The organism is Microbacterium sp. GCM10027623, from assembly GCF_042666935.1.
GTDB lineage: Bacteria > Actinomycetota > Actinomycetes > Actinomycetales > Microbacteriaceae > Microbacterium.
The window spans coordinates 1,248,153-1,304,046 of sequence record NZ_JBHTHE010000001.1 but is presented as its reverse complement, the minus strand read 5'-3'; the positions used below and the strand labels follow the sequence as shown (position 1 = coordinate 1,304,046).

The following is a 55,894-nucleotide window of genomic DNA, read 5'->3' as shown; positions in this document are numbered from 1 at the left end:
GGGTCGGCAGCATCCTCACCCGCCAGGACTGAGACACGCGCACCCGGCTGGTCCACGAAGGGTGAGTCCACGGCATCCGCACCCGCCAGAACGGGGACATGCGCACGCACCGGGGCGCGCGGCCGACCAGCACACGACCTGGACGGCATGTCGCATTCGACTCGCCGCACGTTAGAGTCGTGCTCAGCACGCGGCATCGTGGCCGCGTCCCGTACCGCAGGAGCGGCGATGAACACATCCGAGACCACACTGTTCGACGGCATCTCGTCCCGCATCGTAACCACGTCACGACTGGCCACGCAGATCCTCGAGCGCGCCGGGGACGACCCGGGCACTCCCCCGCACCAGACCGTCGTGTTCGTGCACGGCAACGTCTCCTCCGCGTTGTTCTGGCAGGAGATCATGCTCGCGCTGCCGAGCGACCTGCGCGTGATCGCGGTCGACCTCCGCGGGTTCGGCGGCAGCGAGTCGCAACCAGTGGATGCCACCCGCGGGCTGCGCGACTTCAGCGACGACATCGCGGCGCTGTTCGACGACCTCGGCCTCGTGTCGGCTCATCTGGTCGGCTGGTCGATGGGCGGCGGCGTGGTGATGCAGTACGCGCTGGAGCATCCGGTCGTCAGTCTCACGCTGCAGGCACCGGTCTCGCCCTACGGGTTCGGCGGCACCCGGCGAGATGGGACGCGCCTCACGGACGACGATGCCGGCTGCGGCGCCGGCGGCGCCAACCCGGACTTCGTGCAGCGTCTGCAGGATCGCGACACCGGCGCGGATGCCCAGACCTCCCCGCGCAGCGTGTTCCGCTCCAGCTACGTCTCCGCCGGCTACACGTCGCCGCACGAGGACACCTGGGTGGCATCGATGCTCACGACCTCGACCGCCACGGGCAACTACCCCGGGGATGCCGTGGAGAGCGCGAACTGGCCGGGATTCGCGCCCGGGGAGATCGGCGTGCTGAACTCGATGGCGCCGCGATACTTCGACGTCACCGGGATCGTCGACCTGGATGAGAAGCCGCCGGTGCTGTGGGTGCACGGCACGGCAGACGCCATCGTCTCGGACGCCTCGTTCTTCGACCTGAACCACCTGGGTGCCCTGGGGATCATCCCGGACTGGCCAGGAGCCGACGTCGCTCCCGCGCAGGAGATGGTCTCGCAGACCCGTGACGTGCTCGACGCCTACGCCGCAGCGGGCGGCGTTGTCACCGAGCTGAGCTGGGAGGGCGTCGGCCACTCACCGCATCTGGAGCGCCCGGAGGAGTTCCGCGCGGCACTCCTCGCGCACATCGGGAGGGCTGAGCGGCAGCATCCGTCCTGAGCGCCGTGGAATTCAGGCGCCGGCGGCGAGCTCCTTCGCGCGGGCGAGTGCCGCGGCCGTCGCCCGGGCGAACATGTCGTCGAGATGCGCCTCCTGCATGACGGCCACGGCCCGTTCGGTCGTGCCCTTCGGGCTCGTGACTCGCCGGCGCAGTTCCGCGGGGTGCTCGCCGGATGCTTCAAGCAGGGCGGTCGCGCCGATGAAGGTCTGCTCGGCCATGAGGCGCGCATCCGCGTCCGAGAAGCCCATCCCGGATGCCGCCTTGGTGAGCTCCTCGATGAGCAGGAACACGTAGGCGGGGCCCGATCCGGAGACCGTGGACAGCGGGTCGATCTGCGACTCGGGCACCTCAATGACCGCGCCGACGGTCTCGAACAGCGCGCGCACGAGCGCCATGTCCTCGGGCGTCGCCGCGGCCCCGGCGGCGATGCCGGTCACCGCGCGGCCGACCGTCGCGGGGGTGTTCGGCATCGAGCGGATGACATGGGCGTCCGCTCCCAGCGCCGCGGTGAACGTGTCCAGGGTCACGCCCGCCGCGAGGCTCACGACGATGGCATCGTCCCGGAGCACCGGCGAGATCTCGCGGAGCAGGTCGGGCACCATCGCCGGCTTCACCCCGATCAGGACGATGCGCGCGGTCGCTGCGGCGTCGGTGTTGCCGTCCGGATTCTCCTCCAGGGCGACACTCGTCACTCCCGCCAGGGCTGCCAGTGCGTCCGCCTTCTCGCGCGAACGATTCGTGGCGACGATGCCGCCGTCGACCGCCGCTCCGGAGGCCACGACGCCCTGAAGGATCGCCCCTCCCATCGAACCGGCACCGAGGAATGCAAGGGAGGGGAGCGTGTCGACCATGCCGCCATCCTACGAGCCGTGTGCGCGCGCGCCGTGTCCCTCGGCCCGGGAAGGACGCCGTCGTAGACTCGGTGCCATGAGCGCATCCGGTGGCAGCAAGGCGATCGTCGCAGCACTCCTGGCCAATCTGGGCATCGCCCTGGCGAAGTTCGTCGCGTGGGCGCTCTCGGGATCGGCCTCGATGCTCGCGGAGGCGATCCACTCGGTCGCCGATTCGGGAAACCAGCTGCTGCTCATGCTCGGCGGGCGCAAGGCATCCAAGCGGGCCGACCAGGCGCACCCGTTCGGATACGGACGTGAGCGGTACGTGTCGGCTTTCGTCGTGTCGATCGTGCTCTTCTCGCTGGGCGGACTGTTCGCCGTCTACGAGGGCGTGGAGAAGCTGACGCATCCGCATGCCATCGATCAGACGTGGTGGTGGCTGCCCCTGGCCGTGCTGGTGATCGCGATCGGCCTCGAGTCGTACTCCCTGCGCACCGCCATCCGTGAGAGCAACCTGGTTCGTGACAAGAGCCAGTCCTGGCTGTCGTTCGTGCGCCGCTCCAAGGCTCCGGAGCTGCCGGTCGTGCTGCTGGAGGACACCGGGGCGCTCACCGGCCTCACCTTCGCACTCCTCGGCGTGGGTCTCACGCTGATCACGGGCAACCCGGTCTTCGACGCCCTCGGCACGCTGATGATCGGTCTGCTGCTCATCGTGATCGCTCTGATCCTGGGCATGGAGACCAAGAGCCTGCTGGTCGGGGAGGGTGCCAACCCGGGCGATCACGATCTGATCGTCGATGCGATCTCGGGTGGCCCGGACGTGGTCAAGCTCATCCACATCAAGACGCTGTACCTCGGGCCGGACGAGCTGATGGTGGCAGCGAAGGTCGCCCTCACCGCCGACAAGACCGTCCGCGAGGCATCTGCCGACATCGACGAGATCGAGCGGCGCATCCGTGCTGCCGTGCCGGCCGCGCGGGTGATCTATCTGGAGCCGGACGTCTACCGTCCCTCGCTCGACCCGGAACCTCCGACCGACGCGTTCGTGCTGAAGTCCTCCGACTGACGCCGCCGTGATCGACCGGCTGCGGAGCGAGCTGGCGCGCGCCGACCTGCCGCCCGTCACCGAGCGGAAGCTGCGTGCGCTGCTGCGGGTGCTCGAGAACGATCCGCAGTCGCAGCTGCAGTCGCTCGCCCTGGTCGAGCCCGGCCCGCACGCGGTCGTCTCCTTCGGAGATCTCCACACCGCGGATCTCATCGTCGTCGTCCTGCACGGCATCGACACCGACCTGCTGGCGTTCGCGGGGTGGGCGGATGCCGCGCAGCGCATCTGCGCGGACATCATCCGCTCGTGCGTGGCGCGGGGCGAGCCGCGCAGCGTCGCGACCGTGGCGTGGTTCGGATGGGAGTCGGGCACGCACGTCTCGGCGCTCGCGACCAAGCATGCGACCGTCGGCGCTGCCAGGCTGGCGGTCGACATCGATCGCCTGGCGGCGCGCACTCCCCACGCGCACATCGCGGTGGTCACCTACTCGTATTCGTCGACGCTGCTCGGTGAGCTGTTCGCCATGGACTTCGGCGCCGACGTGCGCACCGCCTTCTCGATCGCCTCGGCCGGGGTCACGCATGCCGCCGGTGCCGCCCTCGAGGATGCGATCTCCCGCGGGGATCTCACGCTCTACGCCACCGAAGCCGCCAACGACAGCATCGCCCCGCTCGGGCGGCTGGGGCAGCATCCGCTCGACCCGAGGGACATCCCCGGCGTGATCGTCTACGAGTGCGACGGCGGAGAGGCGCCGCAGGCGGACGGGACCACCACGATCGGCACCGCCGTCGAAGGCCATTCGTCGCAAAGCTCGATCGACGAGCACGGCGGCCGGCACATCGGCTACTTCGACCAGGGCGCGCAGGGATACCTCACGCTGGTCGCGCGGCTGGCGGATGCGGCCATCGGCGCCCCTTGACCCGGGGCGCTTCGCCGTGGTCGGTCAGCGGCGGGCCGGGGTCGGATTCAGCGCCGCGACTCGAAGAAGTCGCGCAGCAGGGCCGTCGCCTCGTCGGAGCGGATGCCGCCGATCACTTCCGCGCGGTACGGAAGCCGCCGGTCGCGCAGCAGGTCGTACATCGAACCCGCGGCTCCGGCCTTGTCGTCCCAGGCTCCGAACACCACCCGGCCGATGCGCGCCTGCAGGATCGCCCCCGCGCACATCACGCAGGGCTCCAGGGTGACGACGAGCGTGTGATCTTCGAGGTTCCAGCTGCCGTACGCTGCGGCGGCGGCGCGCAGCGCGACGATCTCGGCGTGCCCGGTCGGGTCGTGGGTCTGCTCGCGGATGTTGCGGCCCTCGCCGACGATCCGGCGCTCGGGGTCGAGCACCAGTGCGCCGACCGGCACGTCGCCGGCCGAGCCGGCGTCCGCGGCCAGCTGCAGTGCGCGGCCCATGGCCTCGTCGTATGCAGCGGTCATGCGTCGAGCCTATCCGTGGCCGTTGCTTCCCCTCCGCCGCGAAGCCGTCCCGCGGCGAGGACCCGCCCCGGTAATCTGTTCTCATGCGCGTTCATGTGGCCGATCACCCCCTCGTCACTCACAAGCTCACGGTGCTGCGGGATGAGAGGACCTCGTCACCGGTGTTCCGGCAGTTGACGGAGGAGCTCGTGACGCTGCTCGCGTATGAGGCGACCCGCGGTGTGAAGGTGACCCCGGTGGAGATCCAGACACCGGTCACGAAGACCACGGGGGTGAAGATCGCCGAGCCGCGCCCGATCGTCGTCCCGATCCTGCGTGCGGGTCTCGGAATGCTGGAAGGCCTCGTCAAGCTCATCCCCACCGCCGAGGTCGGCTTCCTCGGCATGATTCGCGACGAGACGACGTTCGAGCCGACCACGTACACCGAGCGTCTGCCCGACGACCTGAGCGATCGGCAGTGCTTCGCCATCGACCCGATGCTCGCCACCGGCGGTTCCCTGGGTGCGGCGATCCAGTTCCTCTTCGATCGTGGCGCGAAGGACGTCACCGCGATCTGCCTGCTCGGTACGCCGGAGGGCGTCGCAGCGATCGAGAAGCTCGTCGGCGACCGCGACGTCACTCTCGTTCTCGGCGCCCTGGATGAGCGCCTGAACGAGAAGGGCTACATCGTGCCCGGCCTCGGCGACGCCGGCGATCGTCTGTACGGCACCGCCTGAGACCCGCGGTCAGACCTTCAGTAGGTACGCGCGCTCGTCGCCGTAGTGCGTGAATCCGGCGTGCGCGAGGATCGGCGCCGAGGTGGCGATGCGGCCTTTCACGAGTGCGGTGGTCGCCCCGAGCTGAGCGCCGTACCGCAGCCGCTCCGCCAACACGGCTCGGTAGGCGCCGCGACCGCGTGATCCGGCGAGGGTGGCAGCGCCCCAGAGGCGCACGAAGCCGTCGATGACCGTGCAGCCGCCGGTGCTGACGGCGACCCCGTCGACGCGCGCGAGCATGCAGGCGCCTTCCCCGGTGTCGAGGCCCGCAAGCACCTCGGCCAGCTCCGCATCCAGCCCGTCGTCGTCGAGCGGGTCCTGTTCCCAGACGGGCACGTTGATCGCATCCACCTCGCGCACCTGGTCGCGGGTCCGCACCACCTCGGCAGTGATGCCGTCGGGCACGTCGATCGGGATGCCGTCGATCGGCCGCGCGAGCACCGCGACGGTGTCGATGTGCTCGGCTCCGCGGCGTCGCAGCTCGTCCTCCAGGTCCGGCCGATCGGACGCGTTGGTCCAGAACGTCAGCGTCTTCTCGCCCCACGCGCGCGTACGCTCGACGGCATGGTCGAGGACTCCGGCTGCGTCCTTCGTCGATACCACCTGCGACGCTTTCACGCCGCCGCCGAAACGCGGCGGGTAGCGCACCAGCTGAAGCTCGGACTTCTCCTGGTCGGCGTCACGCGGGAACCACACCCAGGCCGCGGATGCCCGCATGATGTCGTCAAGACTGTGCATGCCGCCAAATCTATCGGTGGTCATGCTCGGGTCAGTGGCGGTCGGCGCCGACGAGGCGCGCGAACGCGCTCAGTCGCGCCACGCCCTCCGGCGTCCACGGAAGGTCATCGAGCAGCGCCGGGGAGTGCACGAGGTAGGCGACGCTCTTCGCCCGCGAGATCGCGACGTTCAGCCGGTTCTGCAGCAGCAGGAACTCCGGTCCACGGGGCGCGTCCCTGCCGCTGGATGCGGCCAGCGAGGTGATCGAGACCACGGCCTCCTTGCCCTGGAAGTTGTCGACGGTGCCGACCGGCACGTCGGCGAAACCGGCCGCGGTCAGCTCGTCGTGGATCAGCTGCTTCTGTGCGTTGTACGGTGCGACCACGATGATGTCGCACTGCTCGATCCGGCGTCCTGCGACATCCGCATTCCCCTCCCTGTAGCCGCGCCCGATCAGGTCGCGCACGATGCGCACGACCTCCTCCGCCTCCTCGGGGGACTGCGTGGCGTTGCCACGATGGCGGATGGGCAGGACGTGCAGTCCCGGCTCCACGCCGTCGACGACCTGCGTCTCGGTGCCGGCTGCGGACGCCAACCGCCCTGCATACGCCAGCTTCGAGACGGGCGCCGCCACCGCGGGGTGCATCCGCCACGACTCGGCGAGGAAGTAGCCGTGAGCCGGGTCGATGACCGAGGCGCCGTCCATCACCCAGCCGAGTGCGGAGGTGTCGACGGGTTCGGGGTGCGTGCCCTGGCTCACCTGCGGCAGCTGCTGAGGGTCGCCGAGCAGCAGCAGGCTCTTCGCTCCGGCCGCGACGGCGATCGTCGAGGCCAGCGAGAACTGACCGGCCTCGTCGATCACGAGCAGATCGAGGCCCTGCCTGTCGACTCGGCGGGTGTTGCTGTAGTCCCAGGCCGTGCCGCCCACGACGGCGCCGCCCTGGGCGTGCTCGGCGAGGAAGGCCGCCATGCCGTCCTTGCGGATGACGGTGTAGGGCGGCTCGGCATCGGCATCCTTCGGGGCCTTGGCCACCTTCGCCCGGTCGACGCCGTCGGCCACCACCCGCTCGAGCAGGTTCTCGACGATGGCGTGGGACTGCGCGACCACGCCCACCCGATAGCCGTGCTCGTTCACGAGGCGGGCGATCACCTGGGAGCCGGTGTAGGTCTTGCCCGTGCCGGGAGGACCCTGGACTGCGAGGTAGCTGGAGTCGAGGTCGAGGACGCCGCGGACGATGGCCTCGATCGTGTCGCCGCCGGTATCGGGCAGGGCGGCACCTGAGACGGTGCGCGGCGCGATCCGGCGCAGGATGTCGGTGGCGGCGTCGGCGGGGAAGCTGGGCGCGGCCTGGTGGACGGACGCCGCCCACTCGTCGATCGCACCCTGCTGCGAGGCCACGTTCGGAGGTGCTGCGGGTGCGAGCGCGACGGGAAGGTCGTCCCAGGTCTGCCCCTGCACGGTGCGCTCGCGCACCACGTATCCGTCGTCGAGGACCTCCACGACCTCGACCTCGTGCGGCATGTGGATCACCCGCGACGGTCCGGATGCATCGAACGGGGTCGGAACCGCATACAGGGCGAACGGACGCCCTCCGACGCCGATCGTGCTTCCCGGCGCGACCTCGCCGCGCAGGCTCAGCAGTCTCGTCTGAGTGCGCTGCCCCTCGGCCACGCCCCAGTCCTCCTCGACACCGCTCGATTCCACGTCGATGCGCAGCACGTCGCGGGTGCTCTCCCAGATCGAGACGGGCTCGCGCAGCCGCTGGAAGTGCCCCTGCCAGAAGCTCTTCGCCTCGCGCGGGTAATAGTCGATCGCGGCGGCGGCGACCCGGAAGGTCTCGCCGTCTCGTCCCTGCTGCTGCGCGTGCAGTGCATCGGCCTGCAGCGCGAGAGACAAAGAAGACGGCTCGTACGCGCGGCTCTCGGGGTCGTCCGGCGGCGCGGGCAGCACCCCCTCCTGCTTCGCGAGGCCGATCAGCCAGTCGCGCAGCCGCTTCGTGGACACGCAGTCATAGCGGTTGTAGTCGGCGAGATCGTCGAGGATCTGCTGCGCTTCAGCATCCTGACCGGTGTCGACCAGCGCCCGAGCCTGTACGTACTGGACGATCGAATCGTCGCCCTTCTGCACGTCGCTGGTCCGCACCTCCGTGCCCATGTAGAGCGGCTCGAGCTTCTTGATCGAGTACGAGCGCGAGCCGATCCGCACGGAGCGCAGCACGATCGGGTACAGATCCACGAACACGCCTTCGCGCAGAAGTCGATCGAGGTCGGCCTCCCCCGCGCCGTGACGCGCGGCCATCGCCGCCAGGTGGGAGGTCTCGTACGGCGCGTAGTGGTAGATGTGCAGGTCGGGGTGGGCCTGCCGCCGCAACTTCACGAACTCGAGGAAATCCAGCAGAGCCTGCTTCTCGTCCGCGAAGGTGTGCGCCCAGAGGGCGGAGTACCGCTCGTCGTTGTCGATCCAGCCGAACAGGTAGTCGATGCCCCACTGCGGCTTGTCACCGCGTGAGCCGACCGGCTCGGTGTGCAGCGGGTCGCCCTCGAAGTCGAAGAAGAGGTCGCCGTGGCTCGGGCGCGGCATCAGACCGATCGCCCGGGCCGAGACCAGCTCGTAGGGCGGGGGGTCCTGGAGATCGAGGGCCACCCCGGCCTGCAGCCGCGCCTGAGAACGCAGTGCCGTGAACGTGTCGGCGTTCATGCCGTCGGGCGCGTCGGAGGCCGCGGCCAGATCGTCGATCGTGTGGATTCGGGCGGCGCGCAGCCGCTGGCGCTGCACGGGTCGCATGCGAGCGACCATGAGGAGGTCCCGGTGCGAGATCACCTCCTCCTCGCACGTGGCGCAGCGCCCGCAGGCGGTGATCTGCAGGTCGCCGCGATCATCGCCCCAGGCGAGCGGAGCTCCGCCGGACCCCGCAGTGATGTCGCGATCGGCGATCAGTGCGCGCAGGCGTGCGCGCCGCACATGGAACAGCGGCAGGATGTCGTCGACGTGGTGAGTGCTGGTGCTGCCGTCGCCGAGGAGCAGATCCACCTCGTCGGAACGCGGGATGCCGAGGCGGTCGAGCTGATCGACATATGCCGCGAGCTGCATAAGGGCGGTCGCGCGCGCCGTGCGCGCCAGCTTGGAATCCTGCACACGCCAACGGCCGTCGCCGCCACGGGTGATGAAGTCGGCGAATCCGACGAAATCGGGAGCGGAGAAAGCGGCCTGGAAGACGACGGTCGCCGCGGAGCGCAGCGCCCGCTCGGTGTCGAGGACCACGGCGCCCAGCTCGTCGTCATCGCTCGAACGGACCTTCGGCAGCGTGACGACCCCCGGGCCGCCGTCGACGGATTCGCCGAGCTCCGCGACGTAGCGGGCGAGGACGGCTTCCTCGTGCAGGTCGCCGAGCCGCGCGGCGCGGGCGAGCGTGGCATCCTCCGGCTCCTCCACCGCAGGCACTCGACCGAGCTTGGCGTCGATCGCGCGCATCCAGGCGAACTCGCATTCCGCGGCCGCCTTCAGGTCGCTGGCGCTCCAGACGACCCGATTCTCTGCTGCGATGACCCGCACGATGCCCCTCTTCCCTGCCCACGACCGGACTCCTTCGACACTATCGGCGGGGTGGGACATCGCCGTCGCCGACGCCGGGGTCAGGGGCGGAGGGTCAGTGGTGCGCGGTCACCGCCACCAGGAATCGGCCGGAGTGACGGGCAGGTGCCGCTTGTGCCGCGTCGCGACGTACTTCGCCTCGATGAGCGTCGCCACCTCGTGCGCGACCTCGCGACCCTCCAGGTAGTCGTCGATCTGCTCGTATGTGAGACCGAGTTCGTCCTCGTCGGTGCGCCCGGGCCGGTCGTCGAGCAGGTCGGCGGTCGGCACCTTCTGCGTGAGATGGCGGGGCGCCCCGAGCTGCTGCAGCAGCAGGCGTCCCTGCCGCTTGTTCAGGCCCGAGAGCGGCAGGATGTCGGCGGCGCCGTCGCCGAACTTCGTGTAGAAACCGGTCACGGCCTCGGCGGCGTGGTCGGTGCCGATCACGAGCAGCCCGTCGTGACCGCCGAGCGCGTACTGCGTCACCATCCTCAGCCGCGCCTTGATGTTCCCGCGGTTGAAGTCGGTGATCTGCTCACCGAGCCCCTCTTCGAGGTCGGTCTCGACGCCTTCGACCCCGTGCTGGATGTTGACCGTCACCGAGCGGTCGGCGGCGATGAAGGCCATCGCGTCCTCGGCATCCGCGGCGTCATGCTGCACGCGGTACGGCAGACGCACGGCGAGGAACGTCGCCTCTCCGCCATCGGCGCGCACCTTCTCCACGGCGAGCTGCGCGAGCCGGCCGGCGAGCGTCGAGTCCTGCCCGCCGGAGATCCCGAGCACGAAGCCGCGGGCGCCGGTGGCGCGCAGGTAGTCGGCGAGGAAATCGATCCTCGTCTCGACCTCGCCCAGCGGGTCGATCTCGGGCTTGACGCCCAGGTCGTCGGCGATCTGCTGCTGCATGGTCACGGCGGTCTCCTCTTGTCCGGGGCACCAGGCCTTCTGGTCAGGGTTTCCAGTCTCCACCTGACAGGATGAATGCGTGAAACTTCTTGTCGCCGCACTGGACTCCGAACTGCAGGCCTTCCCCCCGGAGCTGGCCGGATTCGATCGACTGGTGACGGGCCCCGGCAAGCTGATGGCCGCTTACGGGCTGACCCGAGCGCTGGACGCGAAGGCCGCGGCGGGTCGCCAGTACGACGAGATCGTCGTGGTCGGAACCGCCGGTGCGGTGGACGACGAGGTCGAGTCGGGCATCTACGACGTCGGGACCGCGATCCAGCACGACGTGCAGGATCTCGACGGGGTTCTGGGACGGCATGTCTCGCTGCCGCATCGCGTGGCGACCGGCAGGGAGGGCGTCACGATCGCGACCGGCGACAGCTTCGTCGACGACGCGGATGCCGTGGCGCGCATCCGTTCCCTCGGTGGTCTGCTCGTCGACATGGAGACGTTCGCGTTCGTCTGGGTGGCGCAGCGGTTCGACGTGCCGATCCGGGTGCTGCGCGTGGTCTCGGATCGCGCACAGGACGGGGCGACGCAGCTCTGGGACGACGTCGTGGCGGAGTGCAGCGCTCAGCTGTGGAGCCACGTGCAGCGCGAATACGAGCTCTGAGCGCCTGGCAGCCGCGGTTCAGCCGCGCGGTGCGTCGATCACGGACGGACCGTCGGGCAGCGCGCGCACGGTGAGCTGGGCGGGAATCTGCTCCTGCATCGCCTCGACGTGACTGATCACCCCCACCGTCCGACCGCCCTGGCGCAGCTCGTCCAGCGTGCGCATGGCGGTCTCGAGCGTGTCGGCATCCAGCGAGCCGAAGCCCTCATCGATGAACAGGGTGTCCAGGCGGATGCCGCCGGCTCGCCTGGTCACCACCTCGGCGAGTCCGAGTGCGAGTGCGAGGGACGAGAGGAACGTCTCGCCTCCGGAGAGTGAGCGTGCGGGCCGGGTCTGCCCGGTGAAGGCATCGAAGACGACGATGCCGAGGCCGGATGCCGCACCGCGTGCGGCCAGCGCGTCGGAGTGCTGCAGCTCGTAGCGTCCGGCCGACATGTCGCGCAGACGCAGGTTCGCGGCGGCGACGATCTCCTCGAGCTCGGCGGCCAGCACGAAGGTCTCGAGGTTCATCTTCCGGGTGTTGCCGGATCTGCCGGCGAGCGCATCGGCAAGCCCTCGCAGCACTTCGAACTCGGCCGTCTCGGCCGCGGATGCGGCGTACTCGGCTGCGGCGGAGTCCACGGTCGCCGTGAGGCTGCGCTGCACCTCGCGGGCGCGGCTGCCGGCGTCGACGGTGCGCTGCCATTCGGCCCGGGCAGCACCGGTCGCCTCTTCGGCCGCAGCCAGTTCGATGGGCTCGTCGGGGAGCATCCGCATCTCGAGGTCCAGCAGCAGCGCGCGCTCCTTGTCGCGGGCGACGCGATGCGCGGTGACGCGTTCGTCGAGCCGCGTGGTCTCGGCGTCGCCGAGGAGTGCCGCCTCGGCATCGGCGACGTCATCGAACATCGATTCCGCGATCGCCCGGTCGAGGTCGTCTCGCGCGATGCGCGCGCGCTCGGCCAGCTCGCGATGCTCCTCGATCGCTCCGGCAGCCGCTTCCGCCGCGGCGATCTGGTCCTGCATCTCGGCAAGACGTGCGGCGACACTCGCGTATGCGCCGCGCGCCGCGGCGATGGCGCGGTCGGCGTCTGCGATGCGCTGCTCGATGAGCGAGAGTGCGGTGCGGGCGGAGCCCAGGGACTCGGATGCGGCGGCGCGGCGCTTCTGCAGACCGGCGGCCGTCTGCTGCAGCTCCTCCAGCTGCGTCGCGAGCTGCGTCGCCCGTTCCGCGGCCGCGACAGCCGATGCGTGCGCTTCGCGTGCCGCAGTCACGTCACGGGACGCCTGCTCCGCTGTCCTCCCGGCGGAGCGCTCGACCGCGGCGGCGTGCGACGCCGTGAGAGCCGACAAGGTGCGGGAGGCCGCCCGCTCGTTCTCGGCCGCGGCGTCGCGCATCTCCTCTGCGGCGGTGATGTCGGCAGCCGAGACGGGGTCTGCGTGTTCGGCCGGAGCCGGATGCTCGGTCGATCCGCACACCGCACACGGCTCCCCCGTCGTCAGCGCGGATGCCAGCTCGCCGGCGTACCCGTCCAATCGGCGCCGACGCAGTCGAGCCAGCTCGGCCTGCGCGCGGGTGTGCGTCTCGGTGGCGTCGGATTCCGCGCGGGACGCCGCCTCGATCTCCCCGGCGAGCCGCTCCATCTCGATGGCTCCGGCGTGCCGCTGCTCCGCCGCTGTGAGGGCCTGCGCAAGCGTCTCCGCACGATTGCCGTCCCGTGCGGCGGCGTCCCTGTCAGCGGTGAGTGCGGCGATGCGCGCGGGCAGCGCCTCCTGCTCGGTTTCGAGGGCGACGATGGTGGCGGTCGCGGCGTCCACCGCGGCCGCGGCTTCGAGGCGATCGGACGCCCGCTGCTCAGCCGAGCGCTCGAGCTCGGCGGCGCCCTGCCAGGCCCCGCTCTCCCGCGTGCGGTCGGAGGCCCAGACACGGAAATGGACGATGGCGGTGTCGGCGCTGTCCGAGTCGCCGGTGCGTGCCGGGGGCACACCGGCGGAAAGGGCGGCGGCGATGGCATCGGCCTCGGCCTGCTCGGCGTCGGCGACGGCCGCAGTCGCTCGCGCGGCGCCGAGGATTCCGCTGCGCAAGGACTCGGCGGCCCGCGCGCGGTCGCGGCGCTCCGCGGCATCGGCGATCGCGTCGGACTCCGCCTCGAGCGCGGCGAGCGCCGCGCGGGCCCGATCCCGGTCGGCCTGGGCCTGACGCTGCTCCTTCAGCTCGGCCAGTGCCGCGTCTGCGGCCGCCAGCGCCTTCTCGGCCGCGGACCGCTCGGCTCCCAGCCGCTCGACCTGATAGTCGGCGCGGACGATCGCTCGACGGAGGCGCGCAATCCTGGCGTCCGCCGTGTCGGGGGCGGCAGCTGCGTCATCCCCCCAGAGCTCGGCGTCCTCGGCCGTGCGCTCGGCTTCGGCCAGTCGGGCGTCCACGGTGGCCCGGCGTCCGGTCAGCGCCTGCTCGGCGGCACGACGACGCTCGTCGAAGCGCGCTTGGTAGTCGGAGAACCGGCCGGTGCCGAACAGGCGGCGCAGCAGCGCCTGGCGTTCTTTGCTGTCGGCGAGCAGGAAGTCGGCGAACCTGTTCTGGGCGAGCAGGATCACCTGCAGGAACTGCTCCTGACTGAGCTGCAGGATCTCATCGAGCGCGTGGGCCACGTCGACCACACGCGCCGCGCGCCCGATCCACACCCCGTCGACGAGCTCTTCCAGGAGAGCCGACGGCGCCTGCGTGGTCGTGCCGCCTCCGCGCTTCGCTGGCCGCTCGTAGGCGGGCGAACGGGTGACGCGGTAACGGCCCGAGGCCGTGCTGAACTCCACGACCACCTCTGTCGGGTCGTCGGGTTCGCAGTGGTCGCTGCGCAACCGCTTCTCCCCGCCGTCGTATCGCGGGACGCCTCCGTACAGGCCGAAGCAGACCGCGTCCAGGATGCTGGATTTGCCCGCGCCCGTGCGACCGGCGATCAGGAAGATGCCGTCGTCGGCGAAGGCGTCGAACTCGACGATCTGGCGCGTGCGGAACGGCCCGAATCCGGCGACCTCGAGGCGATGCAGCTGCATCAGACGAGCGCCTCGGCGCGCACCCGATCCTCGAGCACGTCGCGGATGAGCTCCGCCTCGCGCTCAGTCGGGCCCTGACCGGCGCGCACGTGCTCGAGGAACGCCTCGATCCGGTCGGCGTCGGTGACCGCCGTGCGCAGTCGCTGCGCGTACGAGTGGACGGCCGCCGCATCCGCATCCTGTGGCTGGTGCTGCACCAGTGCGCAGAATGCGTAGCGCTCACGCAGCCGCCGCATCGGCTCATGCTGCGGGACGGCATCCGTATAGATCGCGCACACCCAGTCGTCGGCGTGCTGCCCCCGGTCGGCCTCGGAGAGGATCTCGTCGAGCGTGCCGGTCAGCGTCACCAGGCGGCGCGGCACCGGCAGTGCCAGCCATCGCGTGCTCGCCAGCCCGTCGGCGTCGAGGTCGACGAGCCAGGAGCCCCGCTCCTTATGCTGCTCTCCGAAGCTGTAGTGCAGCGGGGCGCCGCTGTAGTGCACGCGGTCGCCGAGCTGCTGGCGTCCGTGGATGTGGCCGAGGGCGACGTAGTCGGGTCCGTCGAAGACGCTCAACGGCACCATGTCGAGACCGCCCTGGCGCACTTCGCGTTCCAGACCCTGCGTGCTCTCCACGCCCACGGCGAAGCAGTGCGCGACGGCGACCGAGCGGCCCGCATGCACGGCCATGCCCTCGCGGACGAGGTCCATGGCATGCTTCATCACCTGCGCCTGCGTGCGCAACGCGGGTGCGCCCGTCTCGGCATCCGTCCAGTGCTGCCGGACGATGGCGGGCTCGAGGTACGGGATGCCGAAGACGTGCACCGGTCCGTGCTCGTCGTGGACCGTGACCGGCGTCGCGATCGCCCGCGGGTCGGTGAGCACGTGGATGCCGTCGCGCAGCAGTCCGGAGTGAAACCCGAGGCGGGCGGCCGAGTCGTGGTTGCCGCTGGTCATGACGACGGTGGCGCCGGTCTCATGCAGCGCGAGAAGCGTCTGATCCAGCAGCGTGTACGCGGATGCCGCGGGCGTGGCCGAGTCGAACACGTCGCCGGCGACGATCACCACGTCGACGTCGTTCTCGCGCACCTGCTCCACCAGCGCAGCCAGCACCTCGGCCAGCGCCGCGAGCGTCGAGTGCCCGTGGAACGTGCGGCCGATGTGCCAATCGGAGGTGTGCAGGATGCGCATGCCTCCACGGTAAGGAGGGTGTCCGACATCGCGACCGAGGCGTGCCGTGGCGGGCTCGGATGGGTGAGCTCGGACGGGTGCGTTCGGACGCGGAAGGGCAGACGCTCAGCGCCGGCGCAGCAGTCCGGCGTGCTCGGGATGCGCGTCGAACCAGTCGGCGACGTACCAGCAGACGGCATCCACGTTCCGGTCGCCCCGCGCCGCGATGTCGGCGACGGCGCCGGCGACCACCTCGGCCGCGTACCCGTTGCCGCGGAAGGCGGGAATCGTGAACGCCCGGGTGAGCGCGATGGTTCGTCCGTCGTCGCGGTAGTCGAGAACGCTGACCAGGACGCCGTCGTCGGTGAGCGTGTAACGAGACGCATCCTTCTCGTCGGTCAACGAGAATCGGGGGGAGCGGGCGGGAAGAGTCATACCGTCGACGTTACGCTGTGTGACGACCCCGGAATCGACACGTTTTGACACAGCGGGTCATGTTGGGAAATAATCAGCCGCATGACCACCAATGCAAGCCCTTTGTCCGCCCAGGAGGCGAACGGGACTGCCGGGATGATGATGCCCGGTCGCGTTGGCATGTGTTGCCGAATGTGTTGCTAAGGCGCAACCACGCAGTCTGACCTTGTTCTCCCTTCATCTTGAGGGACAGGTCTCTGAGCGCCCACCCTTCGCGCTCATCCCCCACCGGCTCATCCCGGTCATTCGTGCAACGCATTCGGAGCCCGCCGGCTCACATCCCTCAAGGATCATCATCATGTCGAACACCACCGTTCTCGATCGTCCCGTCACCGCCCCCGTCCGTCTCGTCTCGCCGGCGGACGCCGCCGCCGACCTGCCCTCGATCCGCTCTCCGCGCGGCTTCGCCCTCTACGTCGGAATCGACGAGATCAAGGCGGCAGGCGCCGGCGTCAGCCTTCCGCTTCTGGTGGACGCGCTGCGTCGCACGCTCGCCGAGCTCGCACCCGCCGCCGAGACCCACGCCACCGTCGCCCTCGCCCCGCAGTCGGCCGGCGGACGCGACCTCGACGTCGTGCGCCTGGCCCTGCACGAGCCCGGTGCCATCGCCCGCGCCCACGCCGCCGTCGAGGAGGAGAAGGACGAGGACGCCGGTGTCGTCGTCGACATCTCCCGCAAGCGGGTGCTGCTGGACGGCGAGTCCGCCGCCTTCACCTACAAGGAGTTCGAGCTGCTGCAGTACCTGGTGCTGCGCGAGGGTCGGACCATCGAGCGCTCGGAGCTCGTCTCGGCCCTGTGGCAGGCGTCGTCGCACGAGGACGCTCCCGGCGAGCGGACCATCGACGTGCACGTGCGCCGCCTGCGCGCCAAGCTCGGCCGCCATGAGGACATCGTGCGGACGGTGCGCGGCGTCGGCTACCGCTTCGACCGCCACGCGGACGTCTCGATCCGCTTCGGTCACGGCACCCCCTCTCCCGACCGCTTCTGATCCGGGCCGGTTCTGAGTCCGGGCCGGTCGCCGACACGGCCAATCCCTGTCAGCTCCCCGGCTGGATTCTGCCCGCGCTGCTGAAATCCCCGGCATCCCGCACGCGCTGTCCAATCCTGCCCGCGCGGCGCGAATACACGCCGCGGGAACCGAGAAGAGCAGCGCGAACGCCGGAATCGTCCGGCATCGCGGCTCACGCTGTCCAATCCTGCCCGCGCGGCTGAAATCCCCGGCATCCCGCACGCGCTGTCGAATCCTGCCCACGCGGGGCGAATACACGCCGCACAAACAGAGAAGAGCAGCGCGAACGCCGGAATCGTCCAGCATCCCGGCTCACGCTGTCCAAACCTGCCCGCGCTGCTGAAATCCCCAGCATCCCGCTCGCGCTGTCCAATCCTGCCCGCGCTGCGCGAAGACACGCCGCGGGAACCGAGAAGAGCAGCGCGAGGGCGCGTCAGTCGACTGTCGGCTGCGGCGCGTAGGGTTCTTGCATGACCCTGGTGACGGATGCTGCGCTGCGCGCACGCGAATCCGTCTACCGTCCGCGGCGCCCGCTCGACCTGATGCGCACCGTCGGGATGCTGCGGCGCGGCGGCACCGATCCGACGATGCTCATCGACGGCGGACGGATCTGGATGGCGTTCCGGACGGATGCCGGCATCGCCACCCTCTGTCTTCGCGCGACGAGTGAGGGAGTCCGCGCCGCGGCCTGGGGGCCGGGCGCCGCGGAAGCCATCGACGCGGTGCCGAACCTGTGCGGTGCGCACGACGATCCGAGCGGATTCGATCCCTCTTCCCATCCCGCGCTGGCCGAACTCGCGCGACGCAGTCCCGGCATCCGGATGGCGCGCACCGGTCGTGTCTTCGATGCACTGGCCTGCGCGGTCATCGAGCAAAAGGTGACCGGGATGCAGGCGTTCGGCGCCTGGCGGCACCTGGTGAGCCGTCACGGCGAGCGCGCTCCCGGCCCCACACCCCGTCCGATGTTCGCCGCGCCGCCCCCGGAGGTGTGGCGCGCGTTACCGTCCTGGGAGTTCCATCGCGCCGGGGTGGAGCCGTCGCAGGCGCGCACCATCGCCCGGTCGGCGATGCGCGGTCCCGCCATCGAGCGCGCCGTGCTGGCGGCATCCGGGGGCGACGCGTACAACCGGATCCTCACCAGCCTGCCTGGCATCGGCCCGTGGACATCGGCCGAGACGCGCATCCGCGCGCTCGGAGATCCGGATGCCGTCAGTGTGGGCGACTTCCATCTGGCGCACGAGGTCGGTTACGCCCTGACCGGCAGTCGCACCGACGACGATGGGATGCTGGAGCTGCTCGCCCCCTGGACGGGACACCGTCAGCGCGTCATCCGCCTGATCTTCTCCGCGGGCATTCCGGAGCCCCGTCGCGCTCCTCGCTTGGCACCGGAGGACCACCGCCGGCGCTGACACCGCACACGACGCCGGCAGCACGCGGCGTCAGTAGTACACGGCGAGCGGGCCGTGCGGCCCGGCGATCACCTGCACCGGCGTTTCGAAGACGCGGGTGAGCACCGTCTCGGTCATGATCTCGGCGGGAGAACCGAATTCGACGACCCTGCCGTCCTTCATCGCGCAGATGTGGTCGGCGTAGTGGGCCGCGAAGTTGATGTCGTGCAGCACGATGACGACGGTGCGACCCAGCTCGTCGGCGGCTCTCCGAAGCTGCGCCATCATCGTCACCGCATGCTTCATGTCGAGGTTGTTCAACGGCTCATCCAGCAGCACCACCTCGGTGTCCTGCGCGAGCACCATCGCGACGTAGGCGCGCTGGCGCTGGCCGCCGGACAGCTCGTCGAGGTAGCGGTCCTCCAGAGCATGCAGGTCGAGGAAGTCGATCGAACGGCTGATGATCTCCTCATCGGCGCGGTTCAGGCGCCCCTTCGAATAGGGGAAACGGCCGAATCCGACCAGCTGACGCACGGTGAGGCGGGTGATGAAGTGGTTCTCCTGTCGCAGGATCGAGACGATCCTGGCGAGGTCGGCGGATTTCGTGCTCGCCACGTCGTACCCGGCGATCTCGATCGATCCGGCATCCATTCCCATCAGCCGGCCGACCATGGTCAGCAGCGTCGACTTGCCCGCACCGTTGGGTCCGATCAGCGCGGTGACTCCGCCTTCGGGGATCACCAGGTCGACCGGCCCGATGGCGACGTCGGCGCTGTACTGGCGACGCACCTGCTCGATGGTGATCACAGTCGGCCCTTTCTGAGGATGACGATGAGGAACACGACGCCGCCGACGAGCTCGATGATGATCGAGACGACGCCCTGTGCATAGAAGACATGACGCATCAGGAAGTAGGCCCCCGCGATGATGCTGAACCCGGTCAGCACCGCGATCGGGAACACGTACCGATGGTCGTAGGTGTCGGCGAACTGGTAGGCGAGGGTCGCGACGAGGAAGCCGAGGAACGTCATCGGCCCCACCATCGCGGTGGAGGTTGCCATGAGCACGGCGACCAGCAGTAGCACGGTCATCAGCTCACGACGGTGGTTCACGCCGAGCGCGGAGGCGGCCTCGGCGCCCAGAGCCATCACGTTCAGGCGCCTGGCGCGCATCCACAGCAGCCCCGCCGCGACCGCGCACAGCGGGAGGGCGACCGGCAGGTAGGCCGGGTCGGCGTTGGAGATGTTGCCGAACAGCCGGGCGGCCAGCACGTCGAACTCGCTGGGCGAGAGGAGCCGCTGCATGAAGGTGGCCACCGCGCCGAGTCCGCCGCCGATGATGATGCCGATCAGCAGCATGACCTGCAGGTTCGCATAGCGACCGGTGAGCAGCCATCCGTAGAGCAGCATGGCCAGGCCCACCATGATCGCGATCTGCAGTGCGAACTGCCACAGCCCCTGCACGGCGATGATGCCCGCGATGCCGAAGAAGTAGACCGAGGAGGTCTGCACGGCGCGGTACAGCGACTCGAAGCCCAGGATGGACGGCGTGATGATGCGGTTGGTCGTCACGGTCTGGAAGGCCACGGTGGCGACCGCCTGGCAGACCGCCACCAGCAGCATCACGATCACGCTGGTCAGGCGTCGCTCGGCGATCAGCCAGAAGCCCTTCGAACCGACGGGCATGGGGTTGTCCCAAGCGAGCAGCCCGATCGCGAACCCCGCCGAGAGCACGATCAGGGTCGAGAGGATGATGACGTACCGGCGTCGCGCGCCGGGTGCGGACAGCGGGCCGGACAAGCGCGCGGCCGGCTCCGGCATCCGGCTCTCGACAGCCCTAAGCACGGCGGCGCTGCCTGAGCAGGAGGGCGATGAAGACGGCGGCGCCGACGACGCCCAGGATCAGCGAGACGGGAACCTCGAAGGGCATGATGATGGTGCGTCCGATCAGATCGCAGACGGTCACGATTCCTATGCCGAGCAGACACACCCAGGGCAGGTTGCTGCGCAGGTCGTCGCCGCGGATCATCGATACGATGTTGGGCACGATGAGTCCGAGGAACGGCAGGTTGCCCACCACGACCGTCACCACGCCCGTGACGACGGCGATGAGCGCGGTTCCGAGCAGGATGACGCGGCCGTAGTCCACGCCGATGTTCGTGGCGATCTCCTCGCCGAGACCCGCGACCGTGAGGCGGTCGGCGACGATGAAGACGATCACTCCGACGACCGCGACGATCCACAGCATCTCGTACTGACCGCGCAGCACCGAGGTGAAGCTGCCCGCGAACCACACACCCAGACTCTGCAGCATGTCGGTCGCCAGGGCGAAGTACGTGGAGACGGCGCCGACCACCGCGCCCAGCATGATGCCGATGATCGGGACGATCAGCGACGATCGCAGGGACACCCGCCGCAGAACCAGGAAGAAGACCATCGTCCCGACGAAGGCGAAGACGACCGCGGCGGTCATCCTCAGCGGGATCGACGGCTGCGGTACGAGCACCATGACCGCGAGCAGTCCGAGTCCCGCCCATTCGGTGGTGCCGGTGGTCGTCGGCTCGACGAAGCGGTTCTGCGTGAGCAGCTGCATCACCAGACCGGCCATCGCCATGGAGGCACCGGCGAGCATGAGGGCAACGGTACGGGGGATGCGCGTGATCTGGAACATCTCGCCACCGTCCGGTGCACCGGTGACGTCGTAGACGCCGGTGAAGAGCGAGAGGAGCAGCAGCGCGGCGACGACGAGGATGCCGATGAGCAGCTTGACGTCGAACAGCCGTCCGGCGGTGGCGCGGGACGGCGAGGCGGGCGCGGTGACGGTCATGAGGTGCGACGCGGATCGGTTCGGCGGCGGCATCCCGGCTGAGGATGACCGCCGCCGGATCGTCATTTCTCGGCGTTCTCGAGTGCGTCGGCGAAGTCGTTGAGGAACGTCGTGTAGGTCTGGATGCCCTCGTTGGTGTACGTGTCAGCGGGCATGTACACGACGTGCTCGTCCCTGATCGCGTCCACGGAGGCGAGCGCCTCGGAGTTCACGAGGATCTCGGCAGCCTGCACGTAGTCGGCGTCGTCGGCGGCCACGGCGGCGTCGCGGTCCATCACGAGGATCCATGCCGGGTTGGATTTGGCGATCGCCTCGACGGAGATGTCATCGCCCTGGTGATCGTCCGTGGCGTCCTCGACTTCGAGCGCGGGAGTGAGGCGGAGCAGGTCGAAGATCGGGCCGAGGGTGCGGCCGACGGTGGGGGCGATGTAGCCGATCTCGCCACCGGAGGTGTTCACGGCCATCACCGTGTCGGCAGCGTCGTAGGCGGCCTTGGCGCGCTCGACGGCGGATTCGAAGTCGGCGACGAGCTCGTCGGCCTCTGCCTCCCTGCCGAAGATCTGACCGAGCACGGTCACCTGACGCTTCAATTCGGCGTCGAACGGCTCGCCGTCGCGCGGGTCCAGCTCGATGATCGTGGCGTCGGGAGCCAACGCCGCGATGTCGCCGTAGTACTGCGCGAAGCGCTGTCCGTTGATGATCAGGTCGGGCTCGGCCGCCACGAGTGCCTCGAGGTCGGGCTCGCGGTGATTGCCCAGATCGATGATCGACTCGTCGTCCTTGTAGGAGTTCGTGGCCGGCATCAGAGCGCGAGCCGCGGCGCTGAGATCGATCCCCCAGTCGGCGAGAGTCTGGAACGTGCGGTTGTCGGTGGCGACGACGGATGCCGGCGACAGCGAGACCTCATGCGTTCCGTGATTGTCCTCGACGGTCACGGTGGCGGCTGCCGGCTTGTTCTTCCCTGCTTCGGCGGCCGGCTGCGATGCGCAGCCGGCGAGGGCGAGGACGCTGACGAGGCCGATGGCGCTTCCGCCGAGGATTCGGGGCACGGACATGGAGGGTCTCCTGTTCTGCAGAGGGGTGGCGCTGTCTTGCGCGAGGCCGGGTTAGGCAAACCTAACCCGGCTCCGGAAATTAGGTTAGCCTTACTTTATGACCGACGTGAAATCCGGGTTCACCAGAGAACGCCGCGGCCTCGACCTGCACTTCCGCTCCGTAGAACTCGCCAGCCGAGACTGGCTCACTCCGGACTACGTGCGCGTGCGCCTGCAGGGCGCCGATCTGGAAGGCTTCGACTCCCCGGGCGCCGACGATCACCTGCGCCTGTTCTTCCCCGACGGCCCCGTCGCCAGCACGACGGAGATGCGTGCCGCGCCGAGCCGGGAGTACACCCCGCTCGCCTGGGGGCCGGACTGGCTGGACGTCGAGTTCGCCGTGCACGGCGCCCAGGGCATCGCCGCCCCCTGGGCGGCAGCCGCGCCGATCGGCTCGGTCATCGGCGTGGGAGGCCCGCGCGGATCGGCCGTGATCTCCGGCGAACCCGACGCCTGGCTGCTCATCGGCGACGAGACGGCGATTCCTGCGATCCGTCGGTTCGCCGCGATGATCCCCGCCGGAACTCCGGCGCGGATCGTGCTGGAGGCTCGCTCGAGTGAGCACGAGGTCGCCGTCGAGGCGCCCGTCGACGTGGAATGGCTGCACCGCGGGGACGCACCCGCGGGCTCGGCACTGATCGCCTTCCTCCACGGGCTCGGCTCGACGGATTCTCCGGGTCGCGACCCGTTCTGCTTCATCGCCGCCGAGCAGCAGATCGTCAAACCCGGCCGTGCGCTGCTGGAGCGCTGGGGCGTGGACGCGGCGAAGTCCGTCGTGAAGGGCTACTGGAAGCGGGGCGAGCAGGAGTACCACGCACCGCACTAAGCGCCACCATGTCCGTCCGGGATCACCATGACTGTCCGCCATGGGACTTTGATCACCTGCGCGCAGATCGGCGCGCCCCAGCAGATGATTCGCGAGCGCCGCGCCTGACGGCGCGCTGACGCTCGTCCATCGCGCGCCGTCTCCGGATGCATTCCGCACCCGGAAGCGCGGCTCCACGCATCCCGCGGCCGGTTCCCCAATCGGCGTCCTTCCGGGTGCTCCATCACTCCAGGAGCAACCCATGCGTTCCCTTCACGGCGGCCGACACGAACTCGGCCAGAGCTTCCTCGTCCACACCCCCACTCTCCGAGGCATCCGCGGCCTGGTCGCCGAAACCCACGGCCCGATCCTCGAGCTCGGTCCCGGTGACGGCGCCCTCACCGCGCAGCAGTGGGAAGTCGCCCGCAAGCGGGCCGGCGTCGGTGGCGTGACGATGATGACGGCGCAGACCGCGCCATGGTACGAGTTCACACTGCACGGACGCGTTCCTGCGCACCGATTCCGGCCGATGCCGTCGGTCGACGGCGGCATCCTGAGCCCTGCGCGATGGGCCGCGCTCTGGAGCGCGCTTTCGCACAGCTGAGGCCGGGCTCCGCGGTCCTGCTCCCGCACGAGGCGCGCCACGACGAGCGCCACGCGCGGGAGCGCCGCTCGTGCCCCACTGCGAACGGGCACGCCGCATCCCGAGGAGAACCCCTTGCCGATGCCGGTCGCCGGTCGCAGACTGTAGCGAACCGGCGATGACGTCGGCGTGCGACCGGAAGGTGATCTCATGAGCATCCTCAACCCGTATCTGTCGTTCCACGACAACGCGCGCGAGGCGATGACGTTCTACCAATCCGTTCTCGGCGGCAAGCTCGATCTCGTCGAGTTCTCGTCATTCCCCGACATGCCGCAGGACCCCGCCGACGCAGGCAAGATCATGCACGCGTGGCTCGCGACCGACGATGGCATGGTGCTCGCAGGCTCCGACACCCCCACCGGCATGGAGTACCAGCCCCCGCAGGGCATCTCGGTATCCGTCAGCTGCGACGAAGAGGACCGGGCGCAGGCGATCTGGGACGGACTCGGCGCAGGCGGGACGGTCACCATGCCGTTCGAGACACCGCCCTGGGGCGGCAGGTTCGGCATGCTGATCGACCGCTTCGGAGTCGCGTGGATGGTGACGGCCGACGCCGACTGACGACCTGAGTGCCTGGCCGTGCCGGCTGCCGGCACGTGTCTGATGTCCGCGGCATCCGGCACACTGTGGTGATGGCGAAATTCGATCACCTCGGCATCACCGTCGATAACGTGCCGCGCGCATCCGCGCAGTTCAACCCGGTCTTGGAGGCGCTCGGATACGTTCGCGCGCACAATGCCGAGGACCACGCGTACTGGCGTCGCGACGACGAACCCGAGATCCTGCTGTATCCGTCCCGCGAGACAGGCACCGGTCCGCACGTGCACGGTCGGGTCGGCTGGCAGCATCTCGCCTTCGCGGTGGAGTCGCGCGACGAGGTGGACCGGCTTCATGCGATCGCCCTCACCGCGGGCTGGAGCGACGTGCGCGCGCCCAAGGAGTATCCGCGGTTCAGCCCGCGGTACTACGCCTGCTTCGTCGAGGACGACAACGGCATCCGTCTGGAGATCATGCACAACCCGCCTCGCGAGACGGACGGCTGAGCGCCCGCGGGAAGCTGGTGAGGCCGCACGCCCTCCGCGCTATGTTCGTGTAGCGACGCCTCTCGCCATCCGGAGGCGCGACCGGAAGGACCGATGAACGAGCTCACGCGAGCCGCGAAGGGCCGCAGCAGCCTCCTCGTACGGGACGGAGTCGGTGCCGCCCTCCTGATGCTGTCATCCCTGCTCCCGCTGGGCGTCGCCGGCCTGCGACTCGGCGAACTGCACCGCGATCTCCCCCTCTGGGTGCGGGTCGTCCTGGTGGCGGCGCAGACGCTCCCGCTCGCCGGGCGGCGCGTGCTGCCGGCCTCCACTCTGGCCATGGTCGGAACGGGATTCGCCGTGACCCAGGCCCTCGGCGCCGAAACGGGCCTCGCCGGGCTGGGCCTGCTGATCGCGCTCTACTCCTGCGCCGCCTACCTGCCGCGCGGACGAGTCGCGGTCGTCGGCGGGTGTGCCGCCGCGTACCTCATCCTCGTCGCGGTGCTGATCGCCGAGAACTCTTCGGAGCGCCCCATCGATTGGGTGACGTTCCCCGTCGTGCTGGCCGTGCCGTGGGTGGCCGGGGAGCTCATGCGCCGCGGGCGCACTGCAGCCGCTGCCGCACTGGAACGCGCCGCCGCCGAGGCGGATCGCGCCGCACGCTCTCTGCTCGCCCGCGACCTGCACGACATCGTGACGCATCATGTGACCGCGATGGTCGTGCAGGCGGAGTCCGCCCCTTATCTCCCCGGGACACCCGAGGGCGCCGCCGACCGAGACGCGATACTCGCGTCCGTCGGTTCGACCGGACGACTCGCGCTCACCGAGCTCCGCTCCCTCCTGGGGACGATCGACCCGGATGCCACGGCAGGAGCCACCGAGCTCACCGCCGCCGACACGATCTCACGGATGGTCGACAGGATCCGAGAGACCGGCTATCCGATCTCTCTGCAGACCATCGGCCCCGTCGAGGAGATCCCGCCCGAGATCGCCCGCGTCATGCGGACGGTCGCCCGCGAGGCCGTGACGAACGCGATGAAGCACGCGCGCGGTGAGGCCGTGGGGCTCGTGGTCCGCACGACTGCGAGCCATGCGGAACTGATCATCGCGAACGCCGTATCGGCCCGCACACCACCACCCGCTGCGGGCAGAGGCACAGCCGGCATGAGGGACTCCGTGGCCGATTCCGGAGGCGCTTTCACTGCCGAGGCGAGAGCCGGACAGTACACCGCGACCGCGAGGTGGACCCGATGAACGGGACCAGTCGCGTGATCATCGCGGACGATCAGGCGCTCGTGCGCGACGCGTTCTCACGCGTGATCGGCTCGCAGCCGGACTTCGATGTCATCGGGGTGGCGGAGGACGGCCGCGAGGCGGTCGAGCTGGCCGTCCGGGAGGCACCTGACCTGATGGTGATGGACGTGCGGATGCCTCGGCTCGACGGCATCGCCGCCACCGCCGAGATCCTCGCGTCGAGCGAGCAACCCCCGCACGTGCTCGTGGTGACGACCTTCAACCTCGACTCCTACGTGTACGAGGCTCTGAAGTCAGGAGCAAGCGGATTCCTCCTCAAGGACGCCCCACCCGAAGCGCTGCTGGATGCGCTGCGAACCGTGGCCAGGGGCGATGCGCTCATCGACCCTGCGGCGACCCGCGCACTCATCGGGAGGTTCGGCGAGCGCATCCGACCGGCGTTCACCGATGGCGGGCGCCTTCGCACGCTCACCGCGCGCGAGCAGGAGACCCTCGCCCATCTCGCCGAAGGGCTGTCCAACGCCGAGATCGCGCAGGCCATGACCATCGGCGGCGAAACGGCCAAGACCTACGTGTCACGGGTGCTCCTCAAGCTCGGGCTGCGCGACCGGGTGCAGGCCGTCGTCTTCGCGCACCGCGCCGGAATCACCGACCGTTGACGCCTGCACGACTGCACGCCGGTCCAGGCGTCGCTGCACGCCGGTGTAACTGTCCACCTTTGGGGGAATCGCCGGCAGACACGCGTCGTTAGGTTCGAAACGCGGCCGAAATGCGGCCGCAGCCCCAGAAGCGGAGAGCAGCAATGACCTCGTCCACCGTCCCCGAATCCGAGAAGCCCGGCATCATCCGCCGGATCTTCGCCTTCCCGCTCGTCTGGTTCGTGATCGGCGCGGTCGTGATCATCGCCGTCGATCAGGTGGTCAGAGTCGCCGCCTCCGGCTTCGGCACTCCGATCCGCATCATCGCCTCGCTCGTGAGCGCCGCACTCGCGATCTGCATCTACGTGCTGACCATGCGGCTGCTCGCGCGGCGCGGGACGCCCGAACTGCGCGGGTCGGTCGCTCGAGAGATCGTCCTCGGCGCGGCGATCGGCGCGCTCTTCGTCATCGTCTCGGTGCTGATCATCACCGCCCTCGGCGGCTACAGCGTGCAATGGCATCCGATCGACGCCCTGAACACGGTGTCGCTCGCGATCGCGTTCAACTTCGGCGTCGCGATCGTCGAAGAGCTCGCATTCCGCGGTCTGGCGCTTCAGGCGATCGAGAAGCTCGGCGGCCCCTGGGTCGCGATCGCCGTCACCGCGTTGCTGTTCGGCGGTGCGCACCTTCTGAACGCGAACGCCACCCTCTGGGGTGCCTTCGCGATCGCCCTCGAGGCCGGTGTGCTCATCGGTGCAGCCTTCGTCTGGCGGCGCAGCCTGTGGTTCGTCATCGGTCTGCACTTCGCGTGGAACACGCTGGTGAGCCTGCTCGGGATCCCCGTGTCGGGCAACCGCAAGCCCGGACTCTTCACCACGACCACGCACGGCCCCGACTGGCTGACCGGCGGAGCGTTCGGAATCGAGGCGTCCGTGGTCACCGTCGCCGTAGGCGTCGTCTTCTCCGCGGTGATGATCATCGCCGCGGTGCGCGCGCGTCGCGTTCAGCGCGTCGAGCACGTCAAGCCCGTGCAGGCCTAGCGGCGTCGCCGTCACCGCTCAGTCGGCCGGATGCCGCGCGCGCCGCAGGCTCTCCTCGAGTTCGTCGCGCGACATCCCGTCCACCGACCGCATCCACATCGGGGTGCCCGCTGCGCTGCGCCACGATTCACTCAACGGGCTGTTGTCGACGGCGTCGAAACCCAGGTCGTCGTAGAGGTCGCGGACGACCTCGACGGCGTGGGGGTGATCGCTGGACACGGCCAGCGCTCTGCGCTCGGGATGCCCCGCCGGCCGTGCCAGCCGGACCAGCGCCGGGAGGAGGTCACTCGGGACGCGGACCTGCGGACGCGCGTGGAACTGCACGTGACTGAACGCCTTCACCAGGTACGCACCCGGCAGCTGCTCCTGCCGCAGCTCGTGGACCGTCTTGCGACCTGCGTCCACGAGAGGGAATCGACCGTCGCGCCAGGACATGTAGTTGTTGTTGTCGATCACGACCTTCCCGGCGAGTTCGGTGACCGGGAGCCGATGGTGCGGCGCGTACGGGAAGGCGAGGAACACGATGTCGCCCGCAGCCGCCGCCCCCGCCGCCCACGCCGCGCGTGCGCGCGGTCCCAGCTCCCGCACCGCACCGGCCAGGGTGTGAGGGTCGCGCGAGTTCGCGATCACGACGTCGTAGCCGGCGTCCACCGCCGCGCGAGCGAACGTGCCGCCGGCCTGGCCCGCGCCGAGGACACCGATCGTGGTCATCGCTCGGCCCCCGCTGCGGTCGTACCGAACCGTTCCGGTGTGGGTTCACTGGTCATCATTCTGCTCCTTGCCCCGTCCGCGGCGGATCAGTGCGGACATCTCTGCCGACCGTACCGACTCGCCTCTCCCGTAGTGAGAGCCCCCCGCAGCCGGTGGTCCGCGGGGGCCCCTCTCACGGGATCTCAGAACCCCGCACGCCACTCCCGGATGATGGCCGCGACCTCGTCGAAGTGCGACTCGAGCAGGAAATGTCCGCCGTCGAGGAGTTCGACGCGCGCGTCGGTCACATCCCGCTGGAATGCTGTCGCGCCCGCCGGGCCGAAGATCTCGTCGTTGCGGCCCCACACGGCGAGGACCGGGATCTGCGCCGCTCGGAGCCATTCCTGCAACTGCGGATAGAGCGGACGGTTGCTGGCATAGTCGGTGAAGAGGGCGAGCTGCGCGAGGTCGATGCCAGGGCGACTCATCAGTGCGATGTCGTGCTCCCACGCATCGGGATCGACGGTGGACGGGTCGGGCACGCCGTGGGTGTACTGCCATTCGATCGCCTCGCGGCTGAGCGCGTACCGCAGGGCCTGCTCGGTGTGCGATGTCGGCGCCGTGCTGTGCTGCCAGATCGGCGCCCAGAAGTCGGGCACGAAACCGTCCTCGTACGCGTTGCCGTTCTGCGAGATGATCCCCTCCACCGAGTCCGGATCAGCGAGCGCCAGCCGCCAGGCGATGGGGGCGCCGTAGTCGTGGACGAACACGGTGAACCGTGTGACCCCGATCTGCTCCAGGAATCGGCGCGTGATGCGCGCCAGTGAGTCGAATGTGTAAGCGAAATCGTCTACTGACGGAGCCGCGGAGCGCCCGAACCCGATGTGGTCAGGAGCGACGACGCGGTACCGGTCCGCCAGTGCCGGGATGAGGTGCCGGAACATGTGCGAACTGGTGGGATAGCCGTGCAGCAGAACGATCACCGGCGCATCGGCAGGTCCGGCTTCCCGGTAGAAGACGTCGAGTCCGTCGACGGATATGGTGCGGTGGTGAACCGTGGGCATGACTAACTCCTAAACTTGGCTATAGTGGTTAGTGGGTAACCTAGCACAGCAAGACGACCAGAGGGCAAGGGGCGACACATGGCGACGATCGAGGATGAGGACCTGCTGCTCGCGGTGCTGAACAGCGCCCCGATCACCCACGGGGTGCGCAGAGATCAGCTCGACGGGGAGAGCCGGTGGGAGCTCGCAGAGCACTTCGGAGGCGTGGGCACCACGACGGAGCAGACAGCGCTGCGGAGCGCCCGGGATGCACTGCAGGCCCTCATCCGCGGCGACCACACCGCCACTGCAGCCCTCACAGAGCTCCTCACCGCGGTGTCGTTGTCGCCGCGTCTCGACACCGAGGGCGTCGACTGGCGATTGGAGGCGCCGCCCGAGCACCGGCTCGCCGCTCGGGCGATACTCGCCTGGTCACGCGTACGTCGTGAGGCGCCCGGTCGCCTGCGCCCTTGCGCCAACGCGGAGTGCAACCTCTTCCTCGTCGATCACAGCCGGCCCGGGACGGCGCGATGGTGCTCGATGGCGACGTGCGGCAACCGCATGAAGGCCCGCGCGTACGCGACCAGAGCGCGCACCACGAGCTGAATCCCGACGGCCGACGCCTGTCAGGCACCTCCCGACGCTGCCGACCGAGGCGAGCTGCCCGCGACCCGCGGAGCATGGTGGCAGCCGTTCTGAGCGTGAGGCGGCGGAGCCAGACGGGACGAGGGGCAGACGGTCGTGCGGTCACCGCCCCTCGTCCGGCGGCCGTCAGCGATCGATGCCGGTGTACACCGTCTTCTCCCAGGTGTAGAACTGCGTGGCCGTGTGGCCCTGCTCCCGGAAGGTGTTCGAGGACGAATCCTTGATTCCCCCGAAAGGCACGTGCAGATCCAGGCCCGAGGTCGGACGGTTGACCTTCACCACACCCGCCTGTACACGATCGGTGAAATCGGTCGCGTGCGCCAGACTCGTCGTGCAGATGCCTGCGGTGAGTCCGTATGGCGTGTCATTGACAGCGGCCAGGCCGGACTCGTAGCCGTCGACGTCCATAACGGCGACGATCGGTCCAAAGATCTCCTCGGCCGCGAGGGGCGAGGAGTGCGCGACGTCGGTCGCGACGACCGGGCCGAAGCGCAGTCCGTCGGGAATGCCGTTGCCATGCAGCAGCGTGGCGCCCGCCGACACCGCAGCCTGCACGGCGTCGGCATCCTGCTCCAGCTGCGGCCCGCTGACGACGACACCCATGCTGGTGGCGGGATCCAGTCCGTCCCCCGGCGCGAACCTCCCCGCCGCCGCGGCGAGTTCACGCAGGAATGCTGCGCGGATCCCGGGTGTCACGTACACCCGCGACGTAGCGGTGCACGCCTGTCCGGTGAGGGAGAAAGCGCCCGCCGCGACGACCGCCGCCGCTCGCTGTGCGTCCGCATCGTCGAGCACCAGGACGGCGTTCTTCCCGCCCATCTCCAGCTGAGCTCGCGCCCGACGCGCGTTCAATGTCGCCTGCAGGCCGAGTCCGACGGCAGTCGACCCCGTGAAGGACAGCCCGGCGACGCGCGCATCCTCCGCGAGGAACTGCCCGACGACGCGACCAGGACCGTGCACCACGTTGAACACTCCCGCCGGGAGGCCCGCCTCCTGCAGAGCCCTGGCGAGGTGGGTCACCGACATCGGGGTGAGTTCGGCGGGTTTGATCACCACGGCGTTGCCGCTGATCAGTGCGGGCGCCGTCTTCCATGCCGGGATGGCGATGGGGAAGTTCCACGGCGTGACGAGGCCGACCACGCCGAGCGGCTGCCGACGGGTCTGCACCGTCGTGTCGGCCAGGGCGCTGTCGAAGGTGGACCCCGTCGCGGACCAGCCGGCAGCGCCGAAGAACTGGAACACGCCGATCGCCCGACCGACCTCCCCGGTGGCTTCGGCGATCGTCTTGCCCTCTTCGCGCACGAGGTCGCGTGCGATGTCGGCTTGTCTGCTGCGCAGAATCTCCGCAGCGCGCAGGAGGACCGCCCCCCGAGCGGGCGCGGGGAGGGCGGCCCACGCAGGCTGAGCGTCCACGGCTGCGGAGACGGCCGCATCCGCGTCGGCGGCGGTACCGCTCGGGTACCTGACGGCGATCTCGCCCGGGCGGGCGGGGTTCTCGCGCTCCCTGTCCGCGCCACCGAGGAACTCGCCACCGATCAGGTGCTGCGCCAGTGCTGTCTGTGCCATTCGTCTACATCCTTCCGTGAAGATTCAGAGTGCCTGCACGAGTCCGCCGTCGCAGCGGATGGCCGCACCGGTGACATAGGAGGCGATGCTGCTGCAGAGCACGGCGGCCATCGCGCCGAACTCGTCCGGCCGCCCGTATCGGCCAGCGGGGATGAGAGCCGTCGATCGTCGGCGCACGTCGTCGACATCCACACCCTGCCGGTCGGCGCCGGCACGATCCAGCCCCTCCACACGCGGGGTCGCGATGCGTCCGGGCAACAACAGGTTCACCGTGATTCCGTCGGCGGCCACCTCGCCGGCCAGAGTCTTCAGATATCCCGCGAGTGCGGCTCTGCCGAGGTTCGAGGTCACCAGCCCGGCGAGGGGTGCGACGATCCCGGACGAGCCGATGGCCAGCACGCGGCCCCACTGGCGTTCGCGCATCCCGGGCAGCACTCGCGAGATGATGTCGATGCCTGGCCGGACCAGATCGTCGAAAGCCGCACCTGCCTCGTCCGCGGACAGAGCGGCCGCCGTCTGCGGTCGCGGACCGGGGCCGTTGACGACGAGAACGTCGATGGCGCCGAAGCGATCCTCGGCGGTGCGCACCGCGTTCTCGCGCGACCGTGCATCGCGCAGGTCGAGCGTCACCCCGATCGCGGAGGGCAGGCCGGCGGCGACCGCCTCTGCCGCCTCCGTCCGGCGACCGGTCACGACGACATCCGCCCCCTCGCGCCCGAGGGCCTCTGCGGCCGCTCGCCCGAGCCCGCCGGTGGATGCGAGGACGAGTGCCGTGCGGCCCTCGAGTCCGAGATCCATGCTCAGCCCTCCGTCAGATCGGCGATCAGGTCGAGATGACGCGCGGCGTGCTCGTGCAGAGCCGCCGGGAACGGGGTGGCCGGCGAGCGCACCGTCGCGTTCGCGATGAGGCCGCGGCGCCGCATGAGCTCCTTGCGGATCGCCAGCGCGATCCCGGCCTGCTGCTCGAAGTTGATCAGTGGAAGGTACGGGAGCAGGGCGCGTGATGCAGCCGTGAAGCCGCCCTCGTGCCAGGCGTCGATGGTCTCGACCAGTCCCTCGGGGAAGGAGAACCCGGTCATCGCGCCCGCAGCACCGCTCAGGAGTTCGTCGAGCAGCCCCTGCCCGCCGAGGCCTCCGAAGACCGAAGCCGTCGTTCCGCCTGCCACGATCCCGGCGACGGCAGGTGACGTGGGCGGCGCCTCCGCTTTGACCGCTGCGATCGACGGGATCGCGTCGAGAACGGTCTGGAGCGCGTCCGCGCCGATGGAGACCCCGCTGGCCCGCGGGTAGTCCTGCAGCACGATCGGCACGTCGGTCGCGTCGACGATGGCCTCGAGATGACGGATGACGGCATCGGCGTCACTGGAGTTGACCTGCACCATGGCGGCGCGGAAGCGCTGCCCGGTCACGGACACGGCACTCTCGATCTCACGGATGACCTCGCCGGTCTCGAGCGCGGTGATGCCGGTCACGATCGGCAGCTCCGTGCTCTCCGTCACGACGCGCAGCGCCCGCTCGCGTTCCTGCGGCGTCAGCGATGCGGCTTCGCCGAAGACGCCGAGCACGGTCAGGCCGCGCACACCTGCGGACTGACTGAACCGCACCAGCCTCGCGAGGCTCTCCTCGTCGATCTCGGCCGCATCGTGGGTGAACGGCGTCGCCACCACGCCCCACACCCCCGGTTCGAGAGGAGCGCGGAGGTCTGGCGTCGCGGCAGTCATCGGCCTGTCCACTGCGGCGAGCGCTTCTGCTGGAACGCTTCCACGCCCTCGCGCGCATCAGCGCTGTCGAGCGCGTCGATGAGCGCGGGCAGACGCATGCCCCTCGCCTCCTGCGCCGTGAGATGCCCGGTCTCGGCGACCATCTGCTTCATGGCTCGTATCGAGCTGGGCGAACTGGCCAGTAGATCGCCGACCCAGCGTTCGACCGCGTCGTCGAGCTCTCCCAGCGGGACGACCTCGTTGGCGAGCCCCATCCGGTACGCCTCCTGCGCGGGGACCATGCGTCCGGTGAGCAGCATGCCCATGGCGAGCTGGTGCGGCACCTTGCGCACGAGCTGATGGATGCCGCCGTCGAGGGCGAGCCTGCCGACCCGAGGCTCGGTGAGACCGAACTTCGCATGGTCAGCGGCCACGATGATGTCCGCCCCGAGGGCGATCTCCATCCCTCCGCCCACCGCGAACCCGTTCACTCGGGCGATGATCGGCACCAGCAGCGTTCGGCGCAGGCTGATGCCGCCGAAGCCGTTGGGGTCCAGGCCTGCCCAGTACTCCAGCCCGGTCTTGTCCACCGCGGAAGCGGACATGTCGGCACCGGCGCAGAAGGCGCGGTCCCCGGCCCCGGTGACGACCACCACACGCACCTCGGGTGAGCTCTCCATCAGCGCCCAGACCTCGTTGAGCGCGTCGTGCGTGCGCTGGTCGACGGCATTGCGCACGGCCGGCCTGTCGATGGTGACCGTCGCGACGCCGCGATCATCGATGACGAGCCGGACGCCGGCCTCCCACTCACGGACGGTCATCGCAGTGCTCCTGTCTCGACGAGCTCGCGGATGCGGTCCTCATCGAAACCGAACTCCGCGAGGACCTCTTCGTTGTGCTCGCCCAGCCGCGGGCCGACGCGGCGCACCGATGCGGGGGTCGCCGAGAGGTGAATCGGTGTGCCGAGCATCTTCACGGTGCCCGCGACCGGATGCTCCGCCTCGACGATCATCCCGTTGACGGCGGTCTGCTCGTCATCCAGCGCCTCGGCCATGGTGCGCACCGGCGCATGGAGGATGCCGACGGCATCCAGACGCTGCGTCCAGTACTCGGTGGTGTTCGTCGCGATCCGCTCGGCGAAGATGGCCTGCAGCGCAGCGCGGTTCGCCGTCTGCGCATCGAAGTCCGCGAACTCCGGCCGGAGCGACAGGTCTTCTCCGACCTCGAGCGCCTCGCTGATCTTGCGCAGGGGATCGGTGGTGAATCCGCCGACCATGCAGACGGCGGAGTCGACGGTGGAGAAAACACCGCTCAGCGGCATCCGCGCCCAGTTGATCTCCCGACCGCGGTTGAGGTGCATGCTCGCCTCCTGCATCTGCATGTGCAGCATGGAGTCGTACATCGCGACCTCCACCTTCTGCCCGACGCCGCTGACGTCTCGGGAGCGCAGCGCGAGCAGGATGCCCTGGAAGAGATGCATCCCGGTGGTGTAGTCGCACAGTGTCGTCGGGTAGACCGTGAGGGGCACGTCGTCGGAAGACCTGCGCCAGAGCACGCCGGAGTAAGCCTGGATGACGACGTCCTGTCCGCCCTCGTGTGCGTGCGGGCCGGTGGGCCCGAAGCCGGTGCCCGACGCCCAGATGATGCGCGGGTTCACTTTTTTGAGCTCGTCGTAGCCGAAGCCCATGCGCTCCATCACTCCGGCGCGGAAGTTGCTGACGACCACGTCGGACTCGGCGATCAGCGCGCGCAGCGCTTCCCGACCCTCGTCGGATTTCGTGTCCATCGCAACGCTGCGCTTGTTGCGGTTGATCGCGAGGAAGATGGGGTTGTCCTGACCGTCCCGGTCGGGCACGGAGTTGCGGGAGATGTCCCCGTACCCCGGGCGCTCGATCTTGATCACGTCGGCGCCGAAGTCACCGAGCAGCTGCGTGCAGCTGGGTCCCATGAACACCTGAGTGAAGTCGATCACGCGCACGCCTGCCAGCGGCAGCGCCTGTGCGGGGTCGGAGTGCTGGAGCGGGGTGCTCATACCTGGATCTCCTCCTTCTCGCCCGACGGGACCTCTGAGAACTCATCGATGGTCGCGTTGGCCGAGGGGATGTCGCCCGGGTCGGCGTTGTGCTCGCGCATGAGTCGCTGGATGTCCGTGGCATCGACATCGCGGACGCGCACCTTCTGCTGCAGCGACAGCACTCCGGCGAGCGCGACCGCCTGCCCCATCGCCATGCACGGCGGGATCTCTCGCGAGCTCTTCTGCGCGTCCGAGGTCGCGGAGTAGTGGCGCCCGGCCACCAGCAGCTGGTCGACGTTCCTGGGCACCAGAGAACGGTAGGGGTAGTAGTAGTCCCGGCCGCGGGCGACGGAGTCCTGGAAGTGCCGGCGCTGAACGACATCGTCCTTGGTCATCACGTACTCACCCTGCAGCAGCCGGGTCTGACGGACGCCGATCTGCGGGGCCGTGTCGACCACGAAGGCCTTCTCGAACCCTGGCATGTTCTCCCGGACGTACTCGACGACGGCTGCGATGCGTTCGCGGGCCGAGAAGTCGGCTTCCGTCAGGGATTCCGGGTCCGTGCCGTCGAAGCCGTTCATGTGCGGGGCATTGCACCAGATGACGCCGTCCAGCGGCGTCTTCAACCACCAGTGCTCCCAGGCTCCGCCGAGGATGCGCTTGGCCTGACGATTCAGTGCGCGCGCCGCCTTCGGGTCGGCCTGCTCGAATTCCTCCGCACGCTTCACATCGATACCGCCGAGGCGGAAGACGAGGGTCGTGATGTAGCTGCCCTGGATGAAGTCGGCTCCCGCACGCGACGCGACGTCGATGTCGCCGGTGGTGTCGATGACGACATCGGCCAGATGCACCTGGGGCCCGGATTTGGTCTCGGCGATGACGCCCTTGATCACGCCGTCGTCGACGATCGGACGGGCGAACCAGGAGTGCAGGAACAGCCGTACTCCCGATTCACGGACCAGGTCGTTCGAGACCCGCTTCCAACCGTCCGGGTCGAACGCGGCGGCGTACACGATCGGCTTCGGGTGGGCCTTGCTGTGGAAGTCGTAGGTTCCGTAGCGGTTCCATTTGTTCCACAGCTCCTCAGATGCCCGGCGGTCCTCCTTCGGGGGGACGACTGCGAGGCCGAGCTTCTGCAGACGCTCGACGTACTCCGAGACGATGCCGGTGACCGTGATCTCCTGACCGTTGATCATGTCATCGAGCACGAGGACCATCCCGCCCGAGGCGAGTCCGCCCAGCGAGGAGTACCGTTCCAGCAGAGTCACCGATGCCCCGGTTCTGGCTGCGGTGACGGCGGCCGCTGTTCCCGCCGGCCCTCCCCCGACGACGAGGACGTCCGAGCGAGAGGCGATCGGCGCCCGCACTTCATCGGAGGTGATCGCGAGTGCGCTGGTATTCATGGGGTCTCCCCTTCTTCTCTGACTGGGAACATCAAGCTGTTTTTAGCATATTGAATTTATTAACTATGTCAAGCATCGGTGGCGACGCGCAGCGGCAGGGCAGCCACGTGCGGGTGATCCTCGACGGGCCCGAAGTCCTCGGCCCCTCCGGGGGAACCGAGGGGCGCGAACACCTCCTCGGCGATGCCGATGTACCGCTCGTCACCCCCTTCTGCGTCTTCGCTGAAGGTGATCGCCTCGACCGGGCACACGGATTCGCACGCCCCGCAGTCGATGCACTCCGATGGATGGATGTAGAGCGTGCGCGCACCCTCGTAGATGCAGTCCACTGGGCACACCTGGATGCACGAGAGATCGCGGACGTCAACACAGGCCTCACCGATCACGTACGTCATGACGGCACCTCTTCTCTTCTCTGTGCCGCCGGTCCGGCGGCTGCTACTGAACCACTCCGCGCGCGACGAGCGCGCGGATCTGCTGCGGCGACAATCCGGCGTCCGTCAGGATCTGATGGGAGTGCTCCCCCAGTTGCGGAGGCGCGGCGTGCACCTCCGGCGGCGCGGCCGACATCCGGATGGGCGATGCCACCGTGCGGATGAGGCGGCCGTCGGAGTCCGGGAACTCCAGCAGCATCCGGTTGACCTCCGTCTGCTCGCTCGCCAGAGCCTCGGTGAGGGTGAGAACGGGCCCGCACAGCACGTCCTGCTCCTCGAGGGCGGCGAGCCACTGCGCGGTCGTGCGCTCGCGGAGCCGATCGGCGATGACCCGGCGCAGCTCGCCGCGGTTCTCCCGCTGGCCGTCCAGGTCGGCGAAGCGCGTCTCCCCCGACAGGTCGGGCAGCTCCAGTGCCGCGCAGATCCGCTGCAGCGGGTTCTCCTTGAAGGCGCCGATGATCACCAGCTCCGAGTCGAGCGTCGCGAAGCAGCCGGTCAACGGCATCATCGCCCAGTTCAGCTCGACGTCGTGCATCAGCCGAGCAGTGGCCTCCTGCGCCTGCATGGCGAGCATCGAGTCGTACAGGCTGACCTCGACCTTCTGCCCCTCTCCGGTGCGTTCCCGCTGCAGCAGGGCCAGCAGGATGCCCTGCACGAGATGCTGCCCCGCGGTGTAATCCGCGATCGCGGTGGCGTACACGGATACCGGCGCGTCCGGGTCGGGCGTGCGCTTCATGACGCCGGAGTACGCCTGCCCGAGCACGTCCTGCCCACCCTTGTGAGCGTAGGGGCCGGATGGGCCGAAGCCGGATCCGGCAGCCCAGATGATGCGCGGGTTGATCCTTCGGGCGTCCTCGTAACCGAGCCCCAGGCGCTCCATCACCCCCGGGCGGAAGTTGCTCACGACGACGTCCGATCGGGCGATCAGGGATCGGGCGACGTCCCGGCCGGCATCCGTGCTCAGATCCAGCGCTATGCCGCGCTTGTTGCGGTTCAGGGCGAGGAACACCGGGTTGTCCATCCCCTGCTGGGCCAGCACGCCGCGTCGGGAGAGGTCGCCCACCCCGGGCCTTTCGACCTTGATGACATCGGCGCCGTAGTCCCCCAGGGTCTGGGTCGCGATCGGTCCCATCATCACCTGTGTGAAATCCAGCACGACGGTGCCGGCGAGCGGCTGCGTCATCGCGGCCTCCTTTCGAGGACTGCGCCACGGTCCCGCGCGAGCGGGACCGTGGCGCGCAGCCTCACATCTTGGACTCGGGAGTCCAGGTCACGATCAGACGCTCCAGCACGGTGATGATGGTGAAGAACACCACGGCCACCAGCGAGGCCATGATCATGGTCGCGTACAGGAACGGGGTGTCGAAGTTGTAGGTCGCCTGGATGATCAGGTAACCCAGTCCCTCCTGAGCGCCGATCCACTCGGCCACGATCGCTCCGATGACCGAGGTGGTCGCGGTGATCCGCAGCGACGAGAACAGGAACGGCACGGAGGCGAAGACCCGCAGCTTCCAGAACGTCTCGCTCCGCGATGCCGACAGCAGGCGGAACAGTTCCAGGTGCTCGCGATCGACGGCCTTGAGGCCCTTGACCATGTTCACAAGCGTCGGGAAGAACGAGATCAGCGCGGCGATCACGACTTTGGGCGCGTAGCCGGTGCCGAGCATGAGCACCAGCACGGGCGCGATCGCCACGATCGGGATGGTCTGGATGAACACCGCCACCGGCATCAGCGCCTCTTCGGCCGCGCGCCAGTGCACGAACAGGACGGCCAGCAGCACCGCGACGCTGTTGCCGACGAGGAAGCCCAACAGCGCCTCGAAGGCGGTCGGCCACATGTTCGTCGTCAGCGACGGCAGCTTCTCCACGAAGGCACCGGCGACCTCGACGGGCGTCGGGATGATGTAGTACGGGATCTGGAAGATCACGCAGACGAGCTGCCAGATGACGAGAAGGACCAGCACCGCGAGGATCGGAGGACCGAACCTGCGCAGCGGGGATTTCTTCGTCGTGGCCTTCTTCGCCGCGGATGAGACGGCGAGTGCTTCGGTTGTCGTGGACATCGTTCACGCACCTTCCAGTGCCTGGCGCAGCAGCGCCTCGTATTCGCCGAACTCGGGGAGCGTCCGCACAGCGCGGGAGCGATCATCGGGCAGATCGATATCGTGCACCTGACTGATCCGGCCGGGCTGGGCGGACATGACGACCACCCGCTGAGACAGGAACACCGCCTCGGCGATACTGTGCGTGACGAACACGATGGTCGTTCCGGTGAGCTTCCAGATGCTCAGAAGCTCCTCGTTGAGCCGGTCACGGGTGATCTCGTCGAGAGCGCCGAACGGCTCATCCATGAGCAGGACCTTCGGCCGGGTGATCAGGGCGCGGGCGATCGAGACCCGCTGGCGCTGACCGCCGGAGAGCTGAGCAGGCAGCGCCTCGGCCCGGCCGCCCAGACCGACCAGCGCAAGGAGCTCCTGCGCCCGGTCACGGTCCTCGTCCGTGGCCTTGCCGGGACCGATCTCCAGCGGCAGCAGCACGTTCTCGATCGCATTGCGCCAGGGCAGCAGGGCGGCATCCTGGAAGACGAAGCCGAGATCCCTGCCCTCGCGAGCACTCTTCGGGGTCGCGCCGAGCACCGTGACCGTTCCAGCCGTCGGCGCCAGCAGATCGGAGATGATCCGCAGCAGTGTCGATTTGCCGCAGCCGGAGGGACCGAGCAGCGAGGTGAAGCTGCCGGCCTCGAGCTGAACGGAGACGCCCTCCAGGGCGGTGACCGGGCCGCCGGCGGTGTCGAAGGTGATTCCGACGCCGTTGATGAGGATCGGTTCCATGGTCTTCACGTTCGACATGGTCTCAGCCCTTCGGACGCACGTCGGCGGTCGCGTCGAGGATCTGCCAGGTGGCGACGTCCTCGACCTTCGGAGGGGCGGAGTTGAACTGACCGAGCTCGTCCCAGAGGTCGATCTGCGCCTGCCAGACCTCCTTCTTCATCATGCCCCAGCCGTCCGTCTTCGTGTCGGGGCCGAAGATGTAATCCATCAGCGCTCCGCCGTCGTCCTTGATGTCATCGAGCTTGACCTCTGGCGACATCTCCACCATCGCCTCGGCGGCTTCGTCGATGTTGTCCCGCACGTAGGTCCAGCCCTTGGCCGTCGCCTCCATGTACTGCTCGACGATCTCGGGGTTCTTCTCGAGCACCTCGTCGGTCGTGTAGTAGATGTACGCGTACAGCGGTACGCCGAACTTGGCGAGAGGCATCGAGGCGAAGTCCTCACCGAGTTCGCGACGCTGGGACTTGGAGTTCAGCCACGTGCCGAAGGCGTCGACCTGCCCGGTCAACAGCGGCGCGATGGTGTCACCCGTCGCGACGAACTCGACCTTCTCCGGGTCGATCTTGTTCGCAGCGAGGAACGCCTTGAAGAGGATCTCACTCGTCGCAGGACCGCCGACCGTCTTGCCTATCAGGTCGTCCGGGGACTCGATCGGACTGTCGCTCTTGGAGATCCACGCGTACGGATGCTCCTGCACGCCCACTCCGAACGCCTTGACCGGGATGCCCTGCGAACGGGCGAGCATCAGCGAGGGGCTGGACGAGATCTGGCCGATCTGCGATTCGCCGGCGGCGACCAGCGCGATGCCGTCGATGCTCGGACCGCCCTGCTTGATCTTGAACTGCAGGCCGATGTCGTCGTAGTAGCCCTTCTGCAGCGCGATCGCCTCGCCCATCTGACCGGAGTTCAGCAGCCAGCCCAGCTGCATGTTCAGGGGGGTGCCGCCCTTGCCTCCGGCCCCGGCCGGTCCGCCTCCGGGCGAGGAGCACCCGGTGAGAAGCGCGTTGCCGAGCAGCAGACTGCCGAGTGCGACACCGGTTCCCTTCAGGAGATGGCGTCGCGAGAGATCGGTGAACATCGGGTTGGACATGCGGGTCTCCTCATTGAGATTCGGGCGCGCGACCTGACGCGCCCGCCTTGTGGGGTCGGTGGGACGTGCTTCTCAGGCATGCCGAGGGCAGCCCTGTCGAGGCACTGTACTGTGTTGCTTCCGGTACGGACGCCGGAGTTGTGCGGCTGCCTACCAGGTGGGGGGCGTGATGACGGAGATGGAGGCGCACGGCTCGTCGGAGCTGTTGGCGAACCAGTGCGGTATCGACGAGTTGTAGGTGATGGAATCGCCTGCTTCGAGGACGAAGCGTTCTCCGTTGAGGTAGACGTCCTTCTTGCCGGAGATCACGATCACGAACTCCTCGCCGCCGTGCTTGAACGGAGTGCTCTCGGTCGTCGAGCCGGGCGGCGTGACGACCCAGATCGCCTCGAGACTTCCGGAGAGGTTCGGGGTGAGCAGCTCGAAGACCGTGTCATCGCTCGACGATTCCGGTGCGCGACCTTTCAGGTCACGGCGGGCGTTCTTGCGGACGACCGGCGAGTGGCTCTCCTCCTCGTCGGGAAACAGCTTCCCGACGGGGACGTTCAGGCCGTGCGCCAACTGCACCAGCGTGGTGAACGAGGGGTTCGCGAGTCCCCGCTCGATCTGACTGACGATCGCGGTACTCAGGCTTGTGGCCCGAGCAAGATCGGCGAGAGTGAGGCCCTTCGCCTTGCGCATCTCGCGCACTCGACTGCCGATCGTCTCCAGGATGACGCTCACCCCCAACTCAGCGGGAGCTTCAGTGCTAACGTCTACCATGAATCCGATCCTCCGGTGGAGCGAGTGCGTGTTTTCAGTATAGTTAAGAAATTCACTGAGTCAACACCCTGATCGAGGTCATTCCGATTGATCGGTGAACGCCTGCTTCGGCACGAGCATGAGCAGCACGGCGGCTGCCAGCGCGGTCGCGCCGCAGACGATCCACACCGTCGCGAAGCCGGACAGTGATCCGGCCGTCCCCTCGACGGCGTTCCCGGCAGCACCCGCCACGCCGTTCAGCAGCGCGATGCCGAACACGCACGACGCGATCGCGCCGCCCACTGTCTTCACGGAATTAGTGAGCCCCGTCGCGACGCCGGTCTGCGTCGATGGCGCGGCGGATGCTGCCGCGGCGGGCAGGGCTGCCACGAGCGCACCCGACCCGAGGCCGACGATCACCATGTTCACCACCACCTGCAGGTACGTGCCGTGCAGCGGCAGGAACAGCAGGAACCCGACTCCGACGAGCGTCGACGCACCCACGAGGGTCAGCCGCGGCGTGGTGAGGCGCGCGATGAGCGGGAACAGCAGCGCCCCGGTGATCATCGCGATCAGGTAAATGCCGATGATCAGGGAGGTCGCGAACCCGGTCGTGCCGAGCCCGTAGCCGTACACGGCCGGATCGGTGCGCGCGAAGGTCGACAGCGGTGCCTGCGCACCGAGCACGCTCACGCCGAACAGCCCGGCGGTGAGGAACACCGGCCCGAGCGCCGGCGAGCGGAACATGCGCACGTCGATCACCGGATCGTCATGCTTGAGCTCCCACAGCACGAACGGGATCACCAGCAGGATGCCGAGCGCCACCACGATCCACGACCAGGGACTGGTCAGACCACCGGGCAGACGCAGCAGGCTGAGCCCGCCGGTGAAGCAGATCAGCGCGATCGAGATGAGGGAGATGCCGATCGTGTCGAGTCTGCCGCCGGTCAGCTCCGGCGACTCCTTCACCCCGAACAGGATCACGAAGAAGCACACCACGATCAGCACGGCGGGCACCAGCAGCACGATCCGCAGCGGCAGGACGTCGATGAGCGCCCCACCGGCCAGCGCACCGATGATCGCTCCGGCCTCGAGCGCGGCCACGAGCATTCCCGCCGCGCGAGCCGTGACCACCGATCTGCCCTGCATCGTGCGCGACCTCGACCAGATCAGTGCGATCTCCAGCGGCAGCCACACCACGTAGAAGCCCATCAACGCCCAGCCGATCAGGAACACGACGAACGAGTCGGTGAAGGGCAGCACGAGCGCCGCCGCCCCGGTGAGAGCGGTCGAGACCAGCAGCATCCGTTTGTGACCGATCATGTCGCCGAGCTTCGCGAAGGCGGGGACCACCAGCGCCGACAGCATCAGCTGGGTGCCCTCGAGCCAGTTCACGTCGGCGTCGTGAATCCGCAGATGCCGTGCGATGTCGGTGAGCATGGGGGTGTAGTAGCCCTGCAGCACGCCGCTGGTGAACTCGACGAACGCGAGGAAGCCGACGACCACGGCGAGCGCGCCGAAGGTCGTCTGGCGCAGGGAGTCGGTGCGCGTCATCGCGCCTCCTGTTCGGGTGGGACGGCTCTGGGTTCCGGGCCGCCGATCCTGTCGAGTCAGCTCACTGTAGCCGTTCGATGAGCGCGCGGTGGAACCGCTCGCCGCGCTCGAGGGCGGCGATCTCCACGCTCTCGTCGACACCGTGGATGCTCGCGCGCTGCGCGCCCGACATCTCCAACGGCGCGAAGCGGTACACCGCCGGGGAGAAGCGGTGGAAGTGTCGGGAGTCGGTGGCCGCCATCATCACGTAGGGCACGGCGGGCACCCCCGGATGCGAGATGCTCAGCGCCTCTTCGAGCAAGGCGAACGGCGCACCGTCGGTCGCCGACTCCGGTGACGGCTCACTGCCTTCGAGCACCTCGATCGCGACGAGCGGGTCGGCGATGCGATCGCGCACCCGCAGCACGGTGGCGTCCACCGACTCGCCCAGCGCGATGCGCAGGTTGATCGTGGCGGAGGCCTGCGACGGGATGACGTTGGCGGCGGTTCCGCCGGTCTGCATGGTCGCCGCGACCGTCGTGCGCACCAGCGCGGCGGGTTCGCCGCCGAGCGTCGCGAACACCCGGGCGGTGAGCGCCGGCATCCGGCTCAGCAGACCGAGGCCGACGCCGACGACACCCGGGGTGCGCGTGGCGAACTGCGCCAGCATCCGGCTGATCGCTTTCGGCGTGCGGGCCGGGAACATCGACGGATCCAGACGGTCCACAGCACGCGCGATGCGGCGCACCGCGGTCTGCGCCGGAGGCGTGGAGGCGTGACCGCCGTCGCCGCGGGTCGACAGGAGCAGGGTCACGACGCCTTTCTCCCCCACGCCGATCATGGCCGCGCTGCCGGGCACGAACGGCAGCGGTGAGTCCACCACGGCGCCGCCCTCGTCCACGACCAGCCACGGGGTGATGCCGCGCTCGCGGAAGGCGTCCGAGATGGCCAGCGCGGCACCGCCGAACGTCTCCTCGTTGCCGCCGAACGAGAGGTATACATCGCGAGCGGGGACGAAGCCGTCGGCGAGCAGATTCTCGACGGCCTCGATCACGACGATCAGCGGCCCCTTGTCATCCAGCGCTCCGCGTCCGTACACCGACCCGTCGGCGATGCGGCCCTCGAAAGGCGGGTGGGTCCAGGGGTCGGATTCGTCGACCGGCACCACGTCGTAGTGCGCCATCAGGACGAGCGGATCGGATGCCGTCCTGCGCCCCGCCCAGCGGTACAGCAGTCCGAGATCGGTGTGCCGCTCCAGGGCGAGGTGCTCGTGCACGAGCGGATACTGCTCGGCGAGCAGCTGCTCGAACGCCTCGAACGGCGCGATCCCGCGCTGCTTCAGCTCGGCCGAGACAGTGGGGAGTCGGATCATCTGCGACAGGCGCTCCGCGATGCCCGGGCGAACGGTGCTCATCCGCTCAGCCTATTGCCGACCCCGCAGGTTTCCCTCAGCGCCATCGGCGGCCGACGCAGCGGCGGATTCAGCGCAGCGCGTGCTTCTCGATGAAGGCGCGCAGCGCCTGCTCGTCGTCCGCCATCTGCGTGACGTGCTGCGGGGCTTCCAGCATCTGTCGCAGCTCGGCGGAGAACTCCAGGTCGACGCCGATCGCCTCGGTGATGATCTCGGAGAACTTCTGCGGTTTCGCGGTCTCCAGCACCAGCATCGGCACGTCCTGCTCGACGTGGTCCCACGCGATCTTCACGCCGTCGGCGGTGTGCGGATCGATGACGTCGCCGCAGTCCTCGTACACCGAGCGGATGGTCGCCACCCGGTCGGCATGGGTCGAGGTGCCGCTGACGATGCCGAACTCGCTCTCGAAGCGCGACTGCTCTGAGGAGAAGTCGAAGTACCCCTGGGAATCCAGATCGGACCAGGCGCTGACGACGCGTTCCGGTGAGCGCCCGACCAGGTCGAAGATGAAGCGCTCCAGGTTCGACGCCTTCGAGATGTCCATCGACGGGCTCGACGTGGCGTGCGTGTCGGCCGCGGAGCGCGGCCGGTAGATGCCGGTGCGGAAGAACTCGTCGAGCACGTTGTTCTCGTTCGCCGCGAGTACCAGGCGACGGATCGGGACGCCCATGTTCTTGGCGAAGAACCCGGAGAGGATGTTGCCGAAGTTGCCGGACGGCACGGTGAAGGACACCTGGAACCCCGGGCGGAACTCCGGCTCCACGGCATCCGTCACCCGCAGCCAGGCCCAGAAGTAGTAGACGACCTGCGCGGCGATGCGGCCGAGGTTGATCGAGTTCACGGCGCCGAGATGCTGGGCATGCTTGAACTCGAGGTCGCCCGCGAGCCTCTTCACCAGGTTCTGGCAGTCGTCGAAGACGCCCTCGACGGCGATGTTGTGCACGTTCGGGTCATCGAGGGAGTACATCTGCGCGCGCTGGAACGAGCTCATCCGGCCCTGCGGCGAGAGCATGAAGACCGACACGCGCTCCTTGCCGCGCAGCGCATGCTCGGCGGCGGATCCGGTGTCCCCGGAGGTCGCACCGACGATGTTCAGCACGCGGTCCTTCTTCTCCAGCACGTCCTCCAGCACCTGCCCGAGGAACTGCATCGCCATGTCCTTGAAGGCGAGCGTCGGCCCCTCCGAGAGACCCACGAGCGTGACGCCCCCTCCGATCGAGCGCAGGGGAACGACCTCGTCGGGGAAGTCGGCGTACGCGGCTTCGGTCATCCTCGCGAGATCCGGGCGGGGGATGTCCGTGGCGAACAGGCCGAGCACCTCGGCTGCCAGCTGCGGGTAGGTCAGGGCCCTCCAGCGCTCCAGCGTCGCGGATTCGACCTGCGGCAGCGCCTCGGGCACGGCCAGCCCACCGTCGGGCGCCAGACCCTCCAACAGGGTCTCGCTGAACGGCTGCGGCTCCATGCCGCCGCGGGTGGAGATGTACCGCACGGTGAACTCCTCGGGTCGATCGCTCGGGGTTCTTCCCATTCTCGCAGGGTCCACCGCCGCTCGAGGCCGGATGACCGACACCCGACACCGCCGGCATCGCTACCCCGCGCCGCCGGGGGATGCCGATGACGACGATGACTGGCCCTCGGACAGATACGACAGGCGACGCAGCGTCTCGTTGTTGCGCCACCGCAGCACCGGGTCGGTGAGGAAGCGCGGCAGTGCCGCGCCTGCCCCCTTCACCGCCCACTCGCGGATCCTCACTTCGCATCCACCGTCGCGTGGTTCGACATCGAGGATGACCTTCGCCTCCCCCAATGGCCAACCGCGCGCCTGCATGACGGCGCGGCGAGGCGGTCGCCACTCGAGCATGCTCGTGTCGCCGTTGAGGAGGAAAGGCCAGGTTCCCACGGAATGGTCCAGTGTGGACTCGGGAGCAGGCCATCCGGCGCTCACGTCGCGCATGCGCGCGGCGCCGACCACCCATGCCGGGTACAGCCAACCGTTGCCGAGCACCTCGAACACCGCTTCGGGTGTGCAGCGCATGAACCGTCGATTCGTCGCCATGATCGCCTCCAGACCCGTGATTGTCGCAAAGGATCCGGAGCAGCGGAAGCCCCTTCCCTCCAGCGCCGCCGACGTGTTCGATGGGCCTTCGGGACAGCGGTCCAGGTACGCGATCACGCCCGTCGAGAGAATCGAGCCGGTGATGCGACGCGACGTCTTGCCTTTCTCGCGCGTGGCGCCGTCTTTGCGTGAGGCCGTGACTCCTGCCCGCCTGCTGTTCGCGGCGAAGACCGCCATCGCGGTGGGCATCGCGTGGGCGGTCGCACCGCTGATGCCCGGCGTGACCGACGAGTATCCGTACTATGCGCCGTTCGGCGCCCTGATCAGCATGTACCCGACGCTGATGTCCTCAGCGCGATCCAGTCTGCAGACGCTGCTGGGCCTCGCCGCGGGTGTCGGGCTGGCGATCCTCATCGTGCTGACTGTCGGCCCGAGCCTGTGGTCGGTGGCGCTCGCCGTGGGCCTGGGCACGCTGATCTCCGGCACCGGGTGGTTCGGGATGGGCCGTGAATACATCCCCATGGCCGCCCTGTTCGTGCTGATCATCGGCGGCCAGCATGCCGATGAGTACTCTTTGGGCTACGTGACCCAGACGGCGGTGGGTGTCGCGATCGGCCTGGGGATCAACCTCGTGATCCCGCCGGCGCCACTGGTGGCAGAGGCAGCCGCGCGCATCGACGAGTTCCAGCAGCGTCTGGCCACCCACCTGCGGGACATCGCCGAGGCCGTCGAGGAGTCCTGGCCCCCGGAGCACAGCGCCTGGGCGGAGGACGCCGGCGCGCTCGCCGAGACGAGTCGCACGCTGCGCAGCGCGCTCGCCGATGCCGATGAGTCCCGGCGCGGCAACCCGCGGGCGTGGGTGCGTCAGACCGACACCCGCAGAGAGCACAGTCGCCTTGAGGTGCTCGAGGAGATCGCGCATCAGATCCGCGACATCTCCGGCTGCCTGACCGACACCATCTGGGAGCGGCCGGGGGCGTTTCCCCTCGATCCTGCACTGCCGAAGCCGCTGTCTGAGGCCTGCCGCGCGGTCGCCGCGCTCATCGACGGCGAGGAGGATGACGAGCGGGATGTCGCCGAGGCCGCGGTGCGCGACCTAGTGGAGGCCGTGCACGCCCGCTCCGTCGACTCGGATTCGATCGCCGGTCCCGGGGTTCTCACGGCGATGCATCTGCAGCGCATCCTGCTGCTCGCCGGGCAGTCGACAGAGGGAGACGCGAGCCGGTAGCGGACGATCAGGACAGCCGGTAGTGCAGCAGCAACTCATCTCCCGATCGCAGGACCGAGGACAGCCTCGCGCGCGCAGGCACTGATGGCGCCTCGGTGAGCACCGGACGCGCGATGCGTCCGGCCCTGCCCACCTCGAGCGACGGAGCGAGGGTGAGGTGCAGGGCGTCCACCGCGCCCGCGGCGAGCATCGCTCCGAACAGGTGCGGCCCTCCCTCGGAGTGGATGCGGCGCAGGCCACGGTCGGTCATGTCCTGGCGGATCCGCATCCCGTCGGCGTCCTCTTCGCCCGCGTCCACCACGTCGGCGACCCGGGAGAGCTCGGCCCGCCGCTCGACCGGGGCGGATGCGACGGTGTAGACGATCGGCCGCACAGGGGCCTCCGCGAAGATCGGCGACGACGGATCCAGGTCCAGGCTGCGACTGACCAGCGCGAACGCCGGTTGCGGGGCGAGTCCGGCAGCCGTGCGCCAGGCCAGGGCGTCATCCGCCAGACGCATGGCCCCGTACCCCTCGATGCGGGCCGTGCCCGCGCCCAGCAGCACCGCATCCGCGGGCCGGCGCAGCAGCTCGAACAGCCGACGATCGGCGGGGTCGCCGAGCTCACCCGAGCGTCCTTCCCGGGTCGCGGCGCCGTCGAGACTGCTGATGAAGTTCATCCGCAGCCAGGTGCGATCGGACGGAAAGGACGCGAGCTCCAGCAGCGTCGCGTCGTCCAGATCGGATTCCGGGTCCGGCCAGACCCGGTCGATCACCGCCTCCGGGTCAGACATTGCGGCTCGGGTGGGTGTTGTGCTCGAGGCGAACCGGCTCACGCCAGCCGAGGATCGCCTCGATCATGCGCACAGCGTCCACGGTCTCGCGGATGTCGTGCATGCGCACGATCCGCGCTCCGTTCAGGATGCAGGCGGTCATCGCCGCCAGCGAACCCGCCAACCGCTCCCCCCGCGGGCGGTCGATCGATTCGCCGATGAAGTCCTTGTTGGACACCGCGACCAGCAGCGGCACATCGAGTGACGCGATGTCGCCGAGTCGGCGGGTGATCTCGAGCGTGTGCAGCGTGTTCTTGTCGAGATCGTGACCGGGGTCGACGATCAGCCGCTCGCGCGCCACGCCCGCGGCCTCGGCTCGGGCGATCCGGTCGACGAGAAAGGAGCGCACCTCGCCGACCACATCGTCGAAGTGCGCGGCGGGCTTCTCCACCCGCGGCGGCCCGACGCTGTGCGTGATCACGATGTGCGCCTCGCTCGCCGCGAGCACGGCGGCCATGCGCGCGTCGCCGAGCCCGCTGGTGTCATTGATCACGGCCGCGCCGGCCGCGATGGCCTGCTCGGCGACATCCGCGTTGTTCGTGTCGACCGAGATGACCAGTTCCGGCCTGGCAGCCGCGATCGCCGACACGACCGGCACCACCCGGTCGATCTCCTCGGCTGGGGTGACGACCGGCCCGCGGCCGAACGGCACGCCGCCGATGTCGACCCAGTCCGCGCCCTGATCCCCCGCGCGCAGCGCGCTCTCCACCGCCCGATCCAGAGCGAAGGTGGCGCCCTTGTCGTAGAAGGAGTCGGGAGTCCGGTTGATCACCGCCATCACCGCGACCTGCCGCGAGAAGTCGAAATCGCGGGCGCCGATGCGGCGTAGCGTCCGGGTCTCCGTCACTCGATCAGCTCCGTCACTCGATCAGCCCTTCTGTGGCCTCGTCTGCGATCACCGAGTCGTGCCGACGCTGTCGCGCACGGCGTCGGAGGAGTCCCAGTCATTGGCGTGCATGGCCGCGCGCACGGTGCCGTCCTTGACCCAGTACGCGCGGAAGGCTCCGCCGTTCACGACGTCGGTGTCTCCCTCGATGTCCACCCGATCGTATCCGTCGGGGCCGACGCTGCCGAAGTACTCCATGCCGAGGTCGTACTGATCGGTGAAGAAATACGGCAGGTGGGTGTACGGCTCCGAGGCGCCCGCGAGGTTGTGCGCGGCGACCTTCCCCTGCTCGATCGCGGTGTCCCAGTGCTCGACGCGGATCCGGCGGCCGAGAACCGGATGCTGCTGCGACGCCACGTCACCGATCGCATAGATGTCGGGATCGGAGGTGCGCAGGGTCTCATCCACCAGTACGCCGTGGTCGACGTCGAGGCCGGCCTGGTCCGCCAGTTCCGTCGCGGGGATGGCGCCGATGCCGACCACGACGAAGTCCGCGGCGGCCATCGCCTCCTCGGCGACGGGGGCGCCCAGGCGCAGGTCCACGCCGTGCGCACGGTGCAGGTCGGCGAACAGCTGGGCGACCTCAGGCCCGAGGACCGCGACCAGGGGCAGGTCGGCGACCTCGTAGACAGTGACCTCGGCACCCTTCTGCCGTGCGGCCGATGCCACTTCGAGGCCGATCCAGCCGGCGCCGACGATGACGATCTTCGCGCCGGGCTTGAGCGCGTCGAGCAGTCGCGCGTTGTCCTCCACCGTGCGCAGGTAGAGCGGATCGGCGACCCGGTCTGCCGCGGGGAAGCGCCGCGGGAATGCACCGGTGGCCAGCAGCAGCTTGTCGTATCCCTGCTCGCTGCTCGCACCCCCGACGACGGGCTCAGTGCGCAGCGTGTGCGCGGCGCGGTCGATCGAGACGACCCTCACGCCGCGTTCGAGGCGCACCTTGTTCTCCACGTACCACGCCTCGTCGTGCACCTGAGCCTCCTCGACCCGCTTGCTGCCCAGGAGCACCTCCTTCGACAGCGGCGGACGCTCGTAGGGAAGGTGGTCCTCGGCCGAGAAGATCACGACATCCCCGTCGTATCCCTGCTCGCGCAGTTCGGTGGCTGCGGTGGCGGCGGCGAGGCCTCCCCCGACGATCGCGATGGTCATGATGTGTTCCTTCCGGGTGGTGCTCTGTGGAATGTGGTGCTCAGGCTCGGGCGGAGGCCGACGTCTCGGCAGATGCTCAGCGGGTGCGGTCCGCAGCGAGTGAGAAGAACTCGGCGCGTGAGCGCGCGTCCTCGCGCAGAGTGCCGCGCAGCGCGGAGGTGGACGTCTTCGATCCGGTGGCGCGCGCGCCGCGGAGCGTCATGCAGGCGTGCGTCGCCTCGACGATCACGCCGATGCCGCGAGGCTGCAGCCGGGCGGCGAGCGCGTCGGCGATCTGCACGGTGAGCCGCTCCTGCGTCTGAGGACGGCGCGCGTAATGGTCGACCATGCGTGGGATCTTCGACAGTCCCACCACCCGATCGGCGGGCAGATAGGCGACGTGCGCCACGCCGGTGAAGGGCAGCAGATGGTGCTCGCAGAGGGACTGCACGGGTATGTCGCGGATCAGCACCAGCTCGTCGTACCCCTCGCTGTTGGCGAACGTCGTGAAGTCGAAGGGCTCGGGTGACAGCAGTTCGGCATAGGCCTCAGCGAGACGGCGGGGCGTGCGGGCCAGATCAGGAGCATCCGGAGCATCGGGATCGACGCCGAGTGCCTTGAGGAACATCCGCGCCGCCTGTTCCGCCTCGACGAGATCGACGGGTCGCGGCGCCGTTTCGATCCGCAAGCGGTGGGGAGCGACGACCTGCGCGTCGTCGTCGTCGTGAATCGCTGTCATCGTCAAGGCGGGCCTCCCGTGCTCGTTCCCTCCATCACACACCCGGAGCGCTTCTAAAAGCAAGTCTCATTTCTTTTAGACGACAACACAGGGATGGTAACCCGTCTGCCGCAGGCTGGCAATCCCGTGGTCTCAGGAGGTTCCGGACCTTAGAGTCGACTCACCTTCCGCCGGACACACTCGGCGGACCCGTCACCCCGACGGCGCCCGTGATCCGGGCCCGTCAGGACAGGAGCACTCATGTCTGCCACGGTCAGGCCCCCCCGGCATCTCGGTGCACCCCCGGCGAACGCGAACCGCACGGCGGACGCGGCGACCCCGGCCGAGCCGGCTTTCGAACTGGTCGACATCGACCGCTATGTCGTGCTCCACGACGGTCCGATCGGATACGTCGAGGTCGTACCGCCGCTGTTCATCTGCTACGCCGGGCATCCGTACCCGAGCGCCGTGGAAGTGGCACAGGTGTTCGACTTCGACAACGCCGTGCGCTGCGTGCTGGAACGCGCCGCGCCGGCTGCGCACGGTCGATCCGCCGCATGACTCTCGACATCTGGCCCGGGTCCGCTCACCCGTTGGGAGCCTCGTTCGACGGCCAGGGCACCAACTTCGCGTTGTTCAGCGAATGCGCCGAAGCCGTACAGCTCTGCCTGTTCGACGAGGACGGGAACGAGGAATGCGTCGACCTCACCGAGATCGACGCCCACGTCTGGCACGGATACCTGCCGTCGATCCAACCTGGCCAGCGGTACGGATACCGCGTCCACGGCCCCTACGATCCCGCGAACGGCAAGCGCTTCAACCCGAACAAACTGCTCCTCGACCCCTACGCGAAGGCGGTCGCGGGGCAGGTCCAGTGGGGACAGGCCGCCTTCTCCTACACGTTCGGCGACCCGGACTCGCGCAATGACGACGACTCCGCGGATGCCATGCCCAAGGCGGTCGTCGTCAACCCGTTCTTCGAGTGGGCTGACGACCGGCATCCGCAGACGCCCTACGCGCAGACGGTGATCTACGAAGCGCATGTGAAAGGCCTCAGCATCCGGCATCCCGACGTGCCCGAGGCGCTTCGCGGCACATACGCCGGCATCGCGCACCCCGCCATCGTCGAGCATCTCACCCGACTGGGCGTGACGGCGATCGAACTCATGCCCGTGCACCAGTTCGTGCAGGACAGCACACTGGAGGAGAAGGGGCTGTCGAACTACTGGGGCTACAACACCCTCGGATTCTTCGCCCCGCAGAACACGTACTCGTCCAGCGGCGAGCACGGCCAGCAGGTGCAGGAGTTCAAGGCCATGGTGCGGACTCTGCATGCTGCCGGCATCGAGGTCATCCTCGACGTCGTGTACAACCACACCGCCGAGGGCAACCACCTGGGTCCGACGCTGTCCATGCGGGGCATCGACAATGAGGCCTACTACCGGCTCGAAGAGGACGACCTCCGCTACTACACGGATTACACGGGCACGGGGAACAGCCTGAACGTCGGCAACCCCCACGCGCTGCAGCTCATCATGGACTCCCTGCGCTACTGGGTGACGGAGATGCACGTCGACGGGTTCCGGTTCGACCTGGCGTCGACTCTGGCGCGCGAGTTCTACGACGTCGATCGGCTCGCGACGTTCTTCGAGCTCGTGCAGCAGGATCCGGTGGTGTCGCAGGTCAAGCTCATCGCCGAGCCCTGGGACATCGGACCCGGCGGCTACCAGGTGGGCAACTTCCCCCCGCAGTGGTCCGAGTGGAACGGCAAGTACCGTGACACCGTGCGCGACTTCTGGCGCGGCGAGCCGCAGGCGCTGGGCGAGTTCGCCTCGCGCCTGACCGGGTCGGCCGACCTGTACGAGCACTCCGGTCGACGCCCGGTGGCCTCGATCAACTTCATCACCGCCCACGACGGGTTCACCCTGCGAGACCTGGTGAGCTACAACGAGAAGCACAACGAGGCCAACGGCGAGGACGGCGCCGACGGAGAGTCCCACAACCGCTCGGACAACATGGGTGTGGAGGGCCCGACCGACGACGCCGAGGTGAATCGCCGTCGCGCGCGTCGCCAGCGCAATCTGCTGGCCACCCTCCTGCTCTCGCAGGGCGTGCCGATGATCTCGCACGGCGATGAACTCGGACGCACTCAGGGCGGCAACAACAACGGCTACGCCCAGGACAACGAGACGACCTGGATCGATTGGGACAACGCCGATCTGCCGCTGGTGGAGTTCACCGCCGCCCTGGTCAGGCTGCGCAGTGAGCACCCCTCTTTCCGGCGCAGCCGCTTCTTCGACGGACGCCCGGTGCGCCAGGAGGACGGCGAACGGGTACCCGACATCCAATGGCTGCGGCCTGACGGCGCCGTGATGGAGCCCGAGGACTGGGATTCGGGTTTCGGCCTGGCCGTGGGGATGTTCCTCAACGGTCAGGGCATTCGGGAGAAGGATCTTCGCGGACGCGCGGTGACCGACCGGAACTTCCTCGTCTATTTCAACAGCGGCGAGGACGGACTCGAACTAGTGCTCCCCGACCGTCGGCATGGCGAGAAGTGGGAGGTGGCCGTGGACACGGCGGGCGCGCTCACGGACGACGACATCGCCGCGGCGAGCAGCATCCGTCTTGAAGCCGGTTCGCTGTTGGTTCTTCGCGAGACCGATGACGATGACGAGCCCGCCGACGCCTCCGTGGATGCTTCCCTGCGCATCCAGACCGAACAGGCCGCAGCATCTGCACCGGAGCACGAGAGATGACTCGACGCCCGCTCTCCACCTACCGTCTGCAGATCAGTTCCCGCTTCACCCTCGACGAGGCCGCCGCCGTCACGCGCTACGTGAGCGGACTCGGCGCTTCGTGGGCATATCTGTCCCCGCTCCTGGCCGCGACGACGGGTTCCGATCACGGCTACGACGTGGTCGATCACTCCCGCGTCGACGAGTCGCGGGGAGGCGAGGCGGGACTGGTGAGGTTCGCTGCGGCAGCACGCGCCGCAGGCCTCGGGATCCTCGTCGACATCGTGCCGAATCACGTGGGCGTCTCCGCACCGCGGCAGAACCCGTGGTGGTGGGACGTGCTCCGGCAGGGACGCGACTCACGGCACGCGGCGGCCTTCGACGTCGACTGGCACCGCGGCGGCGGGAAGGTGCGGTTGCCCATCCTGGGCTCTCAGCCCTCCGACGTACTCGCGCGCGGCGAGATCGTCGTGGACCCCGCACCATCGGAGGGGGCACCGGACGGTGTGCTGTCGTACTTCGAGCACGTGCTCCCACTCGCACCCGGCACGGCCGGCCTGCGCGACGACCTGCCCGCACTGCTGTCCGCGCAGCACTACGAGCTGCGTTTCTGGCAGGACCAGAACGACCACCTCAACTACCGGCGCTTCTTCGCCGTCTCGGAGCTGGCGGCGATCCGCGTCGAGCTCCCGGACATGTTCGCGCGTTCGCACGAGCAGGTGATCCGGTGGATCCGCGAAGGTCTGGCCGACGGCATCCGGGTCGACCACCCCGACGGTCTCCTGGACCCCGAGGAGTACCTGGAACGGCTCGCGGATGCCACGGGCTCGGCCTACACGCTCGTCGAGAAGATCCTCGAGCACGGCGAGCAGCTGCCGTCGTGGTGGCGCACCGACGGCACCACCGGTTACGACGCCCTGGCCGAGATCGACCGGGTGCTGATCGACCCCGACGGAATGCCGGCGCTCACCGCCCTCGACGAGCGGTTGCGGGCACAGACCCATCTCGAACCCGCACCGGCGTGGCCGGACCTGATCCGCTCCACGAAGCGGACGCTGGCCGACGGGCTCCTGCGGTCGGAGGTGCACCGACTCGTGCACGACCTGCCGTTCGGGATCGTCGGCGCGGCGGACGCGCTCGCGGAGCTGCTCGCCTGCTTCCCGGTCTATCGCTCCTATCTTCCGGTCGGCCGCACGCATCTGCGCCAGGCCGCGGAGGAGGCGACACGGCATCGACCGGAACTGGCGTCCGCCATCGCAGAGCTGGAGCCGCTGCTGGCCGATCCGCGCCTGGAGGTGTCGCGCCGCTTCCAGCAGAGCACCGGCGCAGTGATGGCCAAGGGCGTCGAGGACACCGCCTTCTACCGGTACACGCGGCTCGGCACGCTCACCGAGGTGGGCGGCGATCCGTCGGTGGCGTCGCTCACTCCAGCCGAGTTCCATGCCGCCCAGCAGGCGCGTCTGGCGGCGTGGCCGCACGCGATGACGACGCTGTCGACGCACGACACGAAGCGCTCCGAAGACGTCCGTGCCCGTCTTTCCGTGCTCTCGGAGATGCCGGAGCGCTGGGCTGAGGCGCTCGAGGATCTGCGTGCCGTGGCCACCACCGGGCACGGCCCGTTGGACAACCTCCTGTGGCAAGCGGCGG

52 protein-coding genes and 1 pseudogene (1 of these 53 running past the window's edge) are annotated in these 55,894 nt (G+C 69.0%); 19 read left to right on the top strand and 34 right to left on the bottom strand.

What is annotated here, in order from left to right; translation table 11 throughout:
* Window positions 1-228: 228 nt before the first annotated feature.
* The gene (locus tag ACFQY2_RS05915) at window positions 229-1,317 is read left to right on the top strand and encodes an alpha/beta fold hydrolase (RefSeq protein WP_378744726.1); all 1,089 of its coding nucleotides are present in this window, start codon (window positions 229-231) and stop codon (window positions 1,315-1,317) included.
* A 12-nt stretch (window positions 1,318-1,329) separates the two neighbouring features.
* On the opposite strand, the gene proC is transcribed toward ACFQY2_RS05915, so the two are convergent.
* Window positions 1,330-2,169 carry a pyrroline-5-carboxylate reductase gene (gene proC, locus ACFQY2_RS05910; protein WP_378744725.1) on the bottom strand — a complete coding sequence of 280 codons (840 nt, stop codon included), beginning with the start codon at window positions 2,167-2,169 and terminating at the stop codon, window positions 1,330-1,332.
* Window positions 2,170-2,245: 76 nt separating this feature from the next.
* Here proC and ACFQY2_RS05905 point away from each other — a divergent pair, with 76 nt between their 5' ends.
* Both ACFQY2_RS05905 and ACFQY2_RS05900 read left to right on the top strand, forming a co-directional pair.
* Window positions 2,246-3,217, top strand: a complete 972-nt coding sequence (locus ACFQY2_RS05905; protein ID WP_378744724.1) for a cation diffusion facilitator family transporter — start codon at window positions 2,246-2,248, stop codon at window positions 3,215-3,217.
* A gap of 7 nt (window positions 3,218-3,224) precedes the next feature.
* Complete coding sequence (locus tag ACFQY2_RS05900) at window positions 3,225-4,115, top strand: alpha/beta hydrolase (RefSeq protein WP_378744723.1); 891 nt, start codon at window positions 3,225-3,227, stop codon at window positions 4,113-4,115.
* Window positions 4,116-4,162: 47 nt separating this feature from the next.
* Here the strand turns inward: ACFQY2_RS05900 and ACFQY2_RS05895 are convergent, their stop codons facing one another.
* Window positions 4,163-4,618 (bottom strand): nucleoside deaminase, encoded by a 456-nt coding sequence (locus tag ACFQY2_RS05895; RefSeq protein ID WP_378744722.1) that lies wholly within the window; start codon window positions 4,616-4,618, stop codon window positions 4,163-4,165.
* Between the two features lie 83 nt (window positions 4,619-4,701).
* Here ACFQY2_RS05895 and upp point away from each other — a divergent pair, with 83 nt between their 5' ends.
* Complete coding sequence (gene upp / locus ACFQY2_RS05890) at window positions 4,702-5,334, top strand: uracil phosphoribosyltransferase (protein WP_378744721.1); 633 nt, start codon at window positions 4,702-4,704, stop codon at window positions 5,332-5,334.
* Window positions 5,335-5,343: 9 nt separating this feature from the next.
* On the opposite strand, the gene ACFQY2_RS05885 is transcribed toward upp, so the two are convergent.
* The 3 genes from ACFQY2_RS05885 to nadE form a co-directional block, all read right to left on the bottom strand.
* Window positions 5,344-6,111, bottom strand: coding sequence for a hypothetical protein (locus ACFQY2_RS05885; protein WP_378744720.1), 768 nt, complete (start codon window positions 6,109-6,111; stop codon window positions 5,344-5,346).
* 31 nt (window positions 6,112-6,142) lie between these two features.
* Window positions 6,143-9,643: a TM0106 family RecB-like putative nuclease gene (locus ACFQY2_RS05880; protein WP_378744719.1), complete on the bottom strand. Its 3,501-nt coding sequence runs from the start codon at window positions 9,641-9,643 to the stop codon at window positions 6,143-6,145.
* Window positions 9,644-9,751: 108 nt separating this feature from the next.
* Window positions 9,752-10,564, bottom strand: coding sequence for an ammonia-dependent NAD(+) synthetase (gene nadE, locus ACFQY2_RS05875; protein WP_378745038.1), 813 nt, complete (start codon window positions 10,562-10,564; stop codon window positions 9,752-9,754).
* Between the two features lie 79 nt (window positions 10,565-10,643).
* On the opposite strand from nadE, the gene ACFQY2_RS05870 reads away from it, so the two are divergent.
* Window positions 10,644-11,216, top strand: a complete 573-nt coding sequence (locus ACFQY2_RS05870; protein WP_378744718.1) for a nucleoside phosphorylase — start codon at window positions 10,644-10,646, stop codon at window positions 11,214-11,216.
* An 18-nt stretch (window positions 11,217-11,234) separates the two neighbouring features.
* On the opposite strand, the gene ACFQY2_RS05865 is transcribed toward ACFQY2_RS05870, so the two are convergent.
* The 3 genes from ACFQY2_RS05865 to ACFQY2_RS05855 form a co-directional block, all read right to left on the bottom strand.
* Window positions 11,235-14,243, bottom strand: coding sequence for an AAA family ATPase (locus ACFQY2_RS05865; protein ID WP_378744717.1), 3,009 nt, complete (start codon window positions 14,241-14,243; stop codon window positions 11,235-11,237).
* Window positions 14,243-15,412, bottom strand: coding sequence for an exonuclease SbcCD subunit D (locus ACFQY2_RS05860; protein ID WP_378744716.1), 1,170 nt, complete (start codon window positions 15,410-15,412; stop codon window positions 14,243-14,245). Before ACFQY2_RS05860 ends, ACFQY2_RS05865 begins: the two co-directional genes overlap by 1 nt.
* Before the next feature lie 105 nt (window positions 15,413-15,517).
* The gene (locus ACFQY2_RS05855) at window positions 15,518-15,826 is read right to left on the bottom strand and encodes a GNAT family N-acetyltransferase (protein WP_378744715.1); all 309 of its coding nucleotides are present in this window, start codon (window positions 15,824-15,826) and stop codon (window positions 15,518-15,520) included.
* Window positions 15,827-16,163: 337 nt separating this feature from the next.
* Here ACFQY2_RS05855 and ACFQY2_RS05850 point away from each other — a divergent pair, with 337 nt between their 5' ends.
* The gene (locus tag ACFQY2_RS05850) at window positions 16,164-16,853 is read left to right on the top strand and encodes a winged helix-turn-helix domain-containing protein (RefSeq protein WP_378744714.1); all 690 of its coding nucleotides are present in this window, start codon (window positions 16,164-16,166) and stop codon (window positions 16,851-16,853) included.
* Between the two features lie 491 nt (window positions 16,854-17,344).
* Entirely contained in the window at window positions 17,345-18,283 is a 939-nt protein-coding gene (locus ACFQY2_RS05845) for a DNA-3-methyladenine glycosylase family protein (RefSeq protein WP_378744713.1), read from the top strand.
* Window positions 18,284-18,313: 30 nt separating this feature from the next.
* On the opposite strand, the gene ACFQY2_RS05840 is transcribed toward ACFQY2_RS05845, so the two are convergent.
* The 4 genes from ACFQY2_RS05840 to ACFQY2_RS05825 form a co-directional block, all read right to left on the bottom strand.
* Entirely contained in the window at window positions 18,314-19,069 is a 756-nt protein-coding gene (locus ACFQY2_RS05840) for an ABC transporter ATP-binding protein (RefSeq protein WP_378744712.1), read from the bottom strand.
* Window positions 19,066-20,082 (bottom strand): iron chelate uptake ABC transporter family permease subunit, encoded by a 1,017-nt coding sequence (locus ACFQY2_RS05835; RefSeq protein ID WP_378744711.1) that lies wholly within the window; start codon window positions 20,080-20,082, stop codon window positions 19,066-19,068. Before ACFQY2_RS05835 ends, ACFQY2_RS05840 begins: the two co-directional genes overlap by 4 nt.
* Window positions 20,083-20,098: 16 nt before the next feature.
* The gene (locus tag ACFQY2_RS05830) at window positions 20,099-21,088 is read right to left on the bottom strand and encodes an ABC transporter permease (protein ID WP_378744710.1); all 990 of its coding nucleotides are present in this window, start codon (window positions 21,086-21,088) and stop codon (window positions 20,099-20,101) included.
* A gap of 62 nt (window positions 21,089-21,150) precedes the next feature.
* Window positions 21,151-22,143: a siderophore ABC transporter substrate-binding protein gene (locus ACFQY2_RS05825; RefSeq protein ID WP_378744709.1), complete on the bottom strand. Its 993-nt coding sequence runs from the start codon at window positions 22,141-22,143 to the stop codon at window positions 21,151-21,153.
* A 97-nt stretch (window positions 22,144-22,240) separates the two neighbouring features.
* Between ACFQY2_RS05825 and ACFQY2_RS05820 the strand changes: the two genes are divergently transcribed.
* The 7 genes and pseudogenes from ACFQY2_RS05820 to ACFQY2_RS05790 all read left to right on the top strand — a co-directional run bounded on the left by ACFQY2_RS05820 (window position 22,241) and on the right by ACFQY2_RS05790 (window position 27,584).
* Entirely contained in the window at window positions 22,241-23,008 is a 768-nt protein-coding gene (locus ACFQY2_RS05820) for a siderophore-interacting protein (protein ID WP_378744708.1), read from the top strand.
* Window positions 23,009-23,249: 241 nt separating this feature from the next.
* A pseudogene (locus tag ACFQY2_RS05815) lies at window positions 23,250-23,543 on the top strand (23S ribosomal RNA methyltransferase Erm); the annotation flags it as partial.
* A 237-nt stretch (window positions 23,544-23,780) separates the two neighbouring features.
* Window positions 23,781-24,191: a VOC family protein gene (locus tag ACFQY2_RS05810; RefSeq protein ID WP_378744706.1), complete on the top strand. Its 411-nt coding sequence runs from the start codon at window positions 23,781-23,783 to the stop codon at window positions 24,189-24,191.
* A 71-nt stretch (window positions 24,192-24,262) separates the two neighbouring features.
* Entirely contained in the window at window positions 24,263-24,673 is a 411-nt protein-coding gene (locus tag ACFQY2_RS05805; protein WP_378744705.1) for a VOC family protein, read from the top strand.
* Between the two features lie 93 nt (window positions 24,674-24,766).
* Window positions 24,767-25,906 (top strand): sensor histidine kinase, encoded by a 1,140-nt coding sequence (locus ACFQY2_RS05800; protein ID WP_378744704.1) that lies wholly within the window; start codon window positions 24,767-24,769, stop codon window positions 25,904-25,906.
* Window positions 25,903-26,565, top strand: coding sequence for a response regulator (locus ACFQY2_RS05795; protein WP_378744702.1), 663 nt, complete (start codon window positions 25,903-25,905; stop codon window positions 26,563-26,565). The genes ACFQY2_RS05800 and ACFQY2_RS05795 overlap by 4 nt, the downstream gene beginning before the upstream one ends.
* A 143-nt stretch (window positions 26,566-26,708) precedes the next feature.
* Window positions 26,709-27,584, top strand: a complete 876-nt coding sequence (locus ACFQY2_RS05790; protein WP_378744701.1) for a CPBP family intramembrane glutamic endopeptidase — start codon at window positions 26,709-26,711, stop codon at window positions 27,582-27,584.
* 18 nt (window positions 27,585-27,602) lie between these two features.
* Here the strand turns inward: ACFQY2_RS05790 and ACFQY2_RS05785 are convergent, their stop codons facing one another.
* Both ACFQY2_RS05785 and ACFQY2_RS05780 read right to left on the bottom strand, forming a co-directional pair.
* Complete coding sequence (locus ACFQY2_RS05785; RefSeq protein WP_378744700.1) at window positions 27,603-28,295, bottom strand: NADPH-dependent F420 reductase; 693 nt, start codon at window positions 28,293-28,295, stop codon at window positions 27,603-27,605.
* Between the two features lie 182 nt (window positions 28,296-28,477).
* The gene (locus ACFQY2_RS05780; RefSeq protein ID WP_378744699.1) at window positions 28,478-29,338 is read right to left on the bottom strand and encodes an alpha/beta fold hydrolase; all 861 of its coding nucleotides are present in this window, start codon (window positions 29,336-29,338) and stop codon (window positions 28,478-28,480) included.
* A gap of 78 nt (window positions 29,339-29,416) precedes the next feature.
* Between ACFQY2_RS05780 and ACFQY2_RS05775 the strand changes: the two genes are divergently transcribed.
* Window positions 29,417-29,923, top strand: coding sequence for a CGNR zinc finger domain-containing protein (locus ACFQY2_RS05775; RefSeq protein WP_378744698.1), 507 nt, complete (start codon window positions 29,417-29,419; stop codon window positions 29,921-29,923).
* Between the two features lie 165 nt (window positions 29,924-30,088).
* Here ACFQY2_RS05775 and ACFQY2_RS05770 read toward each other — a convergent pair whose 3' ends face one another.
* The 16 genes from ACFQY2_RS05770 to ACFQY2_RS05695 all read right to left on the bottom strand — a co-directional run bounded on the left by ACFQY2_RS05770 (window position 30,089) and on the right by ACFQY2_RS05695 (window position 46,741).
* Entirely contained in the window at window positions 30,089-31,528 is a 1,440-nt protein-coding gene (locus ACFQY2_RS05770) for an aldehyde dehydrogenase family protein (RefSeq protein WP_378744697.1), read from the bottom strand.
* Window positions 31,529-31,552: 24 nt separating this feature from the next.
* Window positions 31,553-32,326, bottom strand: a complete 774-nt coding sequence (locus ACFQY2_RS05765) for an SDR family oxidoreductase (protein WP_378744696.1) — start codon at window positions 32,324-32,326, stop codon at window positions 31,553-31,555.
* Between the two features lie 2 nt (window positions 32,327-32,328).
* Entirely contained in the window at window positions 32,329-33,249 is a 921-nt protein-coding gene (locus ACFQY2_RS05760) for a dihydrodipicolinate synthase family protein (RefSeq protein WP_378744695.1), read from the bottom strand.
* A complete protein-coding gene (locus tag ACFQY2_RS05755; protein ID WP_378744694.1) occupies window positions 33,246-34,049 on the bottom strand; it encodes an enoyl-CoA hydratase-related protein in 804 nt (267 codons plus the stop codon). Before ACFQY2_RS05755 ends, ACFQY2_RS05760 begins: the two co-directional genes overlap by 4 nt.
* Window positions 34,046-35,260 (bottom strand): CaiB/BaiF CoA transferase family protein, encoded by a 1,215-nt coding sequence (locus ACFQY2_RS05750; RefSeq protein WP_378744693.1) that lies wholly within the window; start codon window positions 35,258-35,260, stop codon window positions 34,046-34,048. The genes ACFQY2_RS05755 and ACFQY2_RS05750 overlap by 4 nt, the downstream gene beginning before the upstream one ends.
* A complete protein-coding gene (locus ACFQY2_RS05745) occupies window positions 35,257-36,645 on the bottom strand; it encodes an FAD-dependent oxidoreductase (protein ID WP_378744692.1) in 1,389 nt (462 codons plus the stop codon). Before ACFQY2_RS05745 ends, ACFQY2_RS05750 begins: the two co-directional genes overlap by 4 nt.
* A gap of 68 nt (window positions 36,646-36,713) precedes the next feature.
* Complete coding sequence (gene fdxA, locus ACFQY2_RS05740) at window positions 36,714-37,040, bottom strand: ferredoxin (RefSeq protein WP_378744691.1); 327 nt, start codon at window positions 37,038-37,040, stop codon at window positions 36,714-36,716.
* A 43-nt stretch (window positions 37,041-37,083) separates the two neighbouring features.
* Window positions 37,084-38,262 carry a CaiB/BaiF CoA transferase family protein gene (locus ACFQY2_RS05735; RefSeq protein ID WP_378744689.1) on the bottom strand — a complete coding sequence of 393 codons (1,179 nt, stop codon included), beginning with the start codon at window positions 38,260-38,262 and terminating at the stop codon, window positions 37,084-37,086.
* Between the two features lie 61 nt (window positions 38,263-38,323).
* Window positions 38,324-39,142, bottom strand: coding sequence for an ABC transporter permease (locus tag ACFQY2_RS05730; protein WP_378744688.1), 819 nt, complete (start codon window positions 39,140-39,142; stop codon window positions 38,324-38,326).
* 3 nt (window positions 39,143-39,145) lie between these two features.
* Window positions 39,146-39,928 (bottom strand): ABC transporter ATP-binding protein, encoded by a 783-nt coding sequence (locus ACFQY2_RS05725; protein ID WP_378744687.1) that lies wholly within the window; start codon window positions 39,926-39,928, stop codon window positions 39,146-39,148.
* 4 nt (window positions 39,929-39,932) lie between these two features.
* Window positions 39,933-41,000 (bottom strand): ABC transporter substrate-binding protein, encoded by a 1,068-nt coding sequence (locus tag ACFQY2_RS05720; protein WP_378744686.1) that lies wholly within the window; start codon window positions 40,998-41,000, stop codon window positions 39,933-39,935.
* Between the two features lie 150 nt (window positions 41,001-41,150).
* Window positions 41,151-41,723, bottom strand: coding sequence for a helix-turn-helix domain-containing protein (locus tag ACFQY2_RS05715; RefSeq protein ID WP_378744685.1), 573 nt, complete (start codon window positions 41,721-41,723; stop codon window positions 41,151-41,153).
* A 117-nt stretch (window positions 41,724-41,840) separates the two neighbouring features.
* Window positions 41,841-43,295, bottom strand: a complete 1,455-nt coding sequence (locus ACFQY2_RS05710) for an MFS transporter (RefSeq protein WP_378744684.1) — start codon at window positions 43,293-43,295, stop codon at window positions 41,841-41,843.
* 61 nt (window positions 43,296-43,356) lie between these two features.
* Window positions 43,357-44,688 carry a M20/M25/M40 family metallo-hydrolase gene (locus tag ACFQY2_RS05705; protein WP_378744682.1) on the bottom strand — a complete coding sequence of 444 codons (1,332 nt, stop codon included), beginning with the start codon at window positions 44,686-44,688 and terminating at the stop codon, window positions 43,357-43,359.
* Between the two features lie 67 nt (window positions 44,689-44,755).
* Window positions 44,756-46,174, bottom strand: a complete 1,419-nt coding sequence (gene thrC, locus ACFQY2_RS05700; RefSeq protein ID WP_378745037.1) for a threonine synthase — start codon at window positions 46,172-46,174, stop codon at window positions 44,756-44,758.
* Between the two features lie 99 nt (window positions 46,175-46,273).
* A complete protein-coding gene (locus ACFQY2_RS05695; RefSeq protein ID WP_378744681.1) occupies window positions 46,274-46,741 on the bottom strand; it encodes an SRPBCC family protein in 468 nt (155 codons plus the stop codon).
* Window positions 46,742-46,937: 196 nt separating this feature from the next.
* Between ACFQY2_RS05695 and ACFQY2_RS05690 the strand changes: the two genes are divergently transcribed.
* Entirely contained in the window at window positions 46,938-47,969 is a 1,032-nt protein-coding gene (locus tag ACFQY2_RS05690) for an aromatic acid exporter family protein (RefSeq protein ID WP_378744680.1), read from the top strand.
* A gap of 7 nt (window positions 47,970-47,976) precedes the next feature.
* On the opposite strand, the gene ACFQY2_RS05685 is transcribed toward ACFQY2_RS05690, so the two are convergent.
* From ACFQY2_RS05685 to folE, 4 genes are all read right to left on the bottom strand, one after another.
* The gene (locus tag ACFQY2_RS05685) at window positions 47,977-48,741 is read right to left on the bottom strand and encodes a dihydrofolate reductase family protein (RefSeq protein ID WP_378744679.1); all 765 of its coding nucleotides are present in this window, start codon (window positions 48,739-48,741) and stop codon (window positions 47,977-47,979) included.
* A complete protein-coding gene (gene folP / locus ACFQY2_RS05680; RefSeq protein ID WP_378744678.1) occupies window positions 48,734-49,627 on the bottom strand; it encodes a dihydropteroate synthase in 894 nt (297 codons plus the stop codon). Before folP ends, ACFQY2_RS05685 begins: the two co-directional genes overlap by 8 nt.
* A gap of 48 nt (window positions 49,628-49,675) precedes the next feature.
* Window positions 49,676-50,815, bottom strand: coding sequence for an NAD(P)/FAD-dependent oxidoreductase (locus ACFQY2_RS05675; RefSeq protein ID WP_378744677.1), 1,140 nt, complete (start codon window positions 50,813-50,815; stop codon window positions 49,676-49,678).
* 76 nt (window positions 50,816-50,891) lie between these two features.
* Window positions 50,892-51,533 carry a GTP cyclohydrolase I FolE gene (gene folE, locus ACFQY2_RS05670; protein WP_378744676.1) on the bottom strand — a complete coding sequence of 214 codons (642 nt, stop codon included), beginning with the start codon at window positions 51,531-51,533 and terminating at the stop codon, window positions 50,892-50,894.
* Window positions 51,534-51,773: 240 nt separating this feature from the next.
* On the opposite strand from folE, the gene ACFQY2_RS05665 reads away from it, so the two are divergent.
* The 3 genes in view from ACFQY2_RS05665 to treY are tightly spaced (each overlapping or abutting the next) and all read left to right on the top strand, a layout consistent with a single transcriptional unit that may run on beyond the window.
* Complete coding sequence (locus tag ACFQY2_RS05665; protein WP_378744675.1) at window positions 51,774-52,073, top strand: hypothetical protein; 300 nt, start codon at window positions 51,774-51,776, stop codon at window positions 52,071-52,073.
* The gene (gene glgX / locus ACFQY2_RS05660; RefSeq protein WP_378744674.1) at window positions 52,070-54,268 is read left to right on the top strand and encodes a glycogen debranching protein GlgX; all 2,199 of its coding nucleotides are present in this window, start codon (window positions 52,070-52,072) and stop codon (window positions 54,266-54,268) included. Before ACFQY2_RS05665 ends, glgX begins: the two co-directional genes overlap by 4 nt.
* Window positions 54,265-55,894: the 5' portion of a malto-oligosyltrehalose synthase gene (treY, locus tag ACFQY2_RS05655; protein WP_378744672.1), read on the top strand. The gene runs 719 nt beyond the window's last position; 1,630 of the gene's 2,349 nt are visible here — the first part of the coding sequence; its start codon is at window positions 54,265-54,267; its stop codon lies beyond the right edge, outside the window. The genes glgX and treY overlap by 4 nt, the downstream gene beginning before the upstream one ends.

What these genes read in the sequence shown, in the direction of transcription:
- ACFQY2_RS05805 (WP_378744705.1), top strand. Translation starts at nt 24,263, where the DNA reads ATGGCGAAATTCGATCACCTCGGCATCACCGTCGATAACGTGCCGCGC.
- proC (WP_378744725.1), bottom strand. Translation starts at nt 2,169, where the DNA reads ATGGTCGACACGCTCCCCTCCCTTGCATTCCTCGGTGCCGGTTCGATG.
- ACFQY2_RS05905 (WP_378744724.1), top strand. Translation starts at nt 2,246, where the DNA reads ATGAGCGCATCCGGTGGCAGCAAGGCGATCGTCGCAGCACTCCTGGCC.
- ACFQY2_RS05780 (WP_378744699.1), bottom strand. Translation starts at nt 29,338, where the DNA reads ATGCCCACGGTTCACCACCGCACCATATCCGTCGACGGACTCGACGTC.
- nadE (WP_378745038.1), bottom strand. Translation starts at nt 10,564, where the DNA reads ATGCAGCAGCAGATCGCCGACGACCTGGGCGTCAAGCCCGAGATCGAC.
- ACFQY2_RS05835 (WP_378744711.1), bottom strand. Translation starts at nt 20,082, where the DNA reads ATGCCGGAGCCGGCCGCGCGCTTGTCCGGCCCGCTGTCCGCACCCGGC.
- ACFQY2_RS05825 (WP_378744709.1), bottom strand. Translation starts at nt 22,143, where the DNA reads ATGTCCGTGCCCCGAATCCTCGGCGGAAGCGCCATCGGCCTCGTCAGC.
- ACFQY2_RS05850 (WP_378744714.1), top strand. Translation starts at nt 16,164, where the DNA reads ATGTCGAACACCACCGTTCTCGATCGTCCCGTCACCGCCCCCGTCCGT.
- ACFQY2_RS05855 (WP_378744715.1), bottom strand. Translation starts at nt 15,826, where the DNA reads ATGACTCTTCCCGCCCGCTCCCCCCGATTCTCGTTGACCGACGAGAAG.
- ACFQY2_RS05735 (WP_378744689.1), bottom strand. Translation starts at nt 38,262, where the DNA reads ATGACGCAGCCGCTCGCCGGCACCGTCGTGCTGGATTTCACACAGGTG.
- folE (WP_378744676.1), bottom strand. Translation starts at nt 51,533, where the DNA reads ATGACAGCGATTCACGACGACGACGACGCGCAGGTCGTCGCTCCCCAC.
- ACFQY2_RS05775 (WP_378744698.1), top strand. Translation starts at nt 29,417, where the DNA reads ATGGCGACGATCGAGGATGAGGACCTGCTGCTCGCGGTGCTGAACAGC.
- ACFQY2_RS05845 (WP_378744713.1), top strand. Translation starts at nt 17,345, where the DNA reads ATGACCCTGGTGACGGATGCTGCGCTGCGCGCACGCGAATCCGTCTAC.
- ACFQY2_RS05760 (WP_378744695.1), bottom strand. Translation starts at nt 33,249, where the DNA reads ATGACTGCCGCGACGCCAGACCTCCGCGCTCCTCTCGAACCGGGGGTG.
- ACFQY2_RS05790 (WP_378744701.1), top strand. Translation starts at nt 26,709, where the DNA reads ATGACCTCGTCCACCGTCCCCGAATCCGAGAAGCCCGGCATCATCCGC.
- ACFQY2_RS05685 (WP_378744679.1), bottom strand. Translation starts at nt 48,741, where the DNA reads ATGTCTGACCCGGAGGCGGTGATCGACCGGGTCTGGCCGGACCCGGAA.
- ACFQY2_RS05745 (WP_378744692.1), bottom strand. Translation starts at nt 36,645, where the DNA reads ATGAATACCAGCGCACTCGCGATCACCTCCGATGAAGTGCGGGCGCCG.
- ACFQY2_RS05800 (WP_378744704.1), top strand. Translation starts at nt 24,767, where the DNA reads ATGAACGAGCTCACGCGAGCCGCGAAGGGCCGCAGCAGCCTCCTCGTA.
- ACFQY2_RS05885 (WP_378744720.1), bottom strand. Translation starts at nt 6,111, where the DNA reads ATGCACAGTCTTGACGACATCATGCGGGCATCCGCGGCCTGGGTGTGG.
- ACFQY2_RS05830 (WP_378744710.1), bottom strand. Translation starts at nt 21,088, where the DNA reads ATGACCGTCACCGCGCCCGCCTCGCCGTCCCGCGCCACCGCCGGACGG.
- ACFQY2_RS05770 (WP_378744697.1), bottom strand. Translation starts at nt 31,528, where the DNA reads ATGGCACAGACAGCACTGGCGCAGCACCTGATCGGTGGCGAGTTCCTC.
- ACFQY2_RS05750 (WP_378744693.1), bottom strand. Translation starts at nt 35,260, where the DNA reads ATGAGCACCCCGCTCCAGCACTCCGACCCCGCACAGGCGCTGCCGCTG.
- upp (WP_378744721.1), top strand. Translation starts at nt 4,702, where the DNA reads ATGCGCGTTCATGTGGCCGATCACCCCCTCGTCACTCACAAGCTCACG.
- ACFQY2_RS05665 (WP_378744675.1), top strand. Translation starts at nt 51,774, where the DNA reads ATGTCTGCCACGGTCAGGCCCCCCCGGCATCTCGGTGCACCCCCGGCG.
- ACFQY2_RS05810 (WP_378744706.1), top strand. Translation starts at nt 23,781, where the DNA reads ATGAGCATCCTCAACCCGTATCTGTCGTTCCACGACAACGCGCGCGAG.
- ACFQY2_RS05895 (WP_378744722.1), bottom strand. Translation starts at nt 4,618, where the DNA reads ATGACCGCTGCATACGACGAGGCCATGGGCCGCGCACTGCAGCTGGCC.
- ACFQY2_RS05755 (WP_378744694.1), bottom strand. Translation starts at nt 34,049, where the DNA reads ATGACCGTCCGTGAGTGGGAGGCCGGCGTCCGGCTCGTCATCGATGAT.
- ACFQY2_RS05695 (WP_378744681.1), bottom strand. Translation starts at nt 46,741, where the DNA reads ATGGCGACGAATCGACGGTTCATGCGCTGCACACCCGAAGCGGTGTTC.
- ACFQY2_RS05730 (WP_378744688.1), bottom strand. Translation starts at nt 39,142, where the DNA reads ATGTCCACGACAACCGAAGCACTCGCCGTCTCATCCGCGGCGAAGAAG.
- ACFQY2_RS05915 (WP_378744726.1), top strand. Translation starts at nt 229, where the DNA reads ATGAACACATCCGAGACCACACTGTTCGACGGCATCTCGTCCCGCATC.
- ACFQY2_RS05705 (WP_378744682.1), bottom strand. Translation starts at nt 44,688, where the DNA reads ATGAGCACCGTTCGCCCGGGCATCGCGGAGCGCCTGTCGCAGATGATC.
- glgX (WP_378744674.1), top strand. Translation starts at nt 52,070, where the DNA reads ATGACTCTCGACATCTGGCCCGGGTCCGCTCACCCGTTGGGAGCCTCG.
- ACFQY2_RS05785 (WP_378744700.1), bottom strand. Translation starts at nt 28,295, where the DNA reads ATGACCACGATCGGTGTCCTCGGCGCGGGCCAGGCCGGCGGCACGTTC.
- ACFQY2_RS05865 (WP_378744717.1), bottom strand. Translation starts at nt 14,243, where the DNA reads ATGCAGCTGCATCGCCTCGAGGTCGCCGGATTCGGGCCGTTCCGCACG.
- ACFQY2_RS05795 (WP_378744702.1), top strand. Translation starts at nt 25,903, where the DNA reads ATGAACGGGACCAGTCGCGTGATCATCGCGGACGATCAGGCGCTCGTG.
- ACFQY2_RS05675 (WP_378744677.1), bottom strand. Translation starts at nt 50,815, where the DNA reads ATGACCATCGCGATCGTCGGGGGAGGCCTCGCCGCCGCCACCGCAGCC.
- ACFQY2_RS05720 (WP_378744686.1), bottom strand. Translation starts at nt 41,000, where the DNA reads ATGTCCAACCCGATGTTCACCGATCTCTCGCGACGCCATCTCCTGAAG.
- ACFQY2_RS05820 (WP_378744708.1), top strand. Translation starts at nt 22,241, where the DNA reads ATGACCGACGTGAAATCCGGGTTCACCAGAGAACGCCGCGGCCTCGAC.
- ACFQY2_RS05725 (WP_378744687.1), bottom strand. Translation starts at nt 39,928, where the DNA reads ATGTCGAACGTGAAGACCATGGAACCGATCCTCATCAACGGCGTCGGA.
- ACFQY2_RS05765 (WP_378744696.1), bottom strand. Translation starts at nt 32,326, where the DNA reads ATGGATCTCGGACTCGAGGGCCGCACGGCACTCGTCCTCGCATCCACC.
- ACFQY2_RS05710 (WP_378744684.1), bottom strand. Translation starts at nt 43,295, where the DNA reads ATGACGCGCACCGACTCCCTGCGCCAGACGACCTTCGGCGCGCTCGCC.
- fdxA (WP_378744691.1), bottom strand. Translation starts at nt 37,040, where the DNA reads ATGACGTACGTGATCGGTGAGGCCTGTGTTGACGTCCGCGATCTCTCG.
- ACFQY2_RS05860 (WP_378744716.1), bottom strand. Translation starts at nt 15,412, where the DNA reads ATGCGCATCCTGCACACCTCCGATTGGCACATCGGCCGCACGTTCCAC.